Below are 57035 nucleotides of genomic sequence, written 5' to 3' on the forward strand. Positions count from 1 at the left end.
GGCGACCGACGAGACCAACGAGGCTGACGAGATCGTCAAAAGCGAAGTCTGGCTGCTGCTGCTGCGTGGTGATCACGACATGAACGAGATCAAGGTGGCCAAGGTGCCAGGGCTGGATGCGGGTTTCCGCTTTGCCACCGTGGCCGAGATCGAGGCGCATTTTGGCTGCACGCCGGGCTACCTGGGTCCCATCGGGCTGCGCCAGCCGGTGCGCATCGTGGCCGACCGCGAGGTGGCCGTGATGGCCGACTGGATCTGCGGCGCCAACGCGGTCGATTTCCACATGACCGGCGTGAACTGGGGCCGCGACCTGCCCGAGCCAGCCCTGGTGGCCGACCTGCGCAACGTGGTGGTGGGCGACCGCTCACCCGATGGCCAAGGAGAACTTGCGATTGAGCGCGGCATCGAAGTAGGCCATGTGTTTTATCTCGGCACCAAGTACAGCAAGGCCATGAACGCCACCTTCCTGGGCGAAGACGGCAAGCCCGCCCATTTCGAGATGGGCTGCTACGGTATCGGCATCACGCGCCTGCCGGCGGCGGCCATCGAGCAGAACCACGACGAGCGCGGCATCATCTGGCCCGACGCTATTGCCCCCTTCACCGTGGTGCTCTGCCCTATCACGCCCGAGCGCTTCCCCGAGGTCAAAGCCCAGGCCGAGCAGCTGTATGCGCAGTTGCAGGCCGCTGGCGTGGACGTGATCCTGGACGACCGGGGCGAGCGCCCCGGCGCCATGTTCGCCGACTGGGAACTGATCGGCGTGCCGCACCGGGTGACCATTGGCGACCGCGCCCTCAAGGACGGCCAGGTCGAATACCAGCACCGCCGCGACAGCGCCGCCACCAAGGTGGCCGTGTCCGATATCCTGGCCCATGTCCTGGGCCGTCTGGCCCGATGATCCCAGGCATCTCGCGGCGCGCCTGCCTCGTTTCGCTGGCTGCCGGGCCTGCGGCCTGGCTGGCGGTTCCGGGGCAGGCGCACGCGGGAAGGCAGCTGGAGGAGCCGCTCATGGATTCGGTGCGCACGGCACTGAGCTCTGCCATTGGCAACCGGGCGCCGCCTGAGCCCATTTTTGCCTCCACCGAAGCGCGCCTGCACTACCTGCGCTGGCTGGGCGCCATGAGTGACCGCCTGCGTCGTCGCAAACCTGATTGGGAGGTGCGGCGCGATTTTTTGCAGACGGTCTGGTACGAAAGCGGACGTGCGGGGCTGGATGTCTCGCTGGTGCTCGGCCTGATCCAGGTGGAAAGCGCTTTCCGCAAATTTGCTGTCTCCAGCGTGGGCGCCCGCGGCTACATGCAGGTCATGCCGTTCTGGACACGGCTCATCGGTGATGGCGATCCCGGCACGCTGTTCCACATGCAGACCAACCTGCGTTTTGGTTGTGTGATCCTGCGCCACTACATGGATCGGGAGCGCGGCGACCTGTACATGACCCTGGGCCGCTACAACGGTAGCCGGGGCCGGGCGCCTTACCCGAACGCTGTGTTCTCGGCACAGCGCAACTGGCGGTTCGAAGGCTAGGCGACTGGCTGAACCTGCATTTCAGGTGCTTGCTGCTTCCGGCGGTGTGGCGGCAGACAGGCGCGAAACCATGACTTGGTCAATGCGGTAGCTGTCCACATCCAATACTTCGAACTTGTAGCCGCCCCACACCACGCTGTCGGTGCGCCGAGCGACGCGGCGCAGCATCACCATGAGAAAGCCGGCCAGGGTTTCGTATTCTCCGGCGTGCGGCAGATCGTCGAGCGAGAGCACCCGCAGTACATCCTCGATGGGCGTGACACCGTCGATCAACCAGGAGTTGTCATCGCGCCGCACGATCAGTTCTTCGTCTTCATTGCCCACGAGGTCGCCCATCACGGTACTCATCACATCGTTGAGCGTCACCACGCCGACGACCAGGCTGTACTCATTCACGATGACAGCGAAATCTTCGTGTGCCTGCTGGAATTGCTCCAGCACTTCCGACAGGGTAAGCCGGTCGGGAACGATCAGCACCTTGCGCACCAGGCTGTCGTCCAGCAGCGAAATGGGCTGGTTGTTGAGTACGCGCTGGAACAAATCCTTGGCGTCTACATAGCCCACCACGTGGTCGATATCGCGCTCGCAGACGGGGTAGGTCGAGAAAGGCTCGGCGGCAATGCGCAGGCGGATCACGGCGTCGGACTCGTCGCGCAGGAAAAAAGCCACCCGGTCACGGGGCGACATGGCACTGGAGACGGTGCGCGTGTCCAACTCAAAAACATTGGTAATAACCTGCTGCTCGCGCGCGGCCAGCACACCGGCACGGGCGCCGGCCTCCATCGTCGCCAGGATGTCGTCGGAGGTGATGCGGTCGTCGCGCAGCGAGGACAGGCCCAGCACCCTGAACAGCACATCCGCCGCCCGGCTGTAAAGCCAGACCACCGGCCGCAGCAGCGTGATGCACCACGCCATGGGTTGCACCAGGGCAACCGCCAGCCGCTCCGGCCTGGCCATGCCCAGGCGCTTGGGGAACAGGTCTGAAAAAAGAATGAACAACGAGGTAATGATGGTGAAGGATGCGAGAAACCCCACCGTCTGCGCCGTTTTGCTGGAAAGCCACAGTTCCATCAGGGCGCTGAAATACGGGCTGAGGGCGCCTTCCCCCACGATGCCGCCCAGGATGGCCACCGCGTTTTGCCCGATCTGCACCACCGTGAAATAGTCGCCGGGCTGGTCCTGCACGCGCAGCACCCGTTCGGCGCGTGCGTCGCCTTCGTCGGCCAGTTGGCGCAGGCGCAAGCGCCGCGCGGCCGCGAGTGAGATTTCGGCCATCGAAAAGAAAGCGCTGGCTGCAATCAGCAGCCCGATCACGAAGAGGCTTTGCGTCAGTGTCATGAAAAAGGCAGAGCGTGGCCTGCGGCACACCGGTAGAGCGAGTGTATCTGCCCGCCCGGTCCGTCCAGCCCGCGCTGAAGGGCGCGAGCGCTATTGCATAAAGCCGATGCGGCCGCGACCGGCGGCGCCCTTGGGCAGGTCAGCCACTTCCACCGTGCAGCGGTGGTCCAGCCGGGCATTGCCAAAGGCGGCCATGAGCGCGCGGCGCATTTCGCGCGGGGGCATATGGGACAGGCAGTCCAGCACATCGCTCTGCGGCTCGGGATCGATCAGCCGCCCCCAGTCATGTGCGGCGCGGATGCCGGTGTAGAGCATGTGGGCAATGCTGCGCGCCTGCTCCACGGTGGGCACTTGCACCTCGAACACGTTCATGCGGTTGAGGATCGGGTCGGGGATGCCCCGGCTGTCATTGGCCGTGGTGATCCAGATGACCTGGCTGGCGTCGATGGGCACCTCGGCGAATTCGTCCGTAAAGTTCTGTGCTGTGTCGTGCTCCAGCAGGCTGTAGAGCGCGCCCAGCGGGTCGTACTGGGCATCGCCGCTGGCCTTGTCGATCTCGTCCACCACGATCACGGGGTTGGCGTATTCACCTTCCACCAGCGCCTCGAAGACCTTGCCGGGGCGTGCGCCCTTCCATTGGGAGGAGGAGCCCGAGAGCAGCCAGCCGGCCGTCATCGAGCTCATGGGCAGCAGGTTCATGCCCGTGCCCAGCAATTCGGCCAGCTGGCGGGCGAAATGGGTCTTGCCGATGCCGGGTGGCCCCAGCAGCAGCATGGGCGTGACCTCCAGGCCGTCGCGGCTGTCCTGCGCCAGGGCAACGTGGCGGCGCACATCGTCGAGCACCTCGGTGAAGTTGGGTAGCCGGTCGTACAGGACGGCCATGTCGGGCACGCCCTGCGGCTTGACCTGGAAACGTTCGGGTCCGCGCTCCAGCATGCGTTCGTACATGCTGCGCAGGTTGTCGAAATCGCGCGGCTGGCCGGCGTCCTGCAGCCGGGCGAGCTTGCGTTCCACATCGCTGGTGCAGAACACGCTGCGCATCTGGGCCACAGGCAGGCTCAGGGTCTGGGGAACAAGGCTATGGCGGGTCATGGCATGCTCCTGCAGTGAAGAAACGATCCCATTCAAGCATACAAGCGCTCGGATCTCAATGCAGAAACTACCCTGTGAAAACCCTGCTGTTGCGCCCATGAAAAAAGCCGCCCGGAGGCGGCTGGGGATCAGGCAACACAACGGCCTGTGCGGGCTCAGGTGCCCAGCGTCTGCTTGAGTTCGCCCGACTCGTACATCTCCATCATGATGTCCGAGCCGCCGATGAATTCGCCCTTGACGTAGAGCTGCGGAATGGTGGGCCACTGGCTGTAGTCCTTGATGCCCTGGCGGATTTCGTCGTCGTCCAGGACGTTGACCGTGGTGATGGCCTTGGGATCGGCGCCGCAGGCCTTCAGGATCTGGATGGCGCGGCCGGAGAAACCACACATTGGGAAGCTGGCAGTGCCTTTCATGAACAGCAGGATGTCGTTGGTCTTGACGAGATCGTCGATGCGCTTGTGGGTATCGCTCATGGAGGCTCCGAGAGGGGCCGCAAGGCCCGGTGGGTGGGGAAGGGTAAAGGGGGGATTATTTCACTGTTGGCTTCTGGCCGCCCGAGCAACGCACGATGCCGGCGAGGTCTTTGCGGTTTTGCACCTGCTCCAGCCCTGCCGCATGGAGCAGGGCGCCGACCGTATCGGCCTGGTCGTGGCCGTGTTCCAGCAGCAGCCAGCCGCCGGGCGCCAGATGGGCCGGGGCCTGCGCGATGATGCTGCGCAGGTCGTCCAGGCCGTCGGCGCCGCTGGCCAGGGCCGCGAGCGGCTCGTGCGTGAGGGCGGCCAGATGCGGGTCGGCGGCGGCAATGTAGGGCGGGTTGGATACGATGGCATCAAAACCGCCTGCCAGCCCCTGCAGCCAGTGCCCATGGTGGAAATGCACCGGCAGGCCCAGGTGCGTGGCGTTGGCCTGCGCCACGATGAGGGCGTCCGTGCTGGCGTCCACGGCCAGCACCAGGGCGTCAGGGCGCTGCTGCTGCAGGGCCAGGGCGATGGCGCCGCTGCCGGTGCCCAGGTCCACCACGCGCGGTGCGGGTTGGTGGGCCAGGACTTCCAGGGCCCAGTCCACCAGGGTTTCGGTGTCGGGACGGGGGTCGAGTACGCGCTCATCCACCTGCAGCTCCAGCCCGTAGAACGCCTTGCGGCCTGTGAGGTAGGCCACGGGTACGCCCGCCCGGCGGCGCTGGCACAGGGCTTCAAACTGCGCTTGCAAAGCCGGGGGAAGGGCATCGGTGTCGTGGGTGATCAGCCAGGCACGGTCGTGGCCAGCGCGGCCCAGCACATGCAGCAGCAGTATCTGTGCGTCGATGCGCGCCAGGCCCTGGGACAGGGCGGTGGACAGGGCCTGCTGCAAGGTCATGGTGCTTCTGAATGAATAGCTGTCAGCGCTTGATGGGTAAGCGTTGGAGGCTGTTTTTATCTCAACTCTGGATCACGCCGTGCTGTGTTCCAGTTCGGCCAATTGCTCGGCTTCGCGGGCGTGTTGCAGGGCTTGCAGCACGTCGCCCAGGTCGCCCTCCATCACGTACAGCAGCTTGTACAGCGTGAGGTTGATGCGGTGGTCGGTCAGGCGCCCCTGCGGGAAGTTGTAGGTGCGGATGCGGTCGCTGCGGTCGCCGCTGCCGATCAGGCCCTTGCGCTCGGCGGCCTCTTTGGCGGCGCGCTCGCTGCGTTCTTTTTCGTGGATGCGCGCCTGCAGCACCTGCAGTGCCTTGGCTTTGTTGGCGTGCTGGCTGCGGCCGTCCTGGCATTCGGCCACGATGCCGGTGGGCAGGTGCACCACGCGCACGGCCGAGTCAGTCTTGTTGATGTGCTGGCCCCCGGCGCCGCTGGCACGGAAGGTGTCGATGCGCAGGTCGGCCGGGTTGATCTTGATGGCCTCGCGCTCATCGGGCTCGGGCATCACGGCCACGGTGCAGGCGCTGGTGTGGATACGGCCCTGGGTTTCGGTGACAGGCACGCGCTGCACACGGTGGCCACCGGATTCAAAGCGCAGCTGGCCGTAAACCTGTTCGCCTTCGATGCGCAGCACAATTTCCTTGTAGCCACCCAGTTCGGCCGGACTCTCGCTGACGACTTCGACCTTCCAGCCGACGTTGGTGGCGTAGCGCATGTACATGCGCGCCAGGTCGCCCGCGAACAGGGCTGACTCGTCGCCGCCCGTGCCCGCGCGAACTTCCAGGAAGGCGTTGCGCGCATCGTCAGGGTCCTTGGGCAGCAGCAGGCGCTGGAGTTCATCTTCGAGTTGCTGCAGCTCGGTTTCGCAGCTGTTGATTTCTTCCTGCGCCATGTCGGCCATGTCGGCGTCTTGCAGCATCTCGCGCGCACCGGCCAGGTCATCGGTGCGCTGGCACCAGCGGGCGTAGCGGCCAGCAATCTGCGTGACCTCGGCGTGCTCGCGCGAGAGCACGCGGTATTGCGCCATGTCGGCCATGATGTCTTCGCGCGAGAGCAGGAAGTCGAGCTCCTGCAGGCGCCGGGCGTAGCGCTCCAACTGGTTGCGGAGAAAAGGTTTCATGCAGAAAAAGTGTGTTGAGCTACAAAAAATGTAGCTACTGGCGCACGCAGGGTGGGCGCTAAAGCGGTTTTTTGCTTTGAGAACGCAAAAACAGGCGCGAGGCCGTGTTTGCGGTCTGTGCGCGCGCTGCGGTGTCGGCGTTGCGCAATTCGGCCATGGTGCCGTGCAGCATCTTACGGGCCACGCCCCGCGAGAGGGCTTCGAGCACTGCGTCCAGGTCTTCGCCCCGCGCCAGGCGCTTGCGGGCGCGGGCGATTTCGATGGCGCGCCAGGTATCGGCCTGACCGTTGATCTGGCGGATCAGCGGCACCACGCCGTGCTCTGGGTCGCGCTGGTCCATCCAGTGCATGAAGCTTTGCACGCCCGCATCGATGATGGCCTCGGCCTGCGCCACGGCGGCCTGGCGGCTGGCCTGGGCGGTTTGCACCACGCCGGCCAGATCGTCCACGGTGTAGAGGTAGACGTCTTCAAGCTGTTTGACTTCGGGCTCGATGTCGCGCGGAACGGCCAGATCGACCATGAACATCGGACGGTGGCGGCGTTTTTTGAGCGCGCGCTCGACAGCGCCCAGGCCCACGATGGGCAGGCTGCTGGCGGTGCAGCTCACCACGATGTCGAACTCGTGCAGGCGATCGGGCAGGTCGGCCAGGCGCATGGCCTGTGCGCCAAAGCGGGTGGCAAGCTTCTCACCGCGCTCCAGGGTGCGGTTGGCAATGGCGATGGCTTTGGGGTTGCGCGCGGCAAAGTGCGTGGCGGTCAGCTCGATCATTTCGCCCGCACCGACAAACAGCACGCGCGTCTTGCCCAGATCTTCAAACAACTGGCTGGCCAGGCGCACGGCGGCGGCGGCCATGCTGATGCTGTGGGCGCCGATTTCGGTGGAGGTGCGTACCTCTTTGGCGACCGCAAAGCTGCGCTGGAACAGCTGGTTGAGTGTGGAGCCCAGGGCGCCCGCGCTTTCGGCGGCGCGCACGGCATCCTTCATTTGGCCCAGAATCTGCGGCTCGCCCAGCACCATGGAGTCGAGCCCGCTGGCCACGCGGAAGGCGTGGCGCGCTACGGGGCCTTCTTCCAGCACGTAAGAGTGCGAACGCAGCAGCTCGGGGCTGACGCCGCCGCTGTGGGCCAGCCAGCCCAGCGTGTGATCCAGCGCGGGCTGTTCGCCTGCACAATAAATTTCGGTGCGGTTGCAGGTGGAGACAATGGCTGTTTCCACTTTGCCGTGCGGGCTGCCTTCGCCCAAAGACTGGCGCAGGCCCTGCAGGGTGGGGGCAATCTGGTCGAGGGCAAACGCAAAACGGCCGCGCAGATCAAGCGGCGCGGTCGTGTGATTGATGCCAAGGGCCCAGACAGACATGTCCAGATTATAAAATTGTTATGCGTAGGGAGTGACACCGACTGCGCAAGTCTTGATTTACGTCATTTTATGGACCCACTGATCGCCCTGAACCACCTGCTCAATTTCGTCGCTCCTGCGGCTGTCCTGGCCGTTTTGTTGGCGCCGGGGAGCCGTTGGCTAATGGGCAAATCGGCTGCGGCGCTCTCCTGGTGGGCGCAAGCAGCTATCGTTTTTGCGGTGGGCTGCGGGGTGTTGGCTGCGGGCCTGTGGTGGCTGGGGCGCGACGGCAAGTTGCTGACCTATGCCGCGCTGGTGCTGGCGTGCGCCACCTGCCAGTGGGTGCTGCGGCGCGGCTGGCGCGGTTGATCGGCTTTGTTTTCAGTCGGCCGGGCTGAAAAGATCCACCCGGTCGGTAATGATGCCGTCGGTGCCCAGGGCGATCAGGCGCTGCGCGGCCCATTCGTCGTTCACCGTATAGCTCAGGCAGCGCAGGCCCAGGCCGTGCACCTGGCGCACCAGGGCGGCGTCCCACAGCGCGTGGTTGCACACGAGGGCCACGCAGCCGCGCTGCCGGGCCATGTCCAGGCAGCCGTCCCACCATGTGTCAACCAGCAGCGCACGGGGGATGTGCGGTGCCGTGGCCTGGGCGCCGGCCAGGGCCTCGGGCTGAAAGGATGACAGCAGCGGTGGCACGGCCTGCCCGTGCCACAGTTGCGCCGCATGCTCGCCCACCACGCGCCCGGTGATTTCTTCCTGCCCGGGCGTGGGCTTGATCTCGATGTTCAGGAAATAACGGTTGGCCAGGCAAAAGCATGCAATGTTCGAAAGCAGGGGCAGCGGCTCGCCTGCGTACTGGCGTCCATGCCAGCGGCCCGCATCCAGCTGCGCCAGCTGGCCCCAGGGATGGTCGCCACCGGTGGTGCTGGCACCGGCACCCAGCACCAGGGCGGCGTTGGTGGTACGCGTGAGGGTGGCGTCGTGCATCAAAAAGGGCACGCCGTCGTGGGAGAGTTTGGCGTCGCACTCGAACATGCGGTAGCCGTGCTGGGCTCCCAGGCGGAAGGCGGCCAGGGTGTTTTCAGGAGCCAGCGTACCAGCGCCACGGTGGGCGATCCAGCGGGGGTAGGGCCACGGTGTATGCATGGCGGTGGGCTCAGAGGCGTTTGCCGGTTTCAGTATTGAACCAGTGCAGGCGGTTCTCACGCGGGGCCACATGCAAAATGTCGCCGGGCTGGGGGGCGTGTGTGCCTTCCTCCACGCGCACGATGAGCGGCTCGCCATCGACTCGGGCGTAGATCAGGCGCTCGGCGCCCAAGAGTTCCACCGTATCCACCGTGACCTCCCAGCCGTCTGTGCCCACATCCAGGTGCTCGGGGCGGATGCCCAGCAGCGTGCCAGGGCGCGCACCCGGCGCGTGGCGCAGCAGGTTCATCGGGGGCGAGCCGATGAAGCTGGCCACAAAGACGCTGGCGGGCTGGTGGTAGACCTCTTCAGGAGTGCCGAACTGTTCCATGTTGCCGCCGTTCATCACGATCATGCGCTGCGCCAGCGTCATGGCTTCGACCTGGTCGTGTGTGACGAACAGGCTGGTGATGCCGAGCTCGCGGTGCAGTTTCTGAATTTCAAGACGGGTCTGGGCGCGCAGCTTGGCGTCCAGGTTGGACAGCGGTTCGTCGAACAAAAACACCTGCGGCTGGCGCACGATGGCGCGGCCCATGGCCACGCGCTGGCGCTGGCCGCCCGAGAGTTCGCGCGGCTTGCGCTCGAGCAGATGCCCCAGTTCCAGAATCTTCGCCGCCTTGTCGACCCGCGTCTTGATCTCGTCCTTGGGCACCTTGGCGATTTTCAGGCCATAGGCCATGTTGTCGAACACGCTCATGTGCGGATACAGCGCGTAGTTCTGGAACACCATGGCGATGTCGCGCTGGGCGGGTTCCAGGTTGTTGACCACGCGGCTGCCGATGGCGATCTCGCCGCCCGAGATTTCCTCCAGCCCGGCCACCATACGCAACAAGGTCGATTTGCCGCAACCGGACGGCCCGACGATGACAACGAATTCACCATCGCCTACTTCGGCGCTGACCCCGTGGATCACCTGGTTGGCCTTGGGCCCATGGCCGTAGCGTTTGATGATGTTGCGCAGAGAAATAGATGCCATGATGCTCTTGTTTTTGTAGCTGTTTGCGTAATACAGATAAGCGTTAGAAGTCGAAATGTTCTTATTTTTCGGTATCGACCAGGCCCTTGACGAACCACTTTTGCATGAGCACGACCACGAAGGCCGGTGGCAGCATGGCCAGGATGGCGGTGGCCATGGCCACGTTCCAGTCAATCGCGGCCTCGCCGCCGCCAGCGACCATGCGCTTGATACCGATCACCACCGGGTACATGTCTTCGCTGGTGGTCATCAAGAGCGGCCACAGGTACTGGTTCCAGCCGTAGATGAACTGGATGACGAACAGCGCGGCGATCGAGGTTTTAGACAGCGGCACGAGCACGTCCTTAAAGAAACGCATCGGCCCTGCGCCGTCCATGCGGGCGGCTTCCACCAGCTCGTCCGGCACCGTCAGGAAGAACTGGCGGAACAGGAAGGTGGCGGTGGCGGACGCGATCAGCGGCAGCGTGAGGCCTGCGTAGCTGTTGAGCATGCCCAGGTCGGCCACCACTTTGTAGGTCGGCAGGATGCGCACTTCCACGGGCAGCATCAGCGTGACAAAGATGGCCCAGAAGCAGAGCATCTTGAAGCGAAAGCGGAAGAACACGATGGCAAACGCCGAGAGCAGTGAGATGGCGATCTTGCCGATCGTGATCACCATGGCGGTGACAAAGCTCACCCACATCATGTGCGCCACCGTGGTGTTGGAGCCCAGCTTGCCCGATCCGAGCAATGCAGCCTTGTAGCTTTCCCACGTATTGCTGCCCGGCAGCAGCGGCATGGGGGCTTGCACGATCTCTTGCGCGGTGTGGGTCGAGGCGATGAAGGCCAGGTACAGCGGGAAGGCCACGATCAGCACGCCAAACACCATGACGGCATGCGACAGAACGTTGAGCCAGGGGCGGCGGTCAATCATGGCAGTGCCGCCCGGCTGTTCGAAGGCACTGACGCTCTCCCTCGGGGGGTAGCGATGCGCGAAGCGATGAGTGTGGGGGTCATGGCAGTGCCGCCCGGCCGCCCGAAGGCACTGACGCTCCCCCTCGGGGGGCAGCGATACGCGAAGCGATGAGCGTGGGGGCCATTTCAGTACTGCACTTTCTTTTCGACATAGCGGAACTGCACCACGGTCAAGGCGACCACGATGACCATCAGGATCACGGATTGCGCCGCCGAGCCGCCCAGGTCCAGCGCTTTGAAGCCGTCCTGGTATACCTTGTAGACCAGGATCGAGGTCGACTGCCCGGGGCCGCCCGAGGTGGTCGCGTCGATGATCCCGAAGGTGTCGAAAAAGGCGTAGACGATGTTGATCACCAGCAGAAAGAAAGTGGTCGGCGAGAGCAGCGGCAGCTGGATGTTCCAGAACCGGCGCAGCGGGCCGGCGCCGTCAATGGCAGCCGCTTCGATCAAAGATCTGGGAATGGACTGCAGCCCGGCGAGGAAGAACAGGAAGTTGTAGGAGATTTGCTTCCACACCGAGGCGATGATGATCAGTGTCATCGCCTGGCCCTCGTTCATGAGGTAGTTCCAGTCCACACCAAGGGCGCGCAGGCCAAACGTTGCCACGCCAATCGAGGGCGAGAAGATGAACACCCACAGCACGCCCGCAATCACCGGTGCCACCGCGTACGGCATGATCAAAAGCGTCTTGTAGACCATGGCGCCGCGCACGATGCGGTCGGCAAAAATGGCCAGCACCAGCGAGATGCCAATGCCCAGCCCGGCCACCAGTACCGAAAACCAGGCCGTGGTCTTGAACGATGCCAGGTAGGTGGGATCGTCCCAGAGCTGGAGAAAATTCTGAAAACCCACCCATTCGGTGGACAGCCCAAATGCGTCTTGCACCTGCATGGATTGCAGAAGTGCTTGGCTGGCGGGCCAGAAAAAGAACACGCTGATGATGACCAACTGGGGCGCCATGAGCACCCAGGGCAGCCAGGCCGATCGGAAAAGAACACGTTTTTCCATGAGAGCTCAAAAAAAGAAGACGCCCGCCGAGGCCCCTGGGGGCTTGTTCGGCGGGCTGACCAGTTGCGGGCCATCAGCGCGCTAGCGCGCTTTCAGGTGCCCCGCGCTTTATTTTCCCTTGTTGGCGCGCTCAAAGCGCACCAGCAGCTCATCGCCCCGGCGCACGATGTTGCCCAATGCGGCCTTGGCCGTCTGCTTGCCCGACCAGACCTGTTCGAGCTCTTCGTCCTCGATGGTGCGGATCTGCACATAGTTGCCCAGGCGAATACCGCGTGACTTGTCGGTCGTTTTGCGGATCATCTGCTGCACCGCTACGTCGGTTCCAGGGCGGTCCTTGTAGAAGCCCGACTTTTCGGTCAGGTCATAGGCGGCCAGCGTGATGGGCAGGTAGCCCGTGCGCTGATGGCTGGCGGCTTGTACCTTGGTCTGCGACAGGAAGTCAAAGAACTTGGCCACACCCTTGTACTCGGCAGGCTTCTTGCCCGCCATCACCCACAGGCTGGCACCGCCGATCACGGTGTTTTGCGGTGCGCCCTTCACGTCGGCGTAGTAGGGCATGGGTGCCAGGCCATAGGCGAACTTGGCATTTTTGGCCACATCGCCATAGAAGCCCGAAGACGTCTGGATCATGGCGCATTCGCCCGAGACGAACGACGCTTGCGCCTGCGAGCCCCGGCCTTTGTAGACGAACTCGCCCGCTGCGGCCGCCTTGGCCAGGTTGTCGATGTGGCGCACGTGCAGGGGCGAATCGATCTTGAGTCGCGCATCCATGCCGCCCAGGCCGTTGGCCTTGGTAGCGAACTCGACGTTGTGCCAGGTGGAGAAGCTCTCGAGCTGCGTCCAGCCCATCCAGGCCAGCGTCATCGGGCAGGTGCTGCCGCTGGCCTTGAGTTTCTTGGCCGCGTCGAACACCTCAGGCCAGGTTGCGGGGGCTTTGTCCGGGTTCAGACCGGCCTTCTTGAAAGCGTCCTTGTTGTAATAAAAAACCGTGGTGGAGCTGTTGAACGGGAAGCTCAGCATCTGGCCGCTGGGCGCCGTGTAGTAGCCGGCCACGGCGGGGATGTAGGCCTTGGGGTCGAAGGCCAGGCCCGCGTCGCTCATCACCTTGCCCACGGGCACGGTGGCGCCCTTGCTGGCCATCATGGTGGCGGTGCCCACCTCGAACACCTGCAGGATGTGCGGCGCATTGCCCGAACGAAACGCGGCAATGGCAGCGGTCATGTTCTCGTCATAGGTGCCCTTGTACGTCGGGATGACCTTGTATTCGCTCTGGCTGGCATTGAACTGGTTGGCCAGATCGTTGACCCACTCGTTGTTCACAGCGGTCATGGCGTGCCACCACTGGATTTCGGTCTGTGCCTGGGCGGCCGTGCTGGCCAACAGGGCCGCGGCAGCGCAAAGGGCCAGGGAGCGGTGTTTCATGGGTATCTCCTCGTGCAAATGGACAACGATTCATCGTAGGGTGGCAGCATGACAGAACCATGACTGTCACACAGCCAAGGGACTTTTGTAACCATGCTGGCCCGATTCCTCCAGCGGGTAAACCCCGTTTTATCGGGGGATATTTGCCCATGACGCAGTTAGTGGCGCCTCTCCAGCCGCCGGTTTTGTGCGCTGCACCATGCTACGATCATTTCGCACATTCACCAGAGACGGGCAGCCTTTACAGCCGACCCGTCTCGCATCGCATCAGGATAGCCATGGGCCCCACATCGCTGGATAAAAGCAAAATCAGGTTTCTTCTGCTCGAAGGCCTGCACCCTTCCGCACTGCAGGTGCTGCGCAACGCGGGCTACAGCCAGATCGAGTCCCTCTCTGGCGCACTGCCGCAGGAGGAACTCATCGAGCGTATTGCTGACGTGCACTTCATCGGCATCCGGTCGCGCACGCAGCTGACGGCCGAGGTGCTGGCGCATGCGAACAAGCTGGTGGCCATTGGGTGTTTTTGCATTGGCACCAACCAAGTCGACCTGAAGGCCGCGCGCGACCGGGGTATTGCGGTCTTCAATGCGCCGTATTCCAACACCCGCTCAGTGGCCGAACTGGTGCTGGCCGAGGCCATCTTGCTGCTGCGCGGTGTGCCTGAAAAGAACGCTGTGGCGCACCGGGGCGGATGGCTCAAGTCGGCCGACAACGCCTTCGAGGTGCGTGGCAAGACGCTGGGCATCGTCGGCTATGGTGCGATTGGCTCGCAGCTGTCGGTGCTAGCCGAGGCACTGGGCATGCAGGTGCAGTTCCATGACGTGGTGGCCAAGCTGCCCTTGGGCAATGCACGCCAGGCCGCAGGGCTGCCGGAGTTGCTGGCAACCAGCGACATCGTGACCTTGCACGTGCCCGAGTTGCCCTCGACGCAGTGGATGATGGGCGCAGCCGAGATTGCGGCCATGAAGCAGGGCGCCATCCTCATCAACGCCTCGCGTGGCACCGTGGTCGAGATCGAGCCCCTGGCCCAGGCATTGAAAGACGGCAAGCTGCTGGGCGCAGCCGTGGACGTGTTCCCGGTCGAGCCGCGCAGCAACAAGGACGAGTTTGTCTCGCCCTTGCGCGGCCTGGACAACGTGATTCTCACGCCGCACATTGGAGGCTCCACGCTGGAGGCGCAGGCCAACATCGGCCTGGAGGTGGCGGAAAAGCTCGTCCGCTACAGCGACAACGGCACCACCATTTCGTCGGTCAACTTCCCCGAGGTCGCCCTGTCGGCGCAGCGCGGCAAGCACCGCATCCTGCATGTGCACCGCAACGTGCCGGGTGTCATGGCCGAAATCAACCGCGTGTTCTCCGACAACCACATCAACGTGGCCGCGCAGTCCTTGCAGACCAACGAAGCCATTGGCTATGTGGTGATCGACATCGATGCTGCCTCGTCCGAGCTGGCGTTGCAAAAGCTGCAGCAGGTGCCCAACACGCTGCGCTGCCGCGTGCTGTTCTAGGCTTTTTGCTGGTTTTGGCGCCCTTGCCTTGGCCCTTGGGGCCGTGCAAGGGCGTTTTCCGTTGGGCCACCTTAAAATACGCAGCCCCGAGTTTCCCAGGCCACCGGGCGCGCGCCCTTACCCCAGGTTTTACCGAATGAATGCTCCCACCGCGTTGGCCGCCCTGATGGCGCAGGCCCCCGAGCCCGTGCGTTTGCGCGAAATCCCCTACAACTACACCAGCTTTTCGGACCGCGAGATCGTCATCCGCCTGCTCGGCGAGGATGCCTGGGGTACCCTGCAGCAACTGCGCCAGGAGCGCCTGACGGGCCGCTCGGCCCGCATGCTGTATGAAGTGCTGGGCGACATCTGGGTGGTGCAGCGCAACCCCTACCTGCAGGACGACCTGCTCGACAATCCCCAGCGCCGCCGCCAGCTGGTGCAGGCCCTGGAGCACCGCCTGGGCGAGGTGCAAAAGCGCCGCACCCCTGAAAGCGACGCCGCCCGCGATGCGCTGGTGGGCGGCTTGCTGCAGGCCGCAGGCAGCGCCGTGCAGCGCTTTGATGCGTCCTTTGAGGATGTCGCACAGTTGCGCCGCAAAACGCGCCGTGTGCTGGGGCGCCTGACGGCTGGTGACAACATCAAGTTCGACGGCCTCTCGCGCGTGAGCCACGTGACCGATGCGACCGACTGGCGCGTCGAATACCCCTTTGTCGTTCTCACGCCCGACACAGAGGCCGAGATGGCGGGCCTGGTCAAGGGCTGTATCGAATTGGGCCTGACGATCATCGCGCGGGGCGGCGGCACGGGTTATACCGGCGGCGCCATTCCGCTGACAGACCGCAGTGCTGTCATCAACACCGAAAAACTCGAAGCCATGACCGAGGTGGAGATGCGGCGCCTGCCGGGTCTTGACCACGAGGTGGCCACCATCTGGACCGAGGCCGGCGTGGTGACCCAGCGCGTGGCCGACGCCGCCGAGCGCGGCGGCTACGTGTTTGCGGTGGACCCGACCAGCGCCGAGGCCTCGTGCATTGGCGGCAACGTCGCCATGAACGCGGGTGGCAAGAAGGCTGTTTTGTGGGGCACGGCGCTCGACAACCTGGCCAGCTGGCGCATGGTGACCCCGGATGCCCAGTGGCTGGAAGTGACGCGCCTGCGGCACAACCTGGGCAAGATCCATGACGCGGAGATGGCCAGCTTCGAGCTGCAATATTTCGAGGCCGACGGCAAGACCCTGCTGCGTACCGAGCGGCTGGACATTGCCGGCACAACCTTCCGCAAGGAGGGCCTGGGCAAGGACGTGACCGACAAGTTCCTCTCCGGGCTGCCCGGCATCCAGAAGGAGGGCTGTGACGGGCTGATTACCAGCGCCCGCTGGGTGGTGCACCGCATGCCCGAGCACACGCGCACCGTGTGCCTGGAGTTTTTTGGCAATGCCAAAGACGCCGTGCCCAGCATCGTCGAGATCAAGGACTTCATGTTCGCCGAGCAAAAGCGCTCGGGCGTGGTGCTGGCCGGCCTGGAGCACCTGGACGACCGCTATCTGAAAGCCGTGGGTTATGCCACCAAGTCCAAGCGCGCCGGCTTGCCGAAAATGGTCTTGTTTGGCGACATTGCCGGTGACGATGCCGATGCCGTGGCGCGCGTCACCAGCGAGGTGGTGCGCATTGCCAATTCGCGCAGCGGCGAGGGCTTCATCGCTATTCAAGCCGAGGCGCGCAAAAAGTTCTGGGCCGACCGCAAGCGCACGGCAGCCATCAGCCGCCACACCAACGCCTTCAAGATCAACGAAGACGTAGTCATCCCGCTGCCGCGCATGGCCGAATACACCGACGGCATCGAGCGCATCAACATCGAGCTGAGCCTGCGCAACAAGCTGCGCTTGTGCGCCGAGCTGGATGCCTTTTTGCGCCAGGGCAACCTGCCGCTGGGCCCCCGCGGCGCGGGCGATGTTGACACTGCCGCCCCCGAGCTGCTGGAAGAGCGCGTCGCCGAGGCCCTGGACGTGGTCGAGCAGGCCCGCCAGCTGTGGGCCGGCTGGCTGCAAGGCGTGCAAGCGCTGTTCCCGCAGCTGCAGGACCACAGCTTGCGCGCGAGCTGGAAAACGCAGATCCGCGCGCCGCTGCAGGACATTTTTTCGGGCGACGCCTTTGCGCCACTGCTGCTCGAGTGCAACGCCATTCACCAGCGCGTGCTCAAGGGGCGCGTGTGGGTGGCTCTGCACATGCACGCAGGCGACGGCAATGTGCACACCAACATCCCCGTCAACAGCGACGACTACGAGATGCTGCAGACCGCGCACGAGGCGGTGGCCCGCATCATGGTGCTGGCGCGCAGCCTGGACGGCGTGATCTCGGGCGAACACGGCATTGGCATCACCAAACTCGAATATCTGACCGACGAAGAATTGCGCCCGTTTGCGCAATACAAGCAGCGCGTGGACCCGCAGGGCCACTTCAACAAGGGTAAGTTGCTCCGAAATAAAGAGCGGGTAGCGCTTGATGGTAAAGCGTTAGAGGCTAAAAACACTATAAATTCAGCGCTGCTGCATGCCGACCTGACCAACGCCTACACGCCCAGCTTTGGCCTGATGGGGCATGAATCGCTGATCATGCGCCAGAGCGACATTGGCGCCATTGCCGACAGCGTGAAGGACTGCCTGCGCTGCGGCAAGTGCAAGCCCGTGTGCGCCACGCACGTGCCGCGTGCCAACCTGCTGTATTCGCCCCGCAACAAAATTCTGGCGACCTCGCTACTGGTCGAGGCTTTCTTGTACGAGGAGCAGACGCGACGGGGTGTTTCCATCAAGCATTGGAAAGAGTTTGAAGACGTCTCCGATCATTGCACCGTGTGCCACAAGTGCTACAACCCCTGCCCGGTGAAGATCGACTTTGGCGACGTCACCATGAACATGCGCAACCTGCTGCGCAAGATGGGCAAGAAAACTTGGCGTCCCGGCAACACGCTGGCCATGGCCATGCTCAACGCCACCAATCCCGACACCATCAAGCTGCTGCGCGCCGCCATGGTGGGCGTGGGCTTCAAGGCGCAGCGGATTGCGGTGGATTTGCTGCGCGGCATCTCGCGCCGCCAGACGCAGCGCCCGCCCGCCTCGGTGGGCCCGGCGCCGGTCAAGGAGCAGGTGATCCACTTCGTCAATAAGAAGCTGCCGGGCGGACTGCCCAAGAAGACCGCGCGTGCGTTGCTAGACATCGAGAACAAGGACTACGTACCCATCATCCGCAACCCAGCCGCCACCACGGGCGACACGGAGGCCGTGTTCTATTTCCCCGGCTGCGGCTCCGAGCGCTTGTTCAGCCAGGTGGGTCTGGCCACCCAGGCCATGCTGTGGCACGCGGGCGTGCAAACGGTGCTCCCGCCAGGCTACCTGTGCTGCGGCTACCCGCAGCGCGGCAGCGGCATGCAGGACAAGGCCGACAAGATGATCACGGACAACCGCGTGTTGTTCCACCGCGTGGCCACCACGTTGAACTACCTCGACATCAAAACCGTGGTGGTCAGCTGCGGCACCTGCTACGACCAACTGCAGGGTTATGAGTTCGACAAGATCTTCCCGGGCAGCCGCATCATCGACATCCACGAATTCCTGCTCGAAAAAGGCATCACGCTGCCAGCCGGGCAGGGCGGCTACCTGTACCACGAGCCCTGCCACAACCCCATGAAGCAGGGCGACTCGATGAAAACCGTGCGCGCCCTGGTGGGCGACAAGGTGCTCAAGAGCGAACGCTGCTGCGGCGAGTCGGGCACGCTGGGCGTGACACGCCCCGACATCTCGACCCAGGTGCGCTTTCGCAAGGAAGAAGAGATGCGCAAGGGCGAGGCCGAACTGCGTGCCAGCGGCGCCGTGGGGGCGAAGGACAACGTGAAAATTCTCACCAGCTGCCCCAGTTGCCTGCAGGGCCTCAAGCGCTACGAAGACGATCTGCAAAACGGCCTGCTCGAAGCCGACTACATCGTCATCGAAATGGCCAAGCAAATCCTGGGCGAGAACTGGCTGCCCGAATACGTGCAGCGCGCCAACCAGGGCGGCATCGAGCGCGTCCTCGTATGACGGTCGCCTGCTTCTTGTGCGATACCGATGGCGGCCAGCTCGTCTGGCGCGGTGCAAAGCTGCGCGTGATCCGCGCCGACGAAGCGGGTTTCCCGGCGTTCTACCGCGTGGTGTGGAATGCCCATGTGGCTGAGTTTTCGGACCTGAGCAGCGCCGACCGCCAGCACTGCATGGACGCCGTCACGGTGGTGGAGCAGGCGCTGCGCGACCATCTGGCACCCACCAAGATCAACCTGGCCGCGCTGGGCAACATGGTGCCGCACCTGCACTGGCATGTGATTGCCCGCTTTGACTGGGACAGCCACTTTCCCGCGCCCGTGTGGGCGGCGGCGCAGCGCCCCCGGGCCATGCTGCAGGAAGACGCCGTGCGCGAGCGCCTGCCGGGGCTGGATGCGTCTTTGCGCGCAAAGCTGGGGCTTGCACTGGGCGCTTGACCCCCCGTTCCGCTGCACATTCACTCCCACGCCAGCGGCTGGCTTGCGGGCCAGCACCCTGAAGGCCTTACACCCCGCCCAGCGCGATGAAGCGCGCCAGGTGGTGGTCCTCGTCGCCAAACTGGTGGTCCACCATGACCAGGCGCTTGGCGTAGTGCGACAGGGGCAGCTCCCAGGTCATGCCGATGCCGCCGTGCAACTGGATGCTCTCCTCGGCCACCAGGGCGCCAATGCGGCCGATGGTGACCTTGGCGGCCGACAGCGCGCGCTCGCGCTCGGTGCGGTCCGTGCTGTCGATGGCTGCCGCGGCATTGATGACCGCCGAGCGCGACTGCTCCACCTCCAGCAGCAGGTCGGCCATGCGGTGCTGCAAGGCCTGGAAGCTGCCGATCGGCACGCCGAACTGCTTGCGCGTCTGCAGGTATTCGAGTGTGTCTTTCTTGGCCACTTCCATGGCGCCCAGCGCTTCGGCGCACACGGCCAGAATGCCGTAGCCCACCGCCTGCTCCAGCGTGGCGAATCCCTGGCCCTCGGCGCCCAACAGGGCCTCCGGGCCGACCTGCACGCTCGTCAGGGTGATCTCGGCCGCACGGCCACCATCGACGCGGCCGTAGCCCCGGCGCGTCAGACGCGCGGCGTCGCCGGGCACCAGGAACAGCGAGATGCCCTCTTCGCTATCCACCTCGCCCGAGGTGCGGGCCGACACCAACAGCAGTTGCGCGTTGTCGCCCTGCACCACCACGGCCTTCTGGCCCGTCAGCAGCCAGCCGTCGCCATTGCGCACGGCACGGGTTTCCACGCGCGAGAGTGCGTAGTGCGAGCCCGGCTCGTCGTGCGCCAGTGCGGCCACGGTGCTGCCGTCGATCAGGCGGGCGATGTGCTCCTTCTGCACGGCGGTGCCCGCAGCGCCCAGCGCCCGGCCCACCACCAGTGCGCCCAGGAAGGGCTCGACCACCAGGCCCCGGCCCAGGGCTTCAAATACGACCGCAATATCAAAACCTGCGCCGCCAAAGCCGCCGTCGCCTTCAGGGAACAGCGCGCCAATGGCGCCCAGCTCGGCAAACTGCGCCCACAGCGCGGTGTCCATGCCGGTGTTGCCGTAGGCAATGCGGTTGCGCGTCTCGATGCCGACCTGCTCGGAAACGAAACGGTTCAGGGTGTCCGCCAGCATGCGGCGGTCTTCGGTGTGTTCAAAGTTCATCGCTGCAACCTCACAGGCCGAGGATCATCTTGGAGATGATGTTCTTCTGGATTTCATTGGAGCCGCCGAAGATCGACAGCTTGCGGTAGTTGAAGTAGTTGGCTGCGGCCGTGGCGGCCTCGGCCGGGCCCACGGGCGGCTCGGCGTAGCCGGCGTACTGCGCCTCCTCGATGAAGGGCAGCGCATACGGCCCCATGGCGCGGCGGATCAACGAGAGGATTTCCTGGCGGATCTCGGTGCCGCGGATCTTGAGCATGGAGCTTTCCGCGCCCGGCACGCCGCCACCGGCCACGGCGGCGATCACGCGCAGGTTGGTGGTCTTCATGTTCTCCAGGTCAATTTCGACCTGGGCCATGCGCGCGGCGAACAGCGGGTCCTGGTCCAGCGGCTTGCCGTTCTTGTGCACCTTGGCAGCGATCACCTTGAGCTTGGCCAGCGCCGCCACGCAGAAGCCCACGCCGGCGATGCCGGTGCGCTCGTAGGTCAGCAGAAACTTGGCGTAGGTCCAGCCCTTGTTTTCCTCGCCCACGAGGTTCTCCACGGGCACCTTCACGTCGGTGAAGAACACCTCGTTGACTTCCTTGTCGCCGTCCAGCGTGCGGATGGGGCGCAGTTCCACGCCGGGCGTCGTCATGTCCACCAGCAGGAAGCTGATGCCCGACTGCGCCTTGGCCTCGCGGTCGGTGCGCACCAGGCAGAAGATCATGTTGGCGTGCTGGCCCTGGGTGGTCCAGGTTTTCTGGCCGTTGACGATGTAGTGGGCGCCCTGGCGCACCGCCGTGGTCTTGACCGAGGCCAGGTCCGAGCCCGCGCCGGGCTCGGAATAGCCCTGGCACCACCAGTCCTGGCCGCTCAGGATGCGCGGCAGCCAGTGGCGCTTTTGCTGCTCGTTGCCAAACTTGATCAGCACCGGGCCCAGCATGTTCACGCCAAAGGGCACGATGCGCGGGCCGCCAGCCAGCGCGCACTCGTTGTCGAAGATGAACTTCTGCACGGCGCCCCAGCCCGGGCCGCCGTATTCCTGGGGCCAGTGGTTGGCGAGCCAGCCGCGCGCGTTGAGGATGGCGTGCCATTCCTCCTGGTCGGCTTTGGACAGGCGCTGCCCGGCCTTGACCTTGTCGGAAATGCGCTGGGGCAGCTTGTCTTTCAGGAAGGACTGGACTTCCTCGCGGAAGGCCTGCTCTTCGGGGGTGAATTGGAGATCCATGCGTGGGTGCCTCGTGTCAGTGCTTTGTTTTTGATAGCTGGTAGCGCTTGATTGCCTTGGTTTTCAGCATGTTTTCATGCCGAAACCCTTATCCATCAAGCGCTGCCAGCTCCTGTTTTTGAATCAGGCGGCCTTGTTCAGGCTGTCGAAATTGCGACCCTCGCCCACCAGCTTTTCCAGCAGCGGCGCGGGCTTCCAGAACAGCGGGTCTTCCTGGGCGAACTCCCGCAGGTCAGCCAGCACCTGGGGCAGGCCCACCATGTCGGCGTACTTCATCGGGCCGCCCCGGTGGCGTGGGAAGCCGTAGCCCGACAGGAAGGTCACGTCCACGTCGAGCGGGCGCAGGGCGATGCCCTCTTCCACCACCTTGGCGCCTTCGTTGACCATGGCGGCCATGTAGCGGCGCATGATTTCCTCGGGCGTGAACTTGCGCGGCGTGACACCCTTCTTCGCGCGCTCGGCGTCCACGATGGCCAGGACCTCGGGGTCGGGCTGGCCTGCACGCGAACCCTGCGGGTAGAGATAAAACCCGCGTCCGGTCTTCTGGCCGAACCAGCCGCGCTCGCAGATGCGGTCGGCCACCTCGACATAGCGCGCCTTGGGGGCGCCCGATGCCAATGCTGCGGCCCGGCGCCGTTTGCGCGTGGCCCAGCCGATGTCGCCGCCGGCCAGGTCGGTCACCTGGAACGGCCCCATGGGGTAGCCAAAGCCGCGCACGGCCTCGTCGATCTCGTAGGGGCTGGCGCCGTCTTCCATGATGTAGTCGGCGGCCTGCTTGTACACGGCCAGGATGCGGTTGCCGATGAAGCCGTCGCACACGCCGGCGCGCACGGGCACCTTCTTCATGCGCTTGGCCAGCTCGAAGGCGGTGGCCACCACGTCCGGACTGACCCGCGCGGGCACCACGATCTCCAGCAGCTTCATGATGTGGGCCGGGCTGAAGAAGTGCAGGCCGATCACGTCCTGCGGGCGGCCCGTGACGGCGGCGATGGCGTCGATGTCGAGGTAGGAGGTGTTGGTGGCCAGCACGGCGCCCGGCTTGCACACGCGGTCGAGCTCCTGGAACACGGCCTTCTTGACCTCGATGTCCTCGAACACGGCCTCGATCACCAGGTCCACCTGAGCGATGTCGTCGTACGAGGTGCTGGGGGTGTAGCGCGCCAGGGTGGCGGCCTTGGCCTCGGGGGTCATGCGGCCCTTGGCGATCAGGCCGTCATAGACCTTCTCGACATTGGCCTGGCCGCGCGCGATGGAATCCTGATCGCGCTCGACCATGGTTACCCGCAGGCCCGCATCCAGCGCCGACACGGTGATGCCCGCGCCCATGGTGCCGCCGCCGATCACGGCGATGGCGGCAACGGGGCGCGGCGCGGCGGCGCTGGCCTCGGGGATGTTGGCGGCTTCGCGCTCGGCAAAGAGGGCATGGGCCAGGCCCTGGGATTGCAGGCTGTCGGCACTGGCCTCGGCTTCGATGCTCATGCAAGGTTCTCCGGTCACTGTCAGATCGATGCCCGATTGTTGTGCCGACAAACAATCTTGACAATTACATGAACCATTGACAGACTGTCAAACGCTTTTAGACAAACCCCATGGACCTGACCTCTCTGACGCTGCTGGTGGAAATCATCGACGCCGGCAACCTGAGCCAGGCCGCGCGCAAGCTCAAGATGACGCGCGCCAACGTCAGCTACCACCTCAACCAGTTGGAAAAGTCGGTGGGCGTGCAACTGGTGCGCCGCACCACGCGCCGCGTGGAGCCCACCGAGGTGGGCCTGCGCCTGGTCGAGCACGGCCGCAACATCCAGAACGAGATGCTCGCCGCGCGCGAGACCATCGCCACCCTGGGCCAGGGCCTGCAGGGCCGCGTGGGCCTGAGCGTGCCCAGCGGCTACGGGCAGATGGTGATGTCGGACTGGCTGATCGAGTTCAAGCGGCTCTACCCCGGCATCGTGCTCGACGTGCTGTTCGAGAACCGCGCCGACAACCTGCGCGACGAGGTGGACATCGCCATCCGCGTGATGCCCGAGCCGCCGCCCGCGCTGGTGGCGCGCGAGCTGGGGCCGGTGCGCTACCTGGCCTGCGCCTCGCGGGGGTTCGTGGAGCAGCATGGCCTGCCGGGCACGCTGGAGCAACTGCGCAGCACGCCGGTGATCACCTCGGGCGTGGTGGGCAAGCAGTTGCGCCTGAGTGCCTACCGGGGCGACGAGCGCCAGGAAATCATGCTGGAGCCCACGCTGATTTCCGAGCATTTCCCCTTCCTGCGCCAGGGCATCCTCGCCGGGCTGGGCCTGGGGCTGGTGCCCGACTACGTGGTGGCGGACGCCATCGCCTCGGGCGAGGTGCTGACCACGCTGCAGGATTACCGCCTGAGCATCTTCGGCACGCGCATGTACCTGCTGTACATGCCGGGCCGCTACCAGACGCACGCCGTGCGCACCTGTATCGATTTTTTGCTCGATAAGGGGCGTCGGCAGATGCTGCCTGCGCCCCATTGATCACTTCGCTCAGTCTGCCTCCCGGTTGCCTCCCTGTGCGTTGTCCACGCGCTGCATGTTCTCCAGCAGCTTGAGCAGGTAATGCAAGGTGTGGGTGATGTCATTCACCGAGAACCCGGCCAGGGCTTCCTCGTAGTAGCCATGGATCTTGGGCTGCGCCTCCACCAGCCACACCCTGCGTCCCGAGTCGGTCATCGTCACCAGGCGTGATCGGCGGTCGCGCGGGTCGGGCGCGGAAGCGATGTGGCCATCGCGCTCCATGCGGCTGATCAGGCCCGACAGATTTTGCCGACTCACCATCAGATAGCGCGCCAGATCGCCCACGCTCATGCCTTCGGCCACCTGGGGTCTTGAAAGGGCGCCCAGCACTGCCCACTGCTGCGTCGTGAGCCCCTCTGATTCCACGGCCCGGGTGCCAGTTTTATGCAACATGTTTGCGCATTGATAGAGCCGGAAGAAAACCCTGTTGGCAAGATCGGTACGGGTACTAAGTGTTTTTTCCATAGGGAAAACCATAAGTTCTTGTGAAAGTAGAAATGAAGCTCTTGCATTCGAAAGAAATAGATATGACAATATCTTTACTTAATTGTGCCGAAAAGACAAGGCGCATGAACCCGACGATAGCAAGCTTGGCAACCCATGGAGAACGATATGCAAAGATTTCAGGGCAAGACGGTTGTGGTGACCGGTGGCGGTGGTGGCATTGGCGGCGCGGCATCGCGCCGCTTTGCGGTGGAGGGGGCCAAGGTCGCCGTGTTTGACATGAACCTGGAGGCTGCCGAAAAAGTGGCGGCAGACATCCGCGCCGCAGGCGGCCAGGCCGCGGCGTTCCAGTGCAACATCACCGACCGCGCCCAGGTCGATGCGGCCGTGGCCGCGACCGAGGCGCAGCTCGGCCCTATCGCCGTGCTGGTCAACAACGCGGGCTGGGACATTTTCAAGCCCTTCGTCAAGACGGTGCCGGACGAATGGGACAAGCTCATCGCCATCAACCTCACCGGCGCACTGCACATGCTGCACGCCGTGCTGCCCGGCATGGTGGAGCGCAAATACGGCCGCATCGTGAACGTGGCGTCCGACGCCGCACGCGGCGGCTCGTCGGGTGAGGCCGTCTACGCTGCCTGCAAGGGCGGTCTGGTGGCCTTGTCCAAGACCCTGGCGCGCGAGCATGCCCGCCAGAGCATCACTGTGAACGTGGTCTGCCCCGGCCCCACCGACACCGCCCTGCTGGCGGGGGTGGCCGAAGGCGCGCGCGACCCGGCCAAGCTGATCGAGGCCTTCAAGAGCGCCATCCCCCTGGGCCGCCTGGGCCAGGGCGACGACCTGGCCGCAGCCATTGCCTTCATGGGCAGCGACGACGCGAGCTTTGTCACCGGCCAGGTGCTCAGCGTTTCCGGCGGCCTGACGATGCACGGCTGAAAACATGTACGCCCCCGCGCTTGTCACTGCGTGTACTGCGCTGCCCCCCAAGGGGCCCAGCACGCCTTGGGGCGGCCCGGCGGGGTGCTGATTTTTCTTGTCTGAACCCTTTACCTGAGAGAGCACCATGAACTTTGAAGACATCCTGTACGAAGTGCGCAACGGCGTGGCCTGGATCACCATCAACCGCCCGGACAAGATGAACGCCTTTCGCGGCACCACCTGCGACGAGATCATCAAGGCGCTGAACAAGGCCGGTTACGACCGCAGTGTCGGCTGCATCGTGCTGGCCGGCGCGGGCGACCGGGCGTTCTGCACCGGGGGCGACCAGTCCGCTCACGATGGCAACTACGACGGGCGCGGCACCATCGGCCTGCCCATGGAGGAACTGCACACCGCCATCCGCGATGTGCCCAAGCCCGTGATCGCCCGCGTGCAAGGCTTTGCTATTGGCGGCGGCAACGTGCTGTGCACCATTTGCGACCTGACCATCTGCTCGGACAAGGCCATCTTCGGCCAGGTGGGCCCCAAGATGGGCTCGGTGGACCCCGGCTACGGCACGGCCTTCCTGGCCCGCGTGGTGGGCGAGAAGAAGGCGCGCGAGATCTGGTACCTGAACAAGCGCTACTCGGGCGAGGAAGCCGTGGCCATGGGCCTGGCCAACATCTGCGTGCCGCACGAGCAGCTCGACGCCACCGTGCAGGAGTGGGCCGAGACCATTTGCGAGCGCAGCCCTACCGCCATCGCCATTGCCAAGCGTAGCTTCAACATGGACACCGCCCACCAGGCGGGCATTGCGGGCCTGGGCATGTACGCGCTCAAGCTGTTCTACGACACCGAAGAGTCGCGCGAGGGCGTGAATGCGCTCAAGGACAAGCGCAAGCCCGAGTTCCGCAAGTACGCCAAATAAATCGCCGGGAGAACAGACGATGCAACCGAACCCCTATATCAACGAGGACCTGCAGACCCTGGCCGAGACGGTGCGCCGCTTCGCACAGGAGCGCGTGGCGCCCGGCTTCCTCGAACGCGACAAAACCCGTGTGCTGGACCGTGCACTGCTGCGCGAGATGGGGGCGCTCGGTTTTATCGTGCCCGAGCTGCCCGAGGCATTTGGCGGCCTGGGCATGGGCTGCCTGGCGGCCGGCGTGATCCACGAGGAAATGGCCCGCGCCGATCTGAGCTTTTCGTACCTGAACCTGCTGGCCTCGCTCAACAGCCAGATACTGTCGAAATACGGCCAGCCGGAGGTTGCCCGGCCCTGGCTGCAGAAGATTCTGCAGGGCGAAGCGATCTGCGCCATCGCGCTGACCGAGCCACGCGGCGGCTCGGACGCGGCCAACCTGCGCCTGCGCATCGAGCGCGAGGGCGACGAATACGTCATCAACGGCGAAAAAACGTCTATCTCCGCCGCCGACCAGGCCGACATCGCTGTGGTCTTTGGCCGCACCGGAACGCCTGAATCCGGTGCGCATGGCGTGACAGCGCTGCTGGTGCCCATGGACTTGCCCGGTATCACCACCAACCGCTTCGACTGCCATGGCCAGCGCGCCATTGGCCGGGGCTCGATCTTTTTCGAGAACGTGCGCGTGCCTGTCAGCCACCGCCTGGGCGACGAGAACAAGGGCTTCGTGCAGGTGATGCACGGTTTTGATTTCTCGCGCTCGCTGATTGGCCTGCAGTGCCTGGCCGTGGCGCGCGTGGCGCTGGAGGAAACCTGGGAATACATCACCCAGCGCCAGGCGTTTGGCCAGCCGCTGTCCGCCTTCCAGGGCGTGACGCACCCGCTGGCGCAGTTCGACACCGAGGTGGAGGGCGCGCGCCTCTTGTGCCTGCAGGGCCTGTGGCTCAAGGACCAGGGCCTGCCGCACACGGCCGAGGCCGGCATGGCCAAGTGGTGGGGTCCCAAGCTGGCCTACGACGTGATCCACCAGTGCCTGCTGTGCTACGGCCATGGTGGCTACGACCGGGGCCTGATGGAGCAGCGCATGCGCGATGTGCTGGGCTTCCAGATTGGCGATGGTACGGCGCAGATCATGAAAACCATCATCGCCCGCACGCGGGCGGGGCGCAAGTTCGTGCCGGCCTGAGGCCCCACGAGCACTATAAAAACAATAGCTTGCAGCGCATTATTTATAAGAATTTAAAAATTAAATCATATTGAAATGCTTATCTGATAAGCGCTGGCTGCTCCTATTTTTGACAAGACCGAGACCGGAGACACACCATGGAATTTGACGCCGTATTGCTGCCCCCCCGCCGTGCCCGCATGATGGCCCAGGGCTTCTGGCACGACCGCACCATCAACGACAGTCTGGACGCCTGCGTCGCCCAGTGCCCCGACAAGCTGGCGCTGACGGCCGTGCAGGTGGAGACGGGTGCCGTGCAGCGCTTCACTTACCGCGAACTGGCGCGCATGGCCGACCGCATTGCCGTGGGCTTGAGTCGCCTGGGCGTGGGAAGGGACGACATCGTGTCCTGCCAACTGCCCAACTGGTGGCAGTTCACGCTGACCTACCTGGCCTGCTCGCGCATCGGCGCGGTGATGAACCCGCTGATGCACATCTTCCGTGAGCGCGAGCTGTCGTTCATGCTCAAGCATGGCGAGGCCAAGGTTGTGATCGTGCCCCAGACCTTCCGCGGTTTCGACTTCGAGAAGATGGTCAGCGGGCTGCAGCCCAGCCTGCCGCACCTGAAGCATGTGGTGGCAGTGGGTGGCCAGGGCGCCAACAGCTTCGAGGCCCTGCTCAGCGGCCCGGCCTGGGAAGACGCACCCGACGCGCAGGACATCCTCACGCGCCACCGCCCCGGCCCGGACGATGTGACGCAGCTCATCTACACCTCGGGCACCACCGGCGAGCCCAAGGGCGTGATGCACTCGGCCAACACGGTGATGGCCAACATCATTCCCTATGCCCAGCGCCTGCGCCTGGGCGCCGAGGACGTGGTGCTCATGGCCTCGCCCATGGCGCACCAGACCGGCTTCATGTACGGGCTGATGATGCCCATCCTGCTCAAAGCCAGCGTGGTGCTGCAGGACGTCTGGGAGCCGAAGAAAGCCATCGAACTCATCCGCACCGAAGGCGTGACGTTCACCATGGCGTCCACCCCGTTCCTCACCGACCTGGCCAAGACCGTGGCGGAAACCGGTCAGGGCGTGCCCACGCTGCGCACCTTCCTGTGCGCGGGCGCGCCCATCCCGGGGCCGCTGGTGGAACAGGCCCGTGCCGCACTGGGGGCGAAGATCGTGTCCGCCTGGGGCATGACGGAGAACGGCGCCGTCACGCTGACCCAGCTTGACGATGCCGACGAACGCTCGTTCTCCACCGATGGCTGCCCGCTGCCCGGTGTAGAGGTCAAGGTGGTCGACGGCGACGACAAGCCCCTGCCCGCAGGCGAAATCGGCAAGCTGATGCTGCGCTCCTGCTCCAACTTTGGCGGCTATCTGCACCGCCCGCACCTCAACGGCACCGACGCCGACGACTGGTTCGACACCGGCGACCTGGCCCGCATCGACGCGCAGGGCTACATCCGCATCACCGGCCGCAGCAAGGACGTGATCATCCGGGGCGGCGAGAACATTCCGGTGGTCGAAATCGAGTCGCTGCTGTACCGCCACCCCGCCGTGGCGATGGCGGCCATCGTGGCCTACCCCGACGAGCGCCTGGGCGAGCGCGCCTGCGCCGTGGTGGTGCCCAAGCCGGGGCAGAGCATCGACCTGCCCGGGGTCGTGGAGTACCTCAAGGCGCAGAAGGTGGCCGTGCAGTACATCCCCGAGCGCCTGGTGGTGATGGATGCCATGCCGGCCACACCGTCCGGAAAGATCCAGAAGTTCAAGCTGCGCGAGCTGATGCGCGCACCGGGCTGAAGCCTGCACCGCACCGGAGACACCACATGACGGACGACCGCCCGATCCGCGTGGCCACGCATGGCCGCGTAGGGGTCATCACATTGCACCGGCCCGGGCAGCTCAACGCCCTGAACGACGCCCTGATGGACGCGCTGGGCGCAGCCCTGCTGGCCTTCGATGCCGACCCCGGCATCGGCGCCATCGTGCTCACCGGCAGCGACAAGGCCTTTGCCGCCGGGGCCGACATCGATGCCATGGCCGACTGGACCTACATGGACGTCACCCAGAGCAACTTCATCACGCGCAACTGGGAAACGATCCGCAGCGTGCGCAAGCCCGTGATTGCCGCCGTGGCGGGCTACGCCATGGGCGGCGGCTGCGAGCTGGCGCTGGCCTGCGACGTCATCGTGGCGGCCGAATCGGCGCGCTTTGCCCTGCCCGAAATCAAGCTGGCCATGCTGCCCGGCGCGGGCGGCACGCAGCGTTTGCCGCGCGCCATCGGCAAGGCCAAGGCGATGGACATGTGCCTGTCGGCGCGCATGCTCGATGCGCAGGAGGCCGACCGCTACGGCCTGGTCTCGCGCGTGGTGCCCGATGTGCACCTGCAGGAACGCACCCTGGCCCTGGCCGCGCAGATTGCGTCGTTCTCGCTGCCCGCGCTGGTGGCGATCAAGGAATCGGTGAACCGTGCCTGGGAAAGCCCGCTGACCGAGGGCATCTTGTTCGAGCGCCGGGCGCTGCATGCGCGCTTTGCCAGTGCCGACGCGCACGAGGGCATGCACGCCTTCCTGGGCAAGCGCAAGCCGGACTTCCAGCACCGCTGAGGGCAAGCGTATTTTTCATGTGTTTTATGCCTCTAAGCCAATAAATATATACGCTAAAAGCTATCAATAGCATAGCAATAAGGGTTGCTGATGGTCCCCAGACGGGCCACGAGAACCCGCACCAGGAGACAAGAACATGTTGACGATCAATCTTTTCAACGGATTGGTGTACGGCGCCCTGCTCATCGTGATGAGTTCGGGCCTGGCGCTGATCTATGGCCTGCGGCGTGTGGTGAACTTTGCCCATGGCGCGCTCTACATGCTGGGGGCGTACATCGGGTTTTCGGTGGCGCAGCACAGCAACTTCTGGGTGGCGCTGCTGGTGGTGCCCCTGGTCATGGCCGGGGTGGGGGTGCTGCTCGACCGCTACGGCTTTCGCCTGCTGCAGGACCGCGAGCCGCTCAACGTGATGTTGGTGACCTTCGGCCTGCTGCTCATCCTCGAAGACCTGGTGGTCTTCATCTGGGGCAAGGCCAATCTCTCGCTGTTCACGCCCGAGCTGCTCAACTTCTCGGTCAACCTTTGGGGCAATGAGGTTCCGGCCTACCGCATTGGCGTGATCGTGGTCGGCGCGGCGGTGGCCCTGGGGCTGACGCTGTGGCTGCGTTTTTCCCGCATCGGCCTGTTTGTGCGCGCGGCCAGCACCGACCCGGTGACCACCTCCATGCAGGGCGTCAATACCGACGCGCTGAGCGCTGGTGTGGTGGGCCTGGGCAGCGCACTGGCCGGCCTGGCCGGTGTGGTGGCAGGACCCTTTCTGTCGCTGTCGCCGCACATGAGCTCGGACGTGCTGATCGACTCCTTCGTGGTGGTGGTGATTGGCGGCCTGGGCTCGCTGGCCGGCGCTTTCATCGCCGCGTTGCTGCTGGGAATGATGCAGGCCGTGGGAGCCGTGTACCTGCCGGAGGTGTCGGTGCTGCTGCCCTTCATCTTCATGATCGCCATCCTGGTCTGGAAGCCCTCCGGCCTGGCCGGCAGCCGCACCTGAAAGCTGGGAGAAAAACCATGGGTCTCATCCGTACCAGCGTCCTCTCGCTCCTCGCCCTGCTGGCAGGGGTTGCCATCCTGCTGTTGACCACGTCCAGCAACCTCCTGGGTATGTTCACCCAGGCCATCATCTACGCCATCTTCGCCCTGGGGGTGGGTGTTTTGCTCAAGCAGAACGGCCTGGTCAGCTTTGGCCATGCGCTGTTCTTCGGCGCCGCCGGTTACGGCATGGGTGTCATCCTGACTCTGGAGTGGATGCCGGCCGAGTGGGCCATTCTGGTGGTGTTGCTGGCCATCGGCGTGCTGGCATTTCTCATCGGCCTGGTCATCGTTCGGGTGCCGGGCATTGCGTTCGGCATGTTGACCCTGGCCATCGGCCAGATGGCCTATTTGTTGGCGTCGCGGGCCCGTGGCATCACCGGAGGCGCGGACGGTATGAGCGTCCACTGGCCGTCCACCCTGTTTGGCCTGCAGCAGTCGGTGCTGCTCAAACCGGCCACGCTGTTCATGATCGCCTGGGTGCTGATGGTGCTGGTGACCGTGGCGCTGCTGCTGATCCTGCGCACCCGCTTTGGCGCCATCACCGAGGCCATCCGCGACAACGAGGAGCGCGCCCGCTTCATCGGCTTCACCACCACCGTGCCGCGGGCCCTGGTGTATGCGCTGTCGGCGGTGGTCACCGGCATCGCCGGGCTGCTGTCGGTGTTCAACACGGGCTTCGTCTCGCCCGAAAACCTGCACTGGAGCGTCTCGGCTATCACTTTGCTGATGGTGGTGGTGGGCGGCTTCAAGAAGCCCCTGGGCCCCATCGTGGGCGCCATCCTTTATTTCCTTTTCAAGGATTTGCTGGGCGAGTACGCCACGCACTCAATGGCCATTTTCGGGGCAATCCTGATCGCGGTCATCGTGTTCGCGCCCGACGGAATCATCGGTGCCGCGCAGCGGTTGATCCGGGGCAAGAAGCCCCAGGGCATGCCCCATGCTGGCGGCCACTGAGCGCACGGCGCAAAGGACACACACATGAACCCCTACGTTCTCCAAGTCGAAGACGTGGCCATCCACTATGGCGGCGTCAAAGCGCTGGACGGGGTGGCACTCACCCTGGAAAAAGGCCAGATCCGCGGCCTCATCGGCCCCAATGGTGCGGGCAAGTCCACGGTGATCGATGCCATCACCGGCCGCACGCGCCTCACGCGCGGCAAAGTCATCCTGGCGGGCGAGGACGTGAGCCACCTGGGTGCTGTCGAGCGCCGCCAGCGGGGCCTCTCGCGCAGCTTCCAGCGCACCAGCATCTTCGGCGGCATGCCGGTGCGCAAGCAGGTGGAGCTGGCGTCCTACAAGATGGGCGTGCCCGACCCCGGCGCGGATGCCGACGCCGTGCTGCGCGAGCTGGACCTGGCCCGCCTGAGCCATGCCATCGCCGAAGACCTGGGCTACGGCGAGCAACGCCGCCTGGACCTGGCCCTGGCCCTGGTGGGTCGGCCCAAGCTGCTCATGCTCGACGAGCCCATGGCCGGCCTGTCGGTGAAGGAGTCGATGGACCTGGCGCAGCACCTGCGCGCGATGACCGCGCGCTGGGACGTCTCGGTGCTGCTGGTGGAGCACGACATGGATGTGGTGTTCGGCATTTCGGACGCCGTCACCGTGTTTGAACTCGGCCGCGTCATCGCCAGCGGCGAGCCGGCCGCCGTGCGCGCCGATCCGCGGGTGCGCGAAGCCTACCTGGGGAGTGCCGCATGAGCGCCTTGTTGAACCTGCATGGCGTCCATGCCTTCTATGGTGCGGCCCACATCCTGCATGGCCTGGGCCTGCATGTGAGCGCTGGCGAGCGCGTGGCGCTGATTGGCCGCAACGGCGTGGGCAAGACCACGGTGGTCAACACCATCCTGGGCCTGGCCCATCTGCGTGCGGGAGACATCCAGTTTGGCGGCGTGACGATTACCAAACCCCGGCCCTATATCGCCGCGCAGCACGGTATCGCGGTGGTGCCGCAGGGGCGCCGCATCGTGGCCAACCTGACGGTGGAGGAGAACCTGCACCTGGGCGCTGCCGTGGGCCGCAAGGGGCCCTGGAACGTGCCCGAAATCTACAAGCTGTTCCCCATCCTGCAGGAGCGTGCCCACACCCCGGGCACGGCGCTGTCGGGCGGGCAGCAGCAGATGCTCGCCGTGGGCCGTGCGCTGATGGCCAACCCCCGCCTGATCCTGCTCGACGAGCCCACCGAAGGCCTGGCGCCCGTCATCGTGGACCAGCTGGCCGACATATTCAACCAGGTGGCAGCGCAGGGCACGGCCCTGCTGCTGATCGAGCAAAACATGAGCCTGGTGGTGCGCGTGGCGCAGCGCTACCTGGCCATGGCCAAGGGCGCGGTGGTGGCCGAGGGCAGTGTTGAGAACTCCCGCGATTGCCTGAAGGACATCGAAAAACACGTGATGGTTTGATTGCAGTGCACCCGGCCGCCGGACCTTTTCCGGTATTTTTCAGGAGACAACCATGTTCAAGACCATAAAATTTCAACAAATGCTCGCTGGCGTCGTTCTGGTAGCCGCGCTGCCCCTGAGCGCAGTGGCCCAGACCAAGGAGCCGATCAAGATCGGCCTGGTGTCGACCAAGTCGGGCGCTTACTCCGCCATGGGCGTGCATGTGATCAACGGCGTCAAGTTCGCCGTGGACGAGGCCAACGCCAAGGGCGGCGTGGACGGCCGCAAGATCCTCCTGGCCGAGGGCGATGACGAAAGCACGCCCGACGGCGGCCGCCGCGCGGCGGAAAAGCTAGCCCGCGACGGCCACAACCTGTTGATCGGCCCCATCGCCTCGTCGATCTCGCTGGCCATCAGCCAGAACCTGGGCCGTTGGGATGCCGCGCTGATCGGCAGCATCTCCAAGGCTGACAAGCTGACCCAGGATGCCTGCAACGCCCGCTTCATTCGCACCAATCATTCCGACGCGATGGACCTGGCCATGATTGGCGAGTGGGCAAAGACCATCAAGGGCAATAACTTCGCCATCATGGCGGCCGATTACGTCTGGGGCCACGATTCGGCCAAGGCCTTCGAATCAACCGTGACCGCCCAGGGCAAGAAGGTGACACTCAAGCTCTTCGTGCCCATGGGCACCAAGGACTACGCGCCCTACATCCAGCAGCTCAAGGCCGCCAACGTGGACGCGATCTGGGTGGCTGAGGTGGCGGGTGCCATTGCCTTCGTCAAGCAGGCTGCCGACTTCGGCCTGAAGACCCCGATGATCGGCCACGCGGTGGTGTCCGACTTCATCATCAACGCCACGGGCAAGTTGATGGAGGGCATGCCGGGCAACGTGGGCTACACGCCCGACGTCGATTCCGACGCTTCCAAGGCTTTCGTGGCCGCGTTCAAGGCCAAGTTCAACCGCCTGCCATCCGACACCGAAGCCCAGGCCTACAACGGCGCCATGGTGCTGTTCCAGGGCGTGACGCTGGCCAAGAGCGTCAAGCCCGAAGACGTGACCAAGGCCCTGCGCGGCGCCACGGTCGATACGCTGTACGGCAAGGCCCTGGTGCGCGCGGCCGACAACCAGATGATCATTCCCAACTACGTGGCGCGCGTGAAAATGGCCGACGGCGTGCTGCGCCCAGTCATCGAGCAGTCGTACCCGGCCACGATCACGCCCGCTGCATCGCCTTTGTGCAAGATGTGATTTGTGCTTTGCCCAGCACCGTGCTGGGCAGGCCAGCCTGCGATGGAGTGAAAGCATGAAAGCGGCATACATCACCGGCCATGGGGGCAACGAGGTCGTCCAGATCGGGCAGCGCGAGAAGCCGTCCGCCGCCCCAGGGCAGGTGGTGGTGCGCATGCGCGCGGCCACGCTCAACCGCGTGGACCTCTACATGCGCGACAGCGGTGCCGGCATCACGCACCGCTTGCCGCAGATCCTGGGGCTCGACGGCGCGGGCACGGTGGAGGCCGTGGATGCGGATGAACCCCTGCTGCGCCCGGGCCAGGAGGTGGTGCTGCACCCCGGCATCGGCTGCGGCCGCTGCGAGTTCTGCCAGCGCGGTGACACGGCCCTGTGCGTGCGCATCCAGTTCCTGGGCGAGCACCGCGACGGCACCTTTGCGCAGTGGGTCGGCCTGCCAGCGGCCCAGGTGTTTCCCAAGCCCGCACACCTGGATTTTGCCGAGGCGGCCGCCCTCGGTGTCAACCACCTCACGGCCTGGCGCATGCTGTTTTCCAAGGCGCGGCTTCAGCCGTGGGAGACGGTGCTGGTCTTCGGCATCGGTGGCGGCGTTTCGCTGGCGGCGCTGCAACTGGCCAAGGCGGTAGGCGCGCGCGTCATCGTGACCTCGCGCGACGATGCCAAGCTCGAACGGGCACGAGCGATGGGGGCCGATCACGGCATCCATGGCAAGACCGGCGATGTGGTGAAAGAGGTCATGGCCCTCACGGGCGGGCGTGGTGTGGATGTGGTGTTCGAGAACACGGGCGCGGTCACCTGGCCGTCTGCCCTGAAGTCGCTGGTGCGCGGTGGCCGCCTGGTCACCTGCGGCGCCACCACGGGCGACCAGCCAGGTGCGGACCTGCGCCGCCTCTTCGTGCGCCAGTTGCAGATCTTCGGCTCCAGCCTGGGCAGCCATGGCGAGTTCCGTGATCTGCTCGGCTTTGTCGAGCGCACCGGCCTGCGGCCGGTGATCGACAGTGAATACCCGCTCGACGATGTGCATGCCGCGCTCGACCGCCTGGAGTCGGGCGCGCAGTTCGGCAAGCTCGTCCTGCGCATCGACCACTGAAATGAAATCACCCTTGAATGTGTTGACACCATGACCCAAGCCTTCATCTGCGACGCCATCCGCACCCCCATCGGCCGCTACGGCGGCGCCCTCAGTTCGGTGCGCACCGACGACCTCGGCGCCATCCCCCTCAAGGCGCTGATGGAGCGCAACCCCGGCGTGGACTGGGCCTCCGTCACCGACGTGCTCTATGGCTGCGCCAACCAGGCCGGCGAAGACAACCGCAACGTCGCCCACATGGCCAGCCTGCTGGCGGGCCTGCCGATCGACGTGCCCGGCGCCACCATCAACCGCCTGTGCGGCTCGGGCCTGGACGCCGTGGGCACGGCGGCGCGCGCCATCAAGGCCGGTGAAGCCAGCCTCATGATCGCCGGCGGCGTGGAAAGCATGAGCCGCGCCCCCTTCGTCATGCCCAAAGCCGAAAGTGCCTTCAGCCGCAACAATGCGGTGTATGACACCACCATCGGCTGGCGCTTCATCAACAAGCGGATGAAGGAACAGTACGGCGTGGATTCCATGCCCGAAACGGCCGAGAACGTCGCCATCGAATTCAAGATCGAACGCGAAGCGCAAGACCGCATGGCGCTGCGCAGCCAGTTGAACGCCGTGGCCGCCATCCAGGCCGGCCACCTGGCGCGCGAAATCGTGCCGGTGCACATCCCGCAGAAGAAGGGCGACGCCCTCATCGTCAGCCAGGACGAACACCCGCGCGAGACCAGCCTCGAAGCGCTGGCCAAGCTCAAGGGCGTCGTGCGCCCGGACGGCACCGTCACCGCCGGCAACGCCTCGGGCGTGAACGACGGCGCCTGCGCCCTGCTGCTGGCGAGCGAAGCCAGCGCCGCCAAGAACGGCCTGACCCCGCGCGCCCGCGTGGTCGGCATGGCCACCGCCGGTGTGGCGCCGCGCATCATGGGCTTTGGCCCCACGCCCGCCACGCTCAAGGTGCTGGCGCAGACGGGCCTGACCATCGACCACATGGACGTGATCGAACTCAACGAAGCCTTCGCCGCCCAGGGCCTGGCCGTGCTGCGCGCCTTGGGTTTGAAGGACGACGACGCGCGCGTCAACGCCTGGGGCGGCGCCATTGCACTGGGCCACCCGCTGGGGGCCAGCGGCGCGCGCCTGGCGACCACCGCCGTCAACCGCCTGCACGCCACGGGCGGCAAGTATGCGCTGTGCACCATGTGCATCGGCGTGGGGCAGGGCATTGCCGTTGTTCTGGAGCGGGTGTGAGCAGCGCCATGACAAACGAAGAAATCCTCGCTCAATTTGGTCCGCGCGAAGCCATGGAATACGACGTGGTGGTCGTGGGCGGTGGCCCCGGCGGCCTGGCCACGGCCATCCGCCTCAAGCAGTTGGCGGCTGAACGCGGCCAGGATGTCTCGGTCGTGGTGCTCGAAAAAGGTTCGGAGCCCGGCGCGCACATCCTCTCGGGCGCCATCATGGACCCCAAGGCTTTGACCGAGCTGATTCCTGACTGGAAAGAGCGCGGCGCGCCTTTGAACCAGCCAGTGACCGAAGACGCCTACATGTTCCTGAGCGAGCGCTCGGGCTTTCGTGTGCCCAACATGGTGCTGCCCCCGTTTGCGCACAACCACGGCAACTACATCGTCAGCCTGGGCAACGTCAGCAAATGGATGGCCGAGCAGGCCGAGGCCCTGGGCGTGGAAATCTTCCCCGGTTTTGCCGCCGCCGAGGTGCTCTACAACGAACAAGGCGCCGTCAAGGGCGTGGCCACCGGCAACATGGGCATCAGCAAGGAAGGAGAACCCACGGGCGACTTCCAGCTGGGCATGGAACTGCACGCCAAGTACACCGTGTTTGCCGAAGGCGCACGCGGCCACCTGGGCAAGCAGTTGATCGCACGCTACAAGCTCGATGAAAACCGCGACCCCCAAAGCTTTGGTATCGGCATCAAGGAGCTGTGGGAAATCGACCCGTCCCGCCACCAGCCCGGCTTTGTCATGCACTCCGCCGGCTGGCCCATGGACAGCAGTACCTATGGCGGCGCCTTCATGTACCACATGGAGGACAACAAGGTGGCTGTGGGCTTTGTCACCGGCCTGGGCTACACCAACCCCTACCTGAGCCCGTTCGAAGAATTCCAGCGCTGGAAGACGCACCCCAACGTCCGCTACTACTTCGAAAACGCCCAGGGCGAAATCACGGCCAAGCGCCTGTCGTATGGCGCGCGCGCCATCAACGCCAGCGGCATCAACTCGCTCCCCAAGACAGTGTTCCCGGGCGGTGCGCTGGTGGGCTGCAATGCCGGCTACCTGAACGTCAGCCGCATCAAGGGCAGCCACGCAGCCATCAAGACCGGCAAGCTGGCCGCCGAAGCCGCGTTTGATGCCATCGTGGCCGGTCGCCAGCACGACGAACTGAGCGCCTACCCCAAGGCTTTCGAGGCCAGCTGGCTGCACACCGAGCTGAACAAAGACCGCAACTTCAAGAATTGGTTCAAATACGGCCTGACCACGGCCACGCTGATGAACGGCTTCGAGCATTTCGTGCTGCGCGGCCATATTCCATGGACGCTGCACCGCGACAAGCCCGACCACGCCTACCTCAAGCCGGCCAGCGAGTGCAAGCCCATCGTCTACCCCAAGCCCGACGGCAAGCTCACCTTCGACCGGCTCTCGAGCGTGTTCATCAGCAACACCAACCACGCTGAAAACCAGCCTTCGCACCTCACGCTCAAGGATGCCAGCGTGCCGGTCCAGATCAACCTGGCGAAGTACGCCGGGCCCGAAGCCCGCTATTGCCCCGCTGGTGTGTACGAGTTCGTGCCCGACGAAGCCAAGGGCGGCAACGCGCAGCGCCTGCAGATCAACGCTCAGAACTGCGTGCACTGCAAGACCTGCGACATCAAGGACCCGACGCAGAACATCGTGTGGGTCACGCCCGAAGGCGGCGGTGGATCGAACTACTCGGGCATGTAGCACAGCGCGATGGGAGAATGTCGGTTATTACGGCATTCTTTTTCACAGGTAAATCCCCATGGCAGGTTTGAAACCGGGCGCGCCCACGCCCCAGTCGATCACGGTGCATGAACAATCGCGCGTGCTGGAGGTGGTGTTCTCCGACGGCGTGGCCTTTCGCCTGCCGTTTGAATTGCTACGTGTGTATTCCCCTTCCGCCGAGGTGATGGGCCATGGCCCGGGCCAGGAAGTGCTGCAGACGGGCAAGCGCGAAGTGACGCTGGTCGGTCTGGAGCCGGTGGGCAACTATGCTGTGCAGCCCGCATTTTCCGACGGCCACGACAGCGGCATTTTTACGTGGGACTACCTGTACGAACTTGGCCAGCGCCAGGACGCGATGTGGCAGGCCTACCTGGCCCGCCTCGAGGCCGCAGGCGCGGACCGCGATGCACCCATGCCCTCTAAAGCCACGCGCCAGTCCGGTTCGGGCTGTTCCAGTCATTGAAAACCGAGCAGCATTCGCTGCTTTATTGATAGCTATTAGCGCTTTATAGTCGGGCGCTCCGGCCATTTTTCCCTTTAAATCAGATAACCAACGGTATCGCAGGGTTGTCCTGATAACAGATAGCATCTAAACCATGAGCACCACGCATTTCGGATTCCAGTCGGTCGACGAGAAAGACAAGGCTCGCCATGTGCGTGGCGTGTTTGATTCGGTGGCGTCCAAGTACGACGTGATGAACGACCTGATGTCTGGCGGCCTGCACCGTGCCTGGAAGGCCTACGCCGTGATGGTGGCCAACCTGCGCGAAGGCAGCCAGGTGCTCGACATTGCCGGCGGCACGGGCGATCTTTCGTTGGCCTTTGCCCGCAAGGTGGGCGCCACGGGCCGTGTGGTGCACACCGACATCAACGAAGCCATGCTGCGCGTGGGCCGTGACCGCCTGATCGATGCCGGTGTGCTGCTGCCCACCCTGGTGTGCGACGCCGAGAGCCTGCCTTTCCCTGACCAGCACTTTGATGTGGTCAGCGTGGCCTTTGGACTGCGCAACATGACGCACAAGGATGTGGCGCTGAAGGAAATGTGCCGTGTGCTCAAACCCGGCGGCAAGCTGCTGGTGCTGGAATTCTCCAAGGTGGCGCGGCCGTTGGCAAAGGCGTACGACTGGTATTCCTTCAACATCCTGCCCCGCATTGGCAAGATGATCACTGGCGACGCCGACAGCTACCGCTACCTGGCCGAATCGATCCGAATGCACCCGGACCAGGATGAACTCAAAGCCATGCTGCACCGGGCCGGTTTTGGCCATGTGGACTATCACAACATGACGGGCGGTGTCGTTGCCCTGCATGTGGGTATCAAATGTTGAAAACCAGGAGACCTCCGACATGAAAAAACTCTTGCCTGCTTTGTTCGTGGCCTTCCTATTGATGGTTCAGCCCGATGCGCAAGCCCGGCGCATGGGCGGCGGAAAATCGTTCGGCCAGCAGTCGAGCAACGTGACGCAGCGCAATGCCGCACCGGCGGCGCCTGCCCAGAACGCCAACAATGCTGCTGCCAAGCCTGGCGCACCGGCAGCGGCCCCCGCAGCCGCAGCGCCCAGGAAGCCTTGGGGCGCCATGCTCGGTGGCCTGGCCGCTGGCTTGGGCCTGGCCTGGCTGGCCCATTCGCTGGGTCTGGGAGCCGGGTTTGGCCAGTTCCTGCTGATTGCCTTGATGGCCATGGCGGCGTTTGCGGTGTTCAAGATGTTCATGCGCTCCCGCAAGGGGCCTGGCGCAGGCCAGGGCGGCTCGCCATTGGCCTTCCAGGGAGCAGGCTCCTCGACCCCCGAAGGCGCCTATGCCCCCAAAGATTACAGCCCCGACAAGGTAGGCAACGACGCCTCGGCACGACCCTGGGAGCGCAGCAGCATGGCTTTTGATGCGCAGCGCCAGGCCAGCGGCGGTAATGGCGTGGTGATCGGCTCGGCTTTGGCCGGGTCGCAAAACTGGGGTGTGCCCGAAGGTTTTGACGTGGCGGGCTTTACCGAAGCGGCTAAACGCAACTTCATCACGCTGCAGGCCGCCTGGGACCGCTCCGACATCGCCACGCTGCGCTCCATGATGACCGACGCCATGCTGGACGAAATTCGCACCCAGCTGGCAGAGCGCGAAACCCATGGTGGCGAGCATCCCAACCAGACCGATGTGGTCATGATCGAGGCCCAGTTGCTGGGCATCGAAGAATTGGACGAAGGCTACATGGCCAGCATCGAGTTCTCCGGCATGATCCGCGAAGACGCTTCGGCGGGTCCCAGCCCGTTCCGCGAAGTCTGGAACATGACCAAGGCCAAGAGTGGCTCGTCAGGCTGGCTGGTGTCCGGGGTGCAAGCATTGCAGTGATTTGCGGTCAATCCGTGCAGTAGGCGCGGTTCAGGGAATAATCGGGGACTATGGCAACACAGTCCCCTTTTTCTTTTCTTGGCAGCGTGTTCGAGCGCGTCGCCGCTGGTCCGCAGCCCCCGCAATGGCTGGTGCACGAGATGCAGCACCGCGTGGTGCTGTTGCTCAACCATGTGCTGATGCAGGAACCCGCGGCCACCCAGCGCCTGCTGCCCCGGCGGGGTCGCGTGGTGCGTGTGCAGTGGCGTCAGTTCTTCATGGCGCTGCAAATCACCCCCGCCGGTCTGTTCGACAAGGCCGCTGAGGGCGCTACGCCGGACCTGCGGCTGGAAGTGACGCAAACCTCGCCGCTGGATTTGGCCCAGGCCGCGCTGCGCGGTGACCGCCCAACGGTGCGTATTGACGGAGATGTGCAGTTTGCCGGTGACATCCAGTGGCTGGCCGACAACCTGCGCTGGGAGCTGGAGGAGGATCTCGCTCGGCTGCTGGGCGATGTGCCGGCGCACACCTTGGCCAGCATTGCGCGCGGCGCGATGCACGCCCTGCGCGGATTTGTGCAAAGCCGTGCGCCCGGCAGCGCCTCTGCGTGGTCTGCGGACCGCACCATTCCATGAAGCGCTTCTTTCGTGGCGCCACCATTGTCTGGGTGGTGTTGCGCTTTGGCCTTGACGAGTTGGTGCTGACCAGCTTCCAGAAACCTTGGCTGCGCCTGCTGGCCCGCATCGTTTCTGTGGGGCGCGATCTCAGTGCCCCCCGGGGCCAGCGCCTGCGCGAGGCGCTCGAACGGCTGGGCCCCATTTTTGTCAAGTTTGGGCAGGTGCTGTCCACGCGGCGCGACCTTATGCCGCCCGATATTGCCGACGAACTGGCCCACCTGCAGGACCGCGTTCCCCCGTTTGACTCGGCCGTGGCCGTCGCCACCATCGAGCGGGCTTTTCGCCGCCCCGTGGCCGAGGTTTTTGAGTCGTTCGAGCGCGAGCCCGTGGCCAGCGCCTCCATTGCCCAGGTGCATTTCGCCACGCTGCGCGATCGCCATGGGGCGCTGCACAAGGTTGCGGTGAAGGTGTTGCGTCCAGGGATGCTGCCGGTCATCGAGAAGGATCTCAGCCTCATGCGCATGATGGCGGGCTGGGTCGAGAGCTTGTCGGCCGACGGCAAGCGCCTCAAGCCGCGCGAGGTGGTGGCCGAGTTCGACAACTACCTCCACGACGAGCTGGACCTGGTGCGCGAGGCGGCCAATGCCGCGCAACTGCGGCGGAACATGGAGGGGCTGAACCTGGTGGAAGTGCCCATCATCCACTGGGATTTCTGCCACCCTGAGGTGATGGTGATGGAGCGCATGAATGGCGTACCCATCAGCCAGGTGCAGCGCCTGCGCGATGCGGGGGTGGATATCCCGAAACTGGCGCGCGATGGCGTCACCATTTTCTTCACGCAGGTGTTCCGTGACGGCTTTTTTCACGCCGACATGCACCCCGGCAACATCCAGGTCAGCCTGGACCCGGCCACCTTTGGGCGTTACATTTCGCTCGACTTTGGCATCGTCGGCACCCTGACCGAATCGGACAAGGAATACCTGGCGCAAAACTTTGCGGCCTTTTTCCGGCGTGACTACAAGCGCGTGGCCGAGTTGCACATCGAGAGCGGCTGGGTGCCACCGGGCACGCGGATCAACGAACTCGAAGGGGCCATTCGCACCGTGTGTGAGCCGTATTTCGACCGTCCGCTCAAGGAAATTTCGCTGGGCATGGTGCTCATGCGCCTGTTCCAGACCTCGCGGCGCTTCAATGTAGAGATTCAGCCGCAGCTCGTGCTGCTGCAAAAAACACTGCTCAACATTGAGGGGCTGGGCCGCCAGCTCGATCCGAATTTGGACCTGTGGAGCACGGCCAAGCCTTTTCTGGAAAAGTGGATGCTCGACCAGCTTGGCCCCCAGCGCTTCAAGCGGGAACTGCGCGCCCAGGCGCCGCACTACGCCAAAATTTTGCCCGCGCTGCCACGGCTTCTGCATGATCACTTGCAGCGCCAGCCTGCGCTGGAGCAAAACCGTGAGCTGCTCGAGCTGCTCAAGGAGCAGCGGCATACCAACCGCCTGTTGCAAGGTCTGGTGTATGTCTGTATCGGCTTTGTGCTGGGCCTGATTGTCATGCAGGCCATCGTGCGGGTCAGCCTTTTCTAGGGGTTTGCGCCCAATGTCCCGCCTGTGCCACACGGACAGGCGTGGGTTGCGCAGATAATGCGCGTCGTTTTCTTTTAACCCACATCACCTCACAGCGGAGCGGCGCATGCTGGTCACTTTCATCGTTCTGTATTTGCTGGCATCGATCGGCATCGGGCTGTATGCGGCGACCCGTGTGCACAACACGGCCGACTACGCCGTCGCGGGGCGCAGCCTGCCCCTGGCGGTGGTGATTGCCACCACCTTTGCCACCTGGTTTGGATCGGAGACGGTGCTGGGGGTGTCTGCCCGGTTTGTCGAAGGCGGGCTGGGGGAAGTGGTGGAAGACCCGTTTGGCGCCTCGATGTGCTTGATCCTGGTGGGCCTGTTCTTTGCCTACCGCCTGTACCAGAAAAACCTGATCACCCTGGGCGATTACTACCGCCTGCGCTTTGGCCGCACCATCGAGGTGGTGTGCTCGGGCATCATCATTTTCAGTTATCTGGGCTGGGTGGCCGCGCAGATCACGGCGCTGGGTCTGGTGTTCAACCTGCTGACCCAAGGGACGATCTCGGTCACGGCCGGCATGGTGCTGGGCACGGCCATTGTGCTGGTCTACACCTTGTATGGTGGGATGTGGTCTGTGGCGCTGACCGATTTTGTGCAGATGATCGTGATTGCGCTGGGCCTTATTGCCATCGCCTGGTTTGCCGCCGATCTGGCGGGTGGCGCAGGCAAGGTGGTCGACTTTGCGGCGCGTGAAGGCAAGTTTCATTTCTTTCCGCAAAATGGCGGGCTCAAGGAATGGACCTTTTTCTTTGCCGCCGCCATCACCATGATGCTGGGCTCGATTCCGCAGCAGGATGTGTTCCAGCGCGTCATGTCGTCCAATAGTGCTCGCACGGCACGCATTGGCCCGGTCATCGGTGGCGCGCTTTACCTGTTGTTCGCCTTTATCCCGATGTTCGTTGTGACGGCCGCTGTGCTGATCATGCCCGAAACAGCGCAGGCGCTGCTCAGAGACGACCCCCAAAAGGTGCTGCCCACGCTGGTGATGGAGCGCATGCCTTTGGCTCTGCAGATTGCTTTTTTTGGGGCGCTGCTGTCGGCCATCATGTCCACGGCATCGGCCACCTTGCTGGCCCCTTCCACCACTTTTGTCGAGAACATCCTGCGCAACCTGCGTCCGGGCATGAGCGATGCCGTCACGCTCAAGGCCATGCGTATTTCGGTGCTGGTGTTCACGGCCTGCGTGCTGACTTATGCGATCACCATGCAGGGCACATCGATCTATGAAATGGTGTCAGGCGCCTACCAGGTGCCTTTGGTCGGTGCGTTCGTTCCGCTGGTTTTTGGCCTGTACTGGAAACGCGCTACCTCCCAGGGGGCGTTGGCGGCAGTGAGCCTGGGGCTGGGCGTGTGGCTGCTGTTCGTGGCCAGCCCCATGCTCTCAGAGGCGTTTCCGCAGCAACTGGCGGGCGTGCTGGCTGCCGTGGTGGGCATGGTGGCGGGGTCGTTGGCGCCCCAGTTCATCCCCAACCACAAGGGCCAGGTACACCACTACGAGGGCAGCGCCGCCTGAATGCAGTGCAGGCACGCCCTTGATTTTGGGGGCTGCCGCCTATAATTGAAGGCTTTGCACTTTCAATCCAGGCTTACGACATGCCAATTTACGCCTACAAATGCGGCTCCTGTGGCCATGCCAAGGATGTGCTGCAAAAAATCTCGGATCCGTTACTGACGGTGTGCCCGGCCTGCGGTGCCGAGGCATTTTCCAAACAAGTGACGGCTGCGGGCTTTCAGCTCAAAGGTTCGGGCTGGTACGCCACCGACTTTCGCGGGGGTTCGCCCACAGCGGCCCCGAGCATCGATGCCGGTAGTGGCGGCGCTACCGAAGCTGCTCCGGTAGCCAAAGAATCCAGCGCAAGTTCCACTGTCGCTCCTGTCGCACCCGCTGCAGGCACCACTCCCACGCCCTGAAAGCCCAGATGGCCCCGCTGCGCAAATGGCTCTTTACCGGTTTGCTGGTGATCGTTCCCGGAGCGATCACCATCGCGGTGCTCAACTGGATCGTCGGGCTGCTGGACCAGACCTTGCTGATCCTGCCCGTGGCGTGGCATCCCGACCGCTTGCTGGGCTTTCACATCCCGGGCTTCGGTGTCCTGCTGACCTTGTTGATCCTGTTGGTGGTGGGCGCCACCACCAGCAATATTGCCGGGCGCAAGCTGTTGCAATGGGGCGACGCGCTGGTCAGCCGCATTCCGGTGGTGCGCTCCATCTATTCCAGCGTCAAGCAGGTGTCGGACACTTTGTTTTCCGAGGGCGGCAATGCTTTTCGCACCGCCGTGCTGGTGCAGTGGCCGCGTGAGGGTGTATGGACGGTGGCTTTCATCACTGGTGCGCCCAGCGGCGAGGTGGCGGCCTACCTGCGCGACGAATTCGTCAGCGTATACGTGCCCACCACCCCCAATCCCACGGGTGGCTATTTCGTGATGGTGCGCAAGAGCGACTGCATCGAGCTCGAAATGGGCGTGGATGCTGCTCTGCGCTACATCGTCTCCATGGGCGTGGTTGCTCCCAGCGACCCGGTTCTTGAGACATCTTCGTAATTTTTTAATGCGCCCCTCTGGGTGCCGGAAGTTCTGCCATGGCCATGCGCTCTCACTATTGCGGTCTTGTGACCGAAGCCCTGCTGGGCCAAACCGTCACCCTCTCTGGCTGGGTGAACCGCCGCCGCGACCATGGCGGTGTGATCTTTATTGACCTGCGCGACCGCGAAGGCTCGGTGCAGGTGGTGTGTGACCCTGACCGTGCCGAGATGTTTGCCACCGCCGAAGAAGTGCGCAACGAGTTCTGCGTGCAGGTCAAGGGCCTGGTGCGCGCGCGCCCGGCCGGCACCACCAACGACAATTTGAAGAGCGGCAAGATCGAGGTGTTGTGCCACGAGTTGAATGTGCTCAACCCCTCTGTAACGCCCCCCTTCCAGATCGACGAAGAAAACCTGTCGGAAACCACGCGCCTCACGCACCGCGTGCTCGACCTGCGCCGCCCGTACATGCAAAACAACCTCATGCTGCGCTACCGCGTCAGCATGGAAGTGCGCAAGTTCCTCGACACGCATGGGTTCGTGGACATCGAAACCCCCATGCTCACCAAGAGCACACCCGAAGGCGCGCGCGACTACCTCGTGCCCAGCCGTGTGCACGATGGCCAGTTTTTCGCGCTGCCCCAATCGCCCCAGCTGTTCAAGCAGCTCTTGATGGTGGCGGGCTTTGACCGCTACTACCAGATCACCAAGTGCTTCCGCGACGAAGACCTGCGCGCCGACCGCCAGCCCGAATTCACCCAGATCGATATCGAAACCTCGTTCATGGAAGAGCAGGACATTCGCGATCTGACGCAAGAGATGATCAAGACCGTGTTCCAGAACACGCTGGGCGTGGACCTGGGCGAGTTCCCGGTCATGACCTACCAGGACGCCGCCTACCGCTTTGGATCGGACAAGCCCGACCTGCGCGTGAAGCTTGAATTCACCGAACTCACCGACGTGATGAGGGACGTGGACTTCAAGGTGTTCTCGGGCGCCGCCAACATGAAGAAGGGCCGCGTGGTGGCGCTGCGTGTGCCTGGTGGCGCGCGTGAGACGGGCGGCCTCTCGCGCGGCGAGATCGACGGCTACACCGAATTCGTCAAGATCTACGGCGCCAAGGGTCTGGCCTACATCAAGGTCAACGAATTGGCGAAGGGCCGTGATGGCCTGCAAAGCCCCATCGTCAAAAACATCCACGACGCCGCGATCGCCGAGATCTTGAAGCGCACGGGCGCACAAGACGGCGACCTGCTGTTCTTTGGTGCCGACAAGGAAAAGGTCGTCAACGACGCCATTGGCGCGCTGCGCATCAAGATCGGTCACAGCGAGTTCGGCAAGAAAAACGGCCTGTTCGAAGACCGCTGGGCACCGCTGTGGGTGGTGGACTTCCCCATGTTCGAGCACGACGAAGAAAACGACCGCTGGGTGGCGGTGCACCATCCGTTCACGGCGCCCAAGGACGGCCATGAGGACTACATGGTCACCGCGCCTGAGAAGTGCATCTCCAAGGGCTATGACATGGTGCTGAACGGTTGGGAGATGGGCGGTGGCTCGGTGCGTATCCACCGCGCCGACGTGCAGCAAAAAGTGTTTGACGCCCTCAAGATCACGCCCGAAGAAGCGCAGCAGAAATTCGGTTTCCTGCTCGACGCACTGCAGTACGGCGCGCCCCCGCACGGTGGCTTGGCCTTTGGCCTGGACCGCATCGTCACCATGATGACCGGCGCCGAGTCGATCCGCGATGTGATCGCCTTCCCCAAGACCCAGCGCGCCCAGTGCCTGCTGACCCAGGCTCCGTCGCCTGTGGATGAAAAGCAGTTGCGCGAGCTGCATATTCGTCTGCGCACCGTCGACGCCGCCAAGGCGGGCTGATCGTTTGCAAGCCTTCGGGCAGAATCGATAGGGCGCCTTTGTGGCGCCCTTTTTTGTCCCCGCTCGACATCCTGATTTTTCTCAAATGATGAACGTCAATCGTCTTGTCAACGCACGCATTGGCATTGCGTTGGCTGCGCTGCTGGCGCTGGCCGCCTGCGGCGAAAAGAAAACCGAACTGGGCCAGGGCGGATCGGTGGTCACGGGCTCAGCAGGCCCGCAGGGCGCGCAGAACGCGGCGCGTGAGCTGGTGCGTTGCGACGCGCCCGTGGCCACCCTGGCGCTGGCCGAAAACCCGAGCGGTTATGTGATGGGGGCAGGCTACCAGCTGCCCGCCTCACCCGTCCCACTCCTCAAGCTGCTGGCGCAGCAGAGCGGCTGCTTTCGCGTGGTGGACCGCAACGCGGGTTTGCGCGGCACGATCCAGGAGCAGGACCTGAAGGAGTCGGGCGTGCTGCGGCAGAACTCCACCGTGGCCAAAGGCAAGGGCTATGAGGCCCAGTACACGCTGACGCCCAGCCTCACGTTCAGCGAGCAAGATGCAGGGCGCGGGCTGGCGGGTGTGGTGGCCATGATTCCGGTGCTGCGCGACATTGCAGGGCTGGCCGGGTTGGTGGAGCAAGTCAAGTTCAAAGAGGCGCAAACGGCGCTGCTGTTGTCGGACAACGAAACCACCGAGCAGGTGGCCGCTGCCACGGGTTCGGCGCGCACCACCGACCTGGGCGTGGGAGGACTGGTGTTTGGCAAGCTCGGCGGCGCTGCGGGCGCGGGCTGGAGCAATACCAACGAGGGCAAGGTCATCGCCGCAGCGTTTCTGGACGCCCACAACCAGCTGGTGCTGCAAGTGCGCGCCCTGCAGGCGAAGACGCTTCCGCCGCCGGTTCCCGCCGTGCGTTCCACCGGGAGCTGACGGCGTGGTCGCCAGTGTGCAGCAGGCCTGCAAGATCCCGGAGTCGGTGCTGGTGGTGATTCATACGCCGGCGCTCGATGTGCTGCTGATCCGCCGGGTGGGTGATGCGCCGGAGGGTGGGCCTTTCTGGCAGTCCGTCACGGGCAGTAAGGATACGCTGCAAGAGGATTTCCGGACAACGGCGGTGCGCGAGGTGTGGGAAGAAACGGGTATTGCCGCCGATGCACCGGGCTGTGTGCTGCGTGATTGGTGTCTGGAAAACGTCTACAGCATCTACCCCCAGTGGCTGCACCGTTATGCGCCGGGTGTGCGCGAGAACACGGAGCACATCTTTAGCCTGGAAGTGCCGGAAGGCACCGCCGTGCAACTGAGCCCGCGCGAACATGTGGCCTGGCAATGGCTTGGCTGGCGGGACGCTGCCCTGGCCTGCTATTCACCGTCCAACGCTGAAGCCTGCCTGTTGTTGCCGCGTTTTGCGGGGACCGAGCCCATTGTGTAAACAGGCCTGCGTGATGGTGTGGCAAATCGCCGCCTGATGGGCAGCGGGCGGCCCACAGGGTGTAGGAGGATGTCTTGAGTGTGTGTCGGGCCTCTCGTTGTGGGCCCCGCAAACATCCTTAGCCGTAGCGCATCGTGCCCAGGTGGTAGAAAATGATCCGATGGAAAACGACGACATCTTGCGGGTTGCCACGTACAACATCCACAAAGGAGTGCAGGGCCTTGGCCCGGCGCGTCGGCTGGAGATCCACAACCTGGGCCTGGCGGTCGAGCAGCTCGACGCCGACATCGTCTGCCTGCAGGAAGTGCGCAAACTGCACCGGCGCGAGGCGGCCTATTTTCAGCGTTGGCCCGATGTGCCCCAGGCCGAGTATCTTGCCCCCGAGGGTTATGAGGCGGTGTACCGCACCAATGCGTTCACCAAACATGGCGAGCACGGCAACGCGCTGCTGACGCGCTGGCCGGTCATCGGGCACCAGCACGAAGATATCTCCGACCACCGGTTCGAGCAGCGCGGTCTGCTGCACGTGGAAGTGGGGGCGCATGGCCGCCAGGTGCACGTCATCGTGGTGCACCTGGGGCTTATCCCGGGCAGCCGCATACGGCAAATCGGGCAGCTGCAGCGCTTTATCGAGCGTGAGGTGCCCAAGGGCGCTCCGCTGGTCGTCGCCGGAGACTTCAACGATTGGGGCCTGCAGATCAAGCGCATGCTCGCCGGTTTTGGTCTGTATGAGTTTGACGATGCCCGCGCCTTTACCTACCCGGCGCGGCTACCGCTGGCGCAGTTGGACCATGTTTATGTGCGCGGCCTGACGCCGCTGGGCCTGCATGTGCCGCGTGGGCGCATCTGGTGGCGCATGTCTGACCATTTGCCGCTGATTGCCGAATTCAGGCTCTGATGGCAAAGGTGCCCGATTTTTATCCGGATCACCAGGTTCGGCTGCTCCAGGGGGCGCAGGAGTATTTTCCCGCCCTGATCGAGGCCATGGATGCCGCCCTGGCCGATATCCAGTTCGAGACCTATATTTTCGATTTCACAGAGTCTGGCGCCAGTGTGGCCGAGGCCCTGATGCGGGCCGCCTTGCGGGGTGTGCATGTGCACCTCGTGGTCGATGGTGTGGGCACGGGCCGCTTGCCGCAGGCGTGGGCCGATCGCATGCGCAGTGCGGGCGTGCAGGTGCAGGTGTATTCGCCGCTCGGTCCCCTGGGGCTGTTGTTGCCACAGCGCTGGCGTCGCCTGCACCGCAAGATGTGCGTGGTTGATGGGCACTTGCTGTTCTGTGGCGGCATCAATGTGCTGGACGACTTCCATGACCCCAACCATGGTGTTCTGACAGCGCCGCGGCTCGACTTTGCCGTGGCGGTGACAGGCAGCCTGGTGGTGCCCGCCAGCGATGCCATGGAGCAGCTGTGGTGGCGCATGCAAGCCGTGCGCGATGTGCGCCAGCGCCGCCTGCCTGAGGCCTTGCGCGCCTTGCGAGCGGCCAGCGCAGCACGGCATGAAGACACGTCGCCCGACAGCCACAGCGACATGCGTGCCGCCCTGCTGCTGCGCGACAACGTGCGCCACCGTACCCGTATCGAAAAGGCCTACCGCCGAGCGATTGGCACGGCACGCGAGGAAATCATCATCGCCAACGCCTACTTCTTGCCCGGCGGCAAGCTGCGCCGTGCGCTGGTCATGGCGGCCCGCAGGGGCGTGCGGGTGCGCCTGTTGCTGCAGGGGCGTTACGAGTATTTCATGCAGTACCACGCGGCGCGGCCCGTGTATGGCGCGCTGCTCAAGGCCGGGATCGAGATCCATGAATACGAGCCCAGTTTTCTGCATGCCAAGGTGGCGGTGATCGATGCCCTGGGCGCCAGGCCCTGGGCCACGGTCGGTTCCTCCAACCTCGATCCGCTGAGTCTGCTGCTCGCCCGTGAAGCCAATGTGGTGGTCGAAGACGCTGCCTTTGCCGCCGAGTTGCGCGCGCGCCTGGAGCATGCCATGCAGCACGAGGGCCGGGGCCTGGACCCCGCGCGTTATGCCGACCGCACCTGGCGCGAGCGGGTGCTGGACCGCGTGGCCTTTGTGCTGGTGCGGCTGGCGCTGTGGCTCACGGGCAGCCGCTATTGATGTGCAGGCGATAGATCGCTATCTAATTGATAGCTGATTGCGCTTGATGGGTAAGCGCTAGAGGGCTAAAAACCCTGAAAAACGATGGCGTTTGATCGCTGGTACGATGCGATCATGTCCAGACCAACTGCAGCCGACATGGCGCCCGATCCCCGGGATGAAGGGGTTCCTGTTTCCGTCAAGATCCGTGAGCGACTCGTCGCAGCGCGCAAGCGCTTCAACGCCAACGACAACATTGCCGAGTTCATCCAGCCTGAAGAACTAGAGGCTTTGCTGGACGAGGTTGAGGTCAAGATGCAGGGCGTGCTCGACAGCCTGGTCATCAATACCGACACCGACCACAACACCCAGAACACCGCGCGCCGCGTGGCCAAGATGTACCTCAATGAGGTGTTCAAGGGCCGCTACGTGCCCCAGCCACCGATCACCGAATTTCCGAACGCCGAGCACCTGAACGAGCTGATGATCGTGGGCCCGCTCACGGTGCGCAGCGCCTGCAGCCACCATTTCTGCCCCGTCATCGGCAAGATCTGGATCGGTGTCATGCCCAATGAGCACACCAACGTGATCGGCCTATCCAAGTACGCGCGTCTGGTGGACTGGATCATGGGCCGCCCACAGATCCAGGAGGAAGCCGTGGTGCAACTGGCCGATCTGATCATGGAAAAAACCCAACCCGACGGTTTGGCCATCGTCATGGAAGCCAGCCATTTCTGCATGTCCTGGCGCGGTGTGCGCGAGATGGACAGCAAGATGATCAACTCCGTGATGCGCGGCGTGTTCCTCAAAGACCCATCGCTGCGCCGCGAATTTTTGTCCCTCATCCCCGGAAAGAACTGACCATGTTGGTACGCCTGCTTTACGCCAGCCGCGCGGTGGATACCTCTCCCGCAGCCATCGAAGCCATCCTGACGCAGTCGCGCCAGCACAACCCCGGTTGTGGCATCACCGGAGTGCTGTGCTACGGCGGGGGCATCTTTTTGCAAGCCATCGAAGGCGGCCGTGCGGCCGTGAGCGACCTGTATGGCCACATCCAGCGCGATCCGCGCCACAAAGACGTCGAACTGCTGCACTACGAAGAAATTGCCGAAAGGCGCTTTGGTGGCTGGACGATGGGGCAGGTGAACCTCTCCAAGATCAACCACTCCATCTTGCTCAAGTATTCCGAGAAGCCCGAGCTCGACCCGTATGCGGTGTCGGGCAAGGTGTCGTTTGCGCTGCTCGAAGAACTCATGGCCACAGCCTCCATCATCGGCAGAGCATAAAAAAGCGGGGCACTTTGCTACTGCGCCAGCCGATTCCGGGCCTGCTGTGCTCGCCGTACGGGAGTACAGCTGCGCGCATCGACCCAGACTAGGCGGGCTCGCTACGCAAATTGCCCCTCTTTTTGCCATCCTGTTGTTCTAGAAGGCTGTCGGACTTGGAGCCGACGATTTCCAAGTCCGACAGTCTCCTGGAGGGTCGCAGCAGCGGCCTTTTTCTTTTTCTCCCCGGTTCGTGACCCCCACTGCTTTCGCTCTCATCATCCTGGCCGGTCTGATCCATGCAGGCTGGAACATTGTCGCCAAGAAGGCCGGTGGTGACGCGCGCTTTGCGTTTTTCACGGCGGTGCTGATGATGCTTTTCTGGGCGCCGCTGGGCTGGTGGGTGGGGCGCAGCGTTGTGCCGCTGTGGGGCGTGCGTGAATGGGTCTTCATTGGCGTCAGCGGCGTGTTGCATGTGCTGTATTACGTCATCCTGCTGCGCGGCTACCGCAAGGCCGACCTCACGGTGGTGTACCCGCTGGCGCGGGGCTCTGGGCCGCTGTTGTCGTCGCTGGTGGCCATTGCGCTGCTGGGCGAGCAGATCACGGCGCTGGGGCTGTTGGGCATTGCGGGCGTGGTGGGCGGCGTTTTCCTGATCGCTGGCGGGCCGGGGTTGCTGCGCGCCGCACACGACCCGCAGGCGCGTGCCCGCGTGCACAAAGGCATCGCCTACGGCTTGCTCACCGGCCTGTTCATTGCCAGCTACACAGTGGTCGATGGCTATGCCGTCAAGGTGCTGCTGATGTCGCCCATCCTGATCGATTACATGGGCAACTTCGTGCGTGTGGCCGTGCTGGCCCCGGCCGTGCTGCGCGACCTGCCAACCGCCGCCGTGCTGTGGCGCGTGCAGTGGCGCTATGCGTTGCTGGTGGGTGCCGTCAGCCCGGTGGCTTATGTGCTGGTGCTGTATGCCATGCAACAGGCACCGCTGTCGCATGTGGCGCCTGCGCGCGAAGTGTCCATGCTGTTTGCCGCGCTGATCGGTGGCCACCTGTTGGGCGAGGGCGATCGCTTTGCGCGTATTTGCGGCGCTGCGTGCATTGCCTTGGGTGTGACTGCCCTGGCATTGGGATGAGCGGCATGCAGGGCAGACCGCTGCTCTTGGGCGTGGATTTTTCCAGCAGCCCCAGCCCGCGTAAACCCATTGTGATGGCACTGGGTGAGCGTGCGGGCCTGCGCGTGCGCCTGCAGTCGCTACAGGTTTTTGAAACCCTGGAGGCGCTGGGCCGCTGGCTGGCGGCTCCGGGGCAATGGGTGGGCGGCTTTGACCTGCCCTTTGGCCTGCCCCGCGAACTGGTGCAGCAGCTCGGCTGGCCGCAGGAGTGGAATGCCTGCATGCGGCACTACGGCCAGCTCTCGCGCGCCGAGATTCGCGATATCTTTGCCGCGTTCTGCGCCGCACGCCCGGCCGGGGCCAAGTTTGCCCACCGCGCCACCGACCGACCCGCAGGGTCCAGCCCGAGCATGAAGTGGGTCAACCCGCCGGTGGCTTACATGTTGCACGCCGGCGTGCCGCTCTTGCTTACGGCAGGCGCGCACCTGCCGGGCCTGCACGCAGGCGACCCGGCGCGCGCGGCGCTGGAGGCCTACCCCGGCTTGCTGGCGCGCGAAGTGCTGCAGCGGCGCAGCTACAAAAGCGACGACCGTGCGAAGCAGACGCCCGACCGCCTGATCGCCCGCAAGGACTTGATTACGGCGCTGGAAAACGGGCAAACCCGACTGGGATTGCAGCTCAAGCTCAGCCACGCGCAGCGCGATGTCCTGGTGGACGATGCCCGGGGCGACCACCTGGACGCCGTGCTGTGCCTGCTGCAGGCCGCCTGGGCCGACGCACGCCATGCCGATGGCGATGCGCTCTATGGCCTGCCGCCATCCCTGGACCCGCTGGAAGGCTGGATCGTTACCGCTTGAAACCTGTATGCCGCAGGGTCTTCATACAGGCGCTGGACAATGCGGGAAAAACCACGGGAGAACCCATGATTGACGGCCCTCTGTCTTTTGCATTGCGCACCGCAACACGGGCCGTGGTGCTGGGACTGTGCCTTGCAGCAACGTGGTCAGCCGCCGCCGACCCTTTGCGTGACCGACTCGGGACACGGGCAGACGACGGTGACGTCGAGCTATCGGAGGGCCGCAGTACAGACACAGCGCAGCCACAACTTCTTCCCCCGGGCCTGCGGCTGCTGCGCGACGTAGCCTATGGCCCGGAGCCACAGCAACGCATGGACATTTATCTGCCGGAGCGCGTGCAGAGCGCGCCCGTGCTGTTTCTGGTGCATGGCGGCGGTTGGCGCTACGGTGACAAGGCCCACAACCGCCTCGTGCACAACAAGCTGGCGTACTGGGCGGCCCAGGGCGTGGTGTTGGTGTCGGTCAACTACCGCATGCTGCCGCAGGCCCGGCCCGATGTGCAGGCCAGCGATGTGGCCAGAGCGCTGGTGCAAGCACAGCAGCAGGCGCACACCTGGGGTGGCGATGCGCGGCGCTTTGTGCTCATGGGGCATTCGGCGGGTGCGCACCTGGTGTCGCTGCTGGCGGTGGCGCCCGAGCGCTTGCGCGCTGCCGGTGCGCAGCCGGTACTGGGCACCGTAGCGCTCGACAGTGGCGCCATGGATGTCGAGCAAACCCTGCAAGAGCGCCACGCGGCCTTGTTCGACAAAGCCTTTGGTAGCGACTCGGCCTACTGGCGCAGCGTGTCTCCGCTGCACCAGTGGCAGCCGGGCGCCGCCCCCATGCTGGTAGTGTGCTCCAGCCTGCGCCGCGCACCGTGCCCGCAGGCCCGGGCGTTTGCGGCTCGGGGACAAGCGCTGGGCGGGCACGTTGCCGTGTTGCCGCAGTCGCTCTCGCATGGTGACGTCAATGAAACGCTGGGACTGCCGGGAGCCTATACCGCTGCGGTGGATGCGTTTTTACGCTCGCTCCCGGGGTGGTTGCAGCCATGACGGTGCGGTGGCTGCTGGTTGGGATGGCCCTGTGCAGTGGTTTGGCGCTGGCCGCGCCCGCGCCCTGGTATTACTGGCGCAGCAAGGTGGACGGCCACCGTGTATGTGCACAGGTATCGCCCGGCCTAGGCTGGGAGCGTGATGGCGGGCCGTATGAAGGCCCGATGTGCCAACCCCGGCGCCGCGTATTTGTCATTCCCATGCGGTAGCACTGCAGGCACAATGCATTTCCCTGGCTACGCTGTCGCGCCAGTGTTTACTTACTGCCGGAAGCTCCATGCCCACACTTCAAACCCTGATCGCATTCTTTGGCGTTGCCGTGGTTCTGGCCCTGACCCCCGGGCCGGACAACATTTTTGTGCTGCTGCAGTCGGCCCAGCGGGGCTGGCGCGCGGGCATGGCCGTAGTGGTGGGCCTGTGCGCGGGGCTGGTGGTGCACACGGCGGCCGTGGCTTTGGGGCTGGCGGCGGTGTTTGCGGCCTCGGCGGTGGCGTTTACGGTGCTCAAGTTCTGCGGCGCGGCCTATCTGGCCTATCTGGCCTGGCAGGCGCTGCGTGCACCGCCGGCCGTGTCCTCTGAAGTGCCGGTCGACGCGCCGGTGGCCCAAGGCCCCAGCCTGGGGCGCATGGTGGGGCGCGGCATGGTGATGAACTTGACCAATCCCAAGGTGTTGGTGTTTTTTCTGGCCTTTTTGCCGCAGTTTGCCGACCCTGCGCGCGGGGGTGTGGCGTTGCAGTTGATGCTGCTGGGCGTGGTGTTCATGGTGGCCACCTTGCTGGTGTTTGGGGCGATCGCCTGTTTTTCGGGGGTCTTTGGCACGTTGTTGCAGCGCTCGGCGCGGGCACAGACGGTGCTTAACCGCGTTGCGGGGCTGGTGTTTCTGGGCTTGGCTGTGCGCCTGGCGACCGTCGATCGTTGATGAATTTTCAAAAACAATAGCTGCTTACGCTTGATGGGTAAGCGTTAGAAGCTATTTTGACCACTATTTTCTCGGGGCGCATGGCGCACCGCCCTGGGAAGTGCAGGCCCGCCCTGCGGGTGTGTTCTGGGACACTCACATCTGCTTGCAATTGGCTTGTGCTGTGGGTGTCTGAGCAGCCGATGGCGCTGGTATTCTCGCCCGCTTCCACCGCAACGGTGGATGTCACATGGAACCCAAAAAACCTATGAGCAAGAAGAATATCGTTGGCGCAGCCGTGGTCGTAGCCCTGGCAGCCTATGGGGGAGCAACCTGGTACATGGGCGAATCTGC

General features: G+C 64.4%; 54 protein-coding genes and 1 pseudogene (1 of these 55 only partly in view). 40 read left to right on the forward strand and 15 right to left on the reverse strand.

The features are described 5' to 3' along the window. Together ACYVOC_RS14245 and ACYVOC_RS14250 are read left to right on the forward strand one after the other, a co-directional pair. Positions 1-898 (forward strand): His/Gly/Thr/Pro-type tRNA ligase C-terminal domain-containing protein (locus tag ACYVOC_RS14245; protein WP_461162235.1); only part of this gene is annotated, 898 nt, incomplete at its 5' end. After that, positions 895-1524 carry a lytic transglycosylase domain-containing protein gene (locus ACYVOC_RS14250; RefSeq protein ID WP_116003044.1) on the forward strand — a complete coding sequence of 210 codons (630 nt, stop codon included), beginning with the start codon at positions 895-897 and terminating at the stop codon, positions 1522-1524. The genes ACYVOC_RS14245 and ACYVOC_RS14250, both read left to right, overlap by 4 nt. Positions 1525-1545: 21 nt before the next feature. Here the strand turns inward: ACYVOC_RS14250 and paeA are convergent, their stop codons facing one another. The 6 genes from paeA to hemA all read right to left on the reverse strand — a co-directional run bounded on the left by paeA (position 1546) and on the right by hemA (position 7825). Continuing rightward, entirely contained in the window at positions 1546-2862 is a 1317-nt protein-coding gene (paeA, locus tag ACYVOC_RS14255) for a polyamine export protein PaeA (RefSeq protein ID WP_116003045.1), read from the reverse strand. A 90-nt stretch (positions 2863-2952) separates the two neighbouring features. After that, a complete protein-coding gene (locus ACYVOC_RS14260; protein ID WP_461162236.1) occupies positions 2953-3954 on the reverse strand; it encodes an AAA family ATPase in 1002 nt (333 codons plus the stop codon). A gap of 155 nt (positions 3955-4109) precedes the next feature. Beyond that, positions 4110-4427: a Grx4 family monothiol glutaredoxin gene (grxD, locus tag ACYVOC_RS14265; RefSeq protein WP_116003047.1), complete on the reverse strand. Its 318-nt coding sequence runs from the start codon at positions 4425-4427 to the stop codon at positions 4110-4112. Positions 4428-4482: 55 nt separating this feature from the next. Then, entirely contained in the window at positions 4483-5310 is an 828-nt protein-coding gene (gene prmC, locus ACYVOC_RS14270) for a peptide chain release factor N(5)-glutamine methyltransferase (RefSeq protein WP_461162237.1), read from the reverse strand. 72 nt (positions 5311-5382) lie between these two features. Next, the gene (gene prfA / locus ACYVOC_RS14275) at positions 5383-6468 is read right to left on the reverse strand and encodes a peptide chain release factor 1 (RefSeq protein ID WP_116003049.1); all 1086 of its coding nucleotides are present in this window, start codon (positions 6466-6468) and stop codon (positions 5383-5385) included. 58 nt (positions 6469-6526) lie between these two features. Beyond that, a complete protein-coding gene (gene hemA, locus ACYVOC_RS14280) occupies positions 6527-7825 on the reverse strand; it encodes a glutamyl-tRNA reductase (protein WP_116003050.1) in 1299 nt (432 codons plus the stop codon). 69 nt (positions 7826-7894) lie between these two features. Here hemA and ACYVOC_RS14285 point away from each other — a divergent pair, with 69 nt between their 5' ends. Continuing rightward, the gene (locus tag ACYVOC_RS14285) at positions 7895-8173 is read left to right on the forward strand and encodes a hypothetical protein (protein WP_116003051.1); all 279 of its coding nucleotides are present in this window, start codon (positions 7895-7897) and stop codon (positions 8171-8173) included. A 12-nt stretch (positions 8174-8185) separates the two neighbouring features. Here the strand turns inward: ACYVOC_RS14285 and ugpQ are convergent, their stop codons facing one another. The 5 genes from ugpQ to ugpB all read right to left on the reverse strand — a co-directional run bounded on the left by ugpQ (position 8186) and on the right by ugpB (position 13349). Continuing rightward, the gene (ugpQ, locus tag ACYVOC_RS14290; RefSeq protein ID WP_461162238.1) at positions 8186-8950 is read right to left on the reverse strand and encodes a glycerophosphodiester phosphodiesterase; all 765 of its coding nucleotides are present in this window, start codon (positions 8948-8950) and stop codon (positions 8186-8188) included. A gap of 10 nt (positions 8951-8960) precedes the next feature. Next, positions 8961-9965 carry a sn-glycerol-3-phosphate import ATP-binding protein UgpC gene (locus tag ACYVOC_RS14295; protein WP_461162239.1) on the reverse strand — a complete coding sequence of 335 codons (1005 nt, stop codon included), beginning with the start codon at positions 9963-9965 and terminating at the stop codon, positions 8961-8963. 61 nt (positions 9966-10026) lie between these two features. Next, positions 10027-10878, reverse strand: coding sequence for a sn-glycerol-3-phosphate ABC transporter permease UgpE (ugpE, locus tag ACYVOC_RS14300; RefSeq protein WP_116003054.1), 852 nt, complete (start codon positions 10876-10878; stop codon positions 10027-10029). 167 nt (positions 10879-11045) lie between these two features. Beyond that, complete coding sequence (gene ugpA, locus ACYVOC_RS14305; protein ID WP_461162240.1) at positions 11046-11927, reverse strand: sn-glycerol-3-phosphate ABC transporter permease UgpA; 882 nt, start codon at positions 11925-11927, stop codon at positions 11046-11048. A 108-nt stretch (positions 11928-12035) separates the two neighbouring features. Next, positions 12036-13349, reverse strand: a complete 1314-nt coding sequence (ugpB, locus tag ACYVOC_RS14310) for a sn-glycerol-3-phosphate ABC transporter substrate-binding protein UgpB (protein WP_116003056.1) — start codon at positions 13347-13349, stop codon at positions 12036-12038. 278 nt (positions 13350-13627) lie between these two features. Here ugpB and serA point away from each other — a divergent pair, with 278 nt between their 5' ends. The 3 genes from serA to ACYVOC_RS14325 all read left to right on the forward strand — a co-directional run bounded on the left by serA (position 13628) and on the right by ACYVOC_RS14325 (position 19345). Further along, the gene (gene serA, locus ACYVOC_RS14315; RefSeq protein WP_461162241.1) at positions 13628-14857 is read left to right on the forward strand and encodes a phosphoglycerate dehydrogenase; all 1230 of its coding nucleotides are present in this window, start codon (positions 13628-13630) and stop codon (positions 14855-14857) included. A gap of 136 nt (positions 14858-14993) precedes the next feature. Continuing rightward, positions 14994-18911, forward strand: a complete 3918-nt coding sequence (locus ACYVOC_RS14320; protein ID WP_461162242.1) for a DUF3683 domain-containing protein — start codon at positions 14994-14996, stop codon at positions 18909-18911. Next, on the forward strand, positions 18908-19345 hold the full coding sequence (locus ACYVOC_RS14325) for an HIT family protein (protein WP_461162243.1): 438 nt from the start codon (positions 18908-18910) through the stop codon (positions 19343-19345). The genes ACYVOC_RS14320 and ACYVOC_RS14325 overlap by 4 nt, the downstream gene beginning before the upstream one ends. Positions 19346-19412: 67 nt before the next feature. Here ACYVOC_RS14325 and ACYVOC_RS14330 read toward each other — a convergent pair whose 3' ends face one another. The 3 genes and pseudogenes from ACYVOC_RS14330 to ACYVOC_RS14340 all read right to left on the reverse strand — a co-directional run. Then, on the reverse strand, positions 19413-20546 hold the full coding sequence (locus tag ACYVOC_RS14330) for an acyl-CoA dehydrogenase family protein (protein ID WP_461162244.1): 1134 nt from the start codon (positions 20544-20546) through the stop codon (positions 19413-19415). Positions 20547-20556: 10 nt separating this feature from the next. Further along, a complete protein-coding gene (locus ACYVOC_RS14335; protein ID WP_461162245.1) occupies positions 20557-21753 on the reverse strand; it encodes an acyl-CoA dehydrogenase family protein in 1197 nt (398 codons plus the stop codon). Between the two features lie 123 nt (positions 21754-21876). Next, positions 21877-23205 (reverse strand): annotated as a pseudogene (locus ACYVOC_RS14340) (3-hydroxyacyl-CoA dehydrogenase); the annotation flags it as partial. Between the two features lie 137 nt (positions 23206-23342). Here ACYVOC_RS14340 and ACYVOC_RS14345 point away from each other — a divergent pair. Next, complete coding sequence (locus tag ACYVOC_RS14345) at positions 23343-24248, forward strand: LysR family transcriptional regulator (RefSeq protein ID WP_461162246.1); 906 nt, start codon at positions 23343-23345, stop codon at positions 24246-24248. A 9-nt stretch (positions 24249-24257) separates the two neighbouring features. Here ACYVOC_RS14345 and ACYVOC_RS14350 read toward each other — a convergent pair whose 3' ends face one another. Then, positions 24258-24764, reverse strand: a complete 507-nt coding sequence (locus tag ACYVOC_RS14350; RefSeq protein ID WP_116003063.1) for a MarR family winged helix-turn-helix transcriptional regulator — start codon at positions 24762-24764, stop codon at positions 24258-24260. Between the two features lie 135 nt (positions 24765-24899). Between ACYVOC_RS14350 and badH the strand changes: the two genes are divergently transcribed. From badH to ACYVOC_RS14515, 33 genes are all read left to right on the forward strand, one after another. Continuing rightward, positions 24900-25667, forward strand: a complete 768-nt coding sequence (gene badH, locus ACYVOC_RS14355) for a 2-hydroxycyclohexanecarboxyl-CoA dehydrogenase (protein WP_461162247.1) — start codon at positions 24900-24902, stop codon at positions 25665-25667. A 127-nt stretch (positions 25668-25794) separates the two neighbouring features. Next, complete coding sequence (gene badI / locus ACYVOC_RS14360) at positions 25795-26577, forward strand: 2-ketocyclohexanecarboxyl-CoA hydrolase (RefSeq protein ID WP_116003064.1); 783 nt, start codon at positions 25795-25797, stop codon at positions 26575-26577. 19 nt (positions 26578-26596) lie between these two features. Continuing rightward, positions 26597-27754 (forward strand): cyclohexanecarboxyl-CoA dehydrogenase, encoded by a 1158-nt coding sequence (aliB, locus tag ACYVOC_RS14365; protein WP_461162248.1) that lies wholly within the window; start codon positions 26597-26599, stop codon positions 27752-27754. Positions 27755-27891: 137 nt separating this feature from the next. Beyond that, positions 27892-29532, forward strand: coding sequence for a cyclohexanecarboxylate-CoA ligase (gene aliA / locus ACYVOC_RS14370; protein ID WP_461162249.1), 1641 nt, complete (start codon positions 27892-27894; stop codon positions 29530-29532). A 26-nt stretch (positions 29533-29558) separates the two neighbouring features. Continuing rightward, on the forward strand, positions 29559-30338 hold the full coding sequence (locus tag ACYVOC_RS14375; RefSeq protein WP_461162250.1) for an enoyl-CoA hydratase-related protein: 780 nt from the start codon (positions 29559-29561) through the stop codon (positions 30336-30338). Between the two features lie 136 nt (positions 30339-30474). Further along, entirely contained in the window at positions 30475-31326 is an 852-nt protein-coding gene (locus tag ACYVOC_RS14380; protein ID WP_116003068.1) for a branched-chain amino acid ABC transporter permease, read from the forward strand. Positions 31327-31343: 17 nt separating this feature from the next. Beyond that, positions 31344-32321, forward strand: a complete 978-nt coding sequence (locus tag ACYVOC_RS14385; RefSeq protein ID WP_116003069.1) for a branched-chain amino acid ABC transporter permease — start codon at positions 31344-31346, stop codon at positions 32319-32321. A gap of 24 nt (positions 32322-32345) precedes the next feature. Then, entirely contained in the window at positions 32346-33065 is a 720-nt protein-coding gene (locus ACYVOC_RS14390) for an ABC transporter ATP-binding protein (protein WP_116003070.1), read from the forward strand. Then, complete coding sequence (locus ACYVOC_RS14395) at positions 33062-33766, forward strand: ABC transporter ATP-binding protein (protein WP_116003071.1); 705 nt, start codon at positions 33062-33064, stop codon at positions 33764-33766. Before ACYVOC_RS14390 ends, ACYVOC_RS14395 begins: the two co-directional genes overlap by 4 nt. Positions 33767-33818: 52 nt before the next feature. Further along, a complete protein-coding gene (locus ACYVOC_RS14400) occupies positions 33819-35000 on the forward strand; it encodes an ABC transporter substrate-binding protein (protein ID WP_116003072.1) in 1182 nt (393 codons plus the stop codon). Between the two features lie 55 nt (positions 35001-35055). Beyond that, positions 35056-36090, forward strand: coding sequence for a zinc-binding dehydrogenase (locus ACYVOC_RS14405; RefSeq protein WP_116005916.1), 1035 nt, complete (start codon positions 35056-35058; stop codon positions 36088-36090). Between the two features lie 30 nt (positions 36091-36120). Continuing rightward, entirely contained in the window at positions 36121-37323 is a 1203-nt protein-coding gene (gene pcaF, locus ACYVOC_RS14410) for a 3-oxoadipyl-CoA thiolase (protein ID WP_461162251.1), read from the forward strand. An 8-nt stretch (positions 37324-37331) separates the two neighbouring features. Then, complete coding sequence (locus ACYVOC_RS14415; protein WP_461162252.1) at positions 37332-39032, forward strand: electron transfer flavoprotein-ubiquinone oxidoreductase; 1701 nt, start codon at positions 37332-37334, stop codon at positions 39030-39032. Between the two features lie 58 nt (positions 39033-39090). Then, positions 39091-39516: a gamma-butyrobetaine hydroxylase family protein gene (locus ACYVOC_RS14420; RefSeq protein ID WP_461162253.1), complete on the forward strand. Its 426-nt coding sequence runs from the start codon at positions 39091-39093 to the stop codon at positions 39514-39516. Between the two features lie 133 nt (positions 39517-39649). After that, complete coding sequence (gene ubiE / locus ACYVOC_RS14425; RefSeq protein ID WP_116003076.1) at positions 39650-40381, forward strand: bifunctional demethylmenaquinone methyltransferase/2-methoxy-6-polyprenyl-1,4-benzoquinol methylase UbiE; 732 nt, start codon at positions 39650-39652, stop codon at positions 40379-40381. Between the two features lie 19 nt (positions 40382-40400). Next, complete coding sequence (locus ACYVOC_RS14430; protein ID WP_116003077.1) at positions 40401-41393, forward strand: Tim44 domain-containing protein; 993 nt, start codon at positions 40401-40403, stop codon at positions 41391-41393. Between the two features lie 50 nt (positions 41394-41443). Further along, entirely contained in the window at positions 41444-42007 is a 564-nt protein-coding gene (locus ACYVOC_RS14435; protein ID WP_461162254.1) for a hypothetical protein, read from the forward strand. Beyond that, on the forward strand, positions 42004-43572 hold the full coding sequence (ubiB, locus tag ACYVOC_RS14440; protein ID WP_116003079.1) for a ubiquinone biosynthesis regulatory protein kinase UbiB: 1569 nt from the start codon (positions 42004-42006) through the stop codon (positions 43570-43572). Before ACYVOC_RS14435 ends, ubiB begins: the two co-directional genes overlap by 4 nt. A gap of 106 nt (positions 43573-43678) precedes the next feature. Continuing rightward, on the forward strand, positions 43679-45133 hold the full coding sequence (locus ACYVOC_RS14445; protein WP_116003080.1) for a high affinity choline transporter 1: 1455 nt from the start codon (positions 43679-43681) through the stop codon (positions 45131-45133). Positions 45134-45213: 80 nt separating this feature from the next. Further along, the gene (locus ACYVOC_RS14450) at positions 45214-45531 is read left to right on the forward strand and encodes an FmdB family zinc ribbon protein (RefSeq protein WP_461162255.1); all 318 of its coding nucleotides are present in this window, start codon (positions 45214-45216) and stop codon (positions 45529-45531) included. 8 nt (positions 45532-45539) lie between these two features. Beyond that, positions 45540-46160, forward strand: coding sequence for a DUF502 domain-containing protein (locus ACYVOC_RS14455; RefSeq protein ID WP_116003082.1), 621 nt, complete (start codon positions 45540-45542; stop codon positions 46158-46160). A gap of 38 nt (positions 46161-46198) precedes the next feature. Next, positions 46199-48013 (forward strand): aspartate--tRNA ligase, encoded by a 1815-nt coding sequence (gene aspS / locus ACYVOC_RS14460; RefSeq protein ID WP_461162256.1) that lies wholly within the window; start codon positions 46199-46201, stop codon positions 48011-48013. An 88-nt stretch (positions 48014-48101) separates the two neighbouring features. Continuing rightward, on the forward strand, positions 48102-48923 hold the full coding sequence (locus tag ACYVOC_RS14465; protein WP_461162257.1) for a CsgG/HfaB family protein: 822 nt from the start codon (positions 48102-48104) through the stop codon (positions 48921-48923). 4 nt (positions 48924-48927) lie between these two features. After that, complete coding sequence (gene nudB / locus ACYVOC_RS14470; protein WP_116003084.1) at positions 48928-49422, forward strand: dihydroneopterin triphosphate diphosphatase; 495 nt, start codon at positions 48928-48930, stop codon at positions 49420-49422. A 160-nt stretch (positions 49423-49582) separates the two neighbouring features. Then, on the forward strand, positions 49583-50320 hold the full coding sequence (locus tag ACYVOC_RS14475) for an endonuclease/exonuclease/phosphatase family protein (protein WP_461162258.1): 738 nt from the start codon (positions 49583-49585) through the stop codon (positions 50318-50320). Further along, the gene (gene clsB, locus ACYVOC_RS14480) at positions 50320-51537 is read left to right on the forward strand and encodes a cardiolipin synthase ClsB (protein WP_461162259.1); all 1218 of its coding nucleotides are present in this window, start codon (positions 50320-50322) and stop codon (positions 51535-51537) included. Before ACYVOC_RS14475 ends, clsB begins: the two co-directional genes overlap by 1 nt. Before the next feature lie 114 nt (positions 51538-51651). Beyond that, positions 51652-52377: a GTP cyclohydrolase I gene (gene folE / locus ACYVOC_RS14485; protein WP_116005918.1), complete on the forward strand. Its 726-nt coding sequence runs from the start codon at positions 51652-51654 to the stop codon at positions 52375-52377. A gap of 2 nt (positions 52378-52379) precedes the next feature. After that, positions 52380-52802: a BLUF domain-containing protein gene (locus ACYVOC_RS14490; RefSeq protein WP_116003087.1), complete on the forward strand. Its 423-nt coding sequence runs from the start codon at positions 52380-52382 to the stop codon at positions 52800-52802. 232 nt (positions 52803-53034) lie between these two features. After that, positions 53035-53916 carry an EamA family transporter gene (locus ACYVOC_RS14495; protein ID WP_461162260.1) on the forward strand — a complete coding sequence of 294 codons (882 nt, stop codon included), beginning with the start codon at positions 53035-53037 and terminating at the stop codon, positions 53914-53916. Between the two features lie 5 nt (positions 53917-53921). After that, positions 53922-54752: a DUF429 domain-containing protein gene (locus tag ACYVOC_RS14500; protein WP_461162261.1), complete on the forward strand. Its 831-nt coding sequence runs from the start codon at positions 53922-53924 to the stop codon at positions 54750-54752. Positions 54753-54817: 65 nt separating this feature from the next. Beyond that, entirely contained in the window at positions 54818-55783 is a 966-nt protein-coding gene (locus ACYVOC_RS14505; protein ID WP_116003089.1) for an alpha/beta hydrolase, read from the forward strand. A gap of 277 nt (positions 55784-56060) precedes the next feature. Further along, positions 56061-56702, forward strand: coding sequence for a LysE family translocator (locus ACYVOC_RS14510; protein WP_461162262.1), 642 nt, complete (start codon positions 56061-56063; stop codon positions 56700-56702). Positions 56703-56931: 229 nt separating this feature from the next. Further along, a protein-coding gene (locus ACYVOC_RS14515; protein WP_461162263.1) for a YdgA family protein crosses the window boundary here: on the forward strand, positions 56932-57035 show its beginning. Its footprint extends 1375 nt past the window's final position; the window shows 104 of its 1479 coding nt (coding positions 1-104); its start codon is at positions 56932-56934; its stop codon lies off the right edge, out of view.

The organism is Simplicispira piscis (assembly GCF_054783455.1).

Coding starts and splice junctions, on each gene's coding strand:
- ACYVOC_RS14250 (WP_116003044.1), top strand. CDS start 895: ATGATCCCAGGCATCTCGCGGCGCGCCTGCCTCGTTTCGCTGGCTGCC.
- paeA (WP_116003045.1), bottom strand. CDS start 2,862: ATGACACTGACGCAAAGCCTCTTCGTGATCGGGCTGCTGATTGCAGCC.
- ACYVOC_RS14260 (WP_461162236.1), bottom strand. CDS start 3,954: ATGACCCGCCATAGCCTTGTTCCCCAGACCCTGAGCCTGCCTGTGGCC.
- grxD (WP_116003047.1), bottom strand. CDS start 4,427: ATGAGCGATACCCACAAGCGCATCGACGATCTCGTCAAGACCAACGAC.
- prmC (WP_461162237.1), bottom strand. CDS start 5,310: ATGACCTTGCAGCAGGCCCTGTCCACCGCCCTGTCCCAGGGCCTGGCG.
- prfA (WP_116003049.1), bottom strand. CDS start 6,468: ATGAAACCTTTTCTCCGCAACCAGTTGGAGCGCTACGCCCGGCGCCTG.
- hemA (WP_116003050.1), bottom strand. CDS start 7,825: ATGTCTGTCTGGGCCCTTGGCATCAATCACACGACCGCGCCGCTTGAT.
- ACYVOC_RS14285 (WP_116003051.1), top strand. CDS start 7,895: ATGGACCCACTGATCGCCCTGAACCACCTGCTCAATTTCGTCGCTCCT.
- ugpQ (WP_461162238.1), bottom strand. CDS start 8,950: ATGCATACACCGTGGCCCTACCCCCGCTGGATCGCCCACCGTGGCGCT.
- ACYVOC_RS14295 (WP_461162239.1), bottom strand. CDS start 9,965: ATGGCATCTATTTCTCTGCGCAACATCATCAAACGCTACGGCCATGGG.
- ugpE (WP_116003054.1), bottom strand. CDS start 10,878: ATGATTGACCGCCGCCCCTGGCTCAACGTTCTGTCGCATGCCGTCATG.
- ugpA (WP_461162240.1), bottom strand. CDS start 11,927: ATGGAAAAACGTGTTCTTTTCCGATCGGCCTGGCTGCCCTGGGTGCTC.
- ugpB (WP_116003056.1), bottom strand. CDS start 13,349: ATGAAACACCGCTCCCTGGCCCTTTGCGCTGCCGCGGCCCTGTTGGCC.
- serA (WP_461162241.1), top strand. CDS start 13,628: ATGGGCCCCACATCGCTGGATAAAAGCAAAATCAGGTTTCTTCTGCTC.
- ACYVOC_RS14320 (WP_461162242.1), top strand. CDS start 14,994: ATGAATGCTCCCACCGCGTTGGCCGCCCTGATGGCGCAGGCCCCCGAG.
- ACYVOC_RS14325 (WP_461162243.1), top strand. CDS start 18,908: ATGACGGTCGCCTGCTTCTTGTGCGATACCGATGGCGGCCAGCTCGTC.
- ACYVOC_RS14330 (WP_461162244.1), bottom strand. CDS start 20,546: ATGAACTTTGAACACACCGAAGACCGCCGCATGCTGGCGGACACCCTG.
- ACYVOC_RS14335 (WP_461162245.1), bottom strand. CDS start 21,753: ATGGATCTCCAATTCACCCCCGAAGAGCAGGCCTTCCGCGAGGAAGTC.
- ACYVOC_RS14345 (WP_461162246.1), top strand. CDS start 23,343: ATGGACCTGACCTCTCTGACGCTGCTGGTGGAAATCATCGACGCCGGC.
- ACYVOC_RS14350 (WP_116003063.1), bottom strand. CDS start 24,764: ATGGTTTTCCCTATGGAAAAAACACTTAGTACCCGTACCGATCTTGCC.
- badH (WP_461162247.1), top strand. CDS start 24,900: ATGCAAAGATTTCAGGGCAAGACGGTTGTGGTGACCGGTGGCGGTGGT.
- badI (WP_116003064.1), top strand. CDS start 25,795: ATGAACTTTGAAGACATCCTGTACGAAGTGCGCAACGGCGTGGCCTGG.
- aliB (WP_461162248.1), top strand. CDS start 26,597: ATGCAACCGAACCCCTATATCAACGAGGACCTGCAGACCCTGGCCGAG.
- aliA (WP_461162249.1), top strand. CDS start 27,892: ATGGAATTTGACGCCGTATTGCTGCCCCCCCGCCGTGCCCGCATGATG.
- ACYVOC_RS14375 (WP_461162250.1), top strand. CDS start 29,559: ATGACGGACGACCGCCCGATCCGCGTGGCCACGCATGGCCGCGTAGGG.
- ACYVOC_RS14380 (WP_116003068.1), top strand. CDS start 30,475: ATGTTGACGATCAATCTTTTCAACGGATTGGTGTACGGCGCCCTGCTC.
- ACYVOC_RS14385 (WP_116003069.1), top strand. CDS start 31,344: ATGGGTCTCATCCGTACCAGCGTCCTCTCGCTCCTCGCCCTGCTGGCA.
- ACYVOC_RS14390 (WP_116003070.1), top strand. CDS start 32,346: ATGAACCCCTACGTTCTCCAAGTCGAAGACGTGGCCATCCACTATGGC.
- ACYVOC_RS14395 (WP_116003071.1), top strand. CDS start 33,062: ATGAGCGCCTTGTTGAACCTGCATGGCGTCCATGCCTTCTATGGTGCG.
- ACYVOC_RS14400 (WP_116003072.1), top strand. CDS start 33,819: ATGTTCAAGACCATAAAATTTCAACAAATGCTCGCTGGCGTCGTTCTG.
- ACYVOC_RS14405 (WP_116005916.1), top strand. CDS start 35,056: ATGAAAGCGGCATACATCACCGGCCATGGGGGCAACGAGGTCGTCCAG.
- pcaF (WP_461162251.1), top strand. CDS start 36,121: ATGACCCAAGCCTTCATCTGCGACGCCATCCGCACCCCCATCGGCCGC.
- ACYVOC_RS14415 (WP_461162252.1), top strand. CDS start 37,332: ATGACAAACGAAGAAATCCTCGCTCAATTTGGTCCGCGCGAAGCCATG.
- ACYVOC_RS14420 (WP_461162253.1), top strand. CDS start 39,091: ATGGCAGGTTTGAAACCGGGCGCGCCCACGCCCCAGTCGATCACGGTG.
- ubiE (WP_116003076.1), top strand. CDS start 39,650: ATGAGCACCACGCATTTCGGATTCCAGTCGGTCGACGAGAAAGACAAG.
- ACYVOC_RS14430 (WP_116003077.1), top strand. CDS start 40,401: ATGAAAAAACTCTTGCCTGCTTTGTTCGTGGCCTTCCTATTGATGGTT.
- ACYVOC_RS14435 (WP_461162254.1), top strand. CDS start 41,444: ATGGCAACACAGTCCCCTTTTTCTTTTCTTGGCAGCGTGTTCGAGCGC.
- ubiB (WP_116003079.1), top strand. CDS start 42,004: ATGAAGCGCTTCTTTCGTGGCGCCACCATTGTCTGGGTGGTGTTGCGC.
- ACYVOC_RS14445 (WP_116003080.1), top strand. CDS start 43,679: ATGCTGGTCACTTTCATCGTTCTGTATTTGCTGGCATCGATCGGCATC.
- ACYVOC_RS14450 (WP_461162255.1), top strand. CDS start 45,214: ATGCCAATTTACGCCTACAAATGCGGCTCCTGTGGCCATGCCAAGGAT.
- ACYVOC_RS14455 (WP_116003082.1), top strand. CDS start 45,540: ATGGCCCCGCTGCGCAAATGGCTCTTTACCGGTTTGCTGGTGATCGTT.
- aspS (WP_461162256.1), top strand. CDS start 46,199: ATGGCCATGCGCTCTCACTATTGCGGTCTTGTGACCGAAGCCCTGCTG.
- ACYVOC_RS14465 (WP_461162257.1), top strand. CDS start 48,102: ATGAACGTCAATCGTCTTGTCAACGCACGCATTGGCATTGCGTTGGCT.
- ACYVOC_RS14475 (WP_461162258.1), top strand. CDS start 49,583: ATGGAAAACGACGACATCTTGCGGGTTGCCACGTACAACATCCACAAA.
- clsB (WP_461162259.1), top strand. CDS start 50,320: ATGGCAAAGGTGCCCGATTTTTATCCGGATCACCAGGTTCGGCTGCTC.
- folE (WP_116005918.1), top strand. CDS start 51,652: ATGTCCAGACCAACTGCAGCCGACATGGCGCCCGATCCCCGGGATGAA.
- ACYVOC_RS14490 (WP_116003087.1), top strand. CDS start 52,380: ATGTTGGTACGCCTGCTTTACGCCAGCCGCGCGGTGGATACCTCTCCC.
- ACYVOC_RS14500 (WP_461162261.1), top strand. CDS start 53,922: ATGCAGGGCAGACCGCTGCTCTTGGGCGTGGATTTTTCCAGCAGCCCC.
- ACYVOC_RS14505 (WP_116003089.1), top strand. CDS start 54,818: ATGATTGACGGCCCTCTGTCTTTTGCATTGCGCACCGCAACACGGGCC.
- ACYVOC_RS14510 (WP_461162262.1), top strand. CDS start 56,061: ATGCCCACACTTCAAACCCTGATCGCATTCTTTGGCGTTGCCGTGGTT.